Source organism: Pseudomonas sp. CFBP 13719 (assembly GCF_014842095.1).
In the GTDB taxonomy this organism is placed as follows: Bacteria; Pseudomonadota; Gammaproteobacteria; order Pseudomonadales; family Pseudomonadaceae; genus Aquipseudomonas.
The window spans coordinates 1,027,130-1,076,648 of sequence record NZ_JACYVB010000001.1 but is presented as its reverse complement, the minus strand read 5'-3'; the positions used below and the strand labels follow the sequence as shown (position 1 = coordinate 1,076,648).

The 49,519-nt window shown below is 62.3% G+C and carries 43 protein-coding genes (1 of these 43 only partly in view); 16 read left to right on the top strand and 27 right to left on the bottom strand.

The window, feature by feature from the left end; genetic code table 11:
• Positions 1-82 precede the first annotated feature (82 nt).
• The 4 genes from IFT57_RS05065 to IFT57_RS05050 are packed head-to-tail and all read right to left on the bottom strand — an operon-like array spanning position 83 to position 3,532.
• Entirely contained in the window at positions 83-1,240 is a 1,158-nt protein-coding gene (locus IFT57_RS05065; protein ID WP_192150796.1) for an osmoprotectant ABC transporter ATP-binding protein OsmV, read from the bottom strand.
• Positions 1,237-1,890 carry an ABC transporter permease gene (locus IFT57_RS05060; RefSeq protein ID WP_122479650.1) on the bottom strand — a complete coding sequence of 218 codons (654 nt, stop codon included), beginning with the start codon at positions 1,888-1,890 and terminating at the stop codon, positions 1,237-1,239. Before IFT57_RS05060 ends, IFT57_RS05065 begins: the two co-directional genes overlap by 4 nt.
• Positions 1,887-2,801 (bottom strand): glycine betaine ABC transporter substrate-binding protein, encoded by a 915-nt coding sequence (locus IFT57_RS05055; protein WP_192150794.1) that lies wholly within the window; start codon positions 2,799-2,801, stop codon positions 1,887-1,889. Before IFT57_RS05055 ends, IFT57_RS05060 begins: the two co-directional genes overlap by 4 nt.
• A 17-nt stretch (positions 2,802-2,818) precedes the next feature.
• A complete protein-coding gene (locus IFT57_RS05050) occupies positions 2,819-3,532 on the bottom strand; it encodes an ABC transporter permease (protein ID WP_122479648.1) in 714 nt (237 codons plus the stop codon).
• A gap of 397 nt (positions 3,533-3,929) precedes the next feature.
• Here IFT57_RS05050 and IFT57_RS05045 point away from each other — a divergent pair, with 397 nt between their 5' ends.
• Positions 3,930-5,513: a peptide chain release factor 3 gene (locus IFT57_RS05045; protein WP_122479646.1), complete on the top strand. Its 1,584-nt coding sequence runs from the start codon at positions 3,930-3,932 to the stop codon at positions 5,511-5,513.
• Positions 5,514-5,530: 17 nt separating this feature from the next.
• Here the strand turns inward: IFT57_RS05045 and IFT57_RS05040 are convergent, their stop codons facing one another.
• On the bottom strand, positions 5,531-6,604 hold the full coding sequence (locus IFT57_RS05040; RefSeq protein ID WP_192150792.1) for a polyamine ABC transporter substrate-binding protein: 1,074 nt from the start codon (positions 6,602-6,604) through the stop codon (positions 5,531-5,533).
• 160 nt (positions 6,605-6,764) lie between these two features.
• On the opposite strand from IFT57_RS05040, the gene IFT57_RS05035 reads away from it, so the two are divergent.
• Together IFT57_RS05035 and IFT57_RS05030 are read left to right on the top strand one after the other, a co-directional pair.
• On the top strand, positions 6,765-7,871 hold the full coding sequence (locus tag IFT57_RS05035; protein WP_192150910.1) for a polysaccharide deacetylase family protein: 1,107 nt from the start codon (positions 6,765-6,767) through the stop codon (positions 7,869-7,871).
• A 352-nt stretch (positions 7,872-8,223) separates the two neighbouring features.
• Positions 8,224-9,618: a PhoH family protein gene (locus IFT57_RS05030; RefSeq protein WP_122713557.1), complete on the top strand. Its 1,395-nt coding sequence runs from the start codon at positions 8,224-8,226 to the stop codon at positions 9,616-9,618.
• 55 nt (positions 9,619-9,673) lie between these two features.
• Here the strand turns inward: IFT57_RS05030 and IFT57_RS05025 are convergent, their stop codons facing one another.
• From IFT57_RS05025 to IFT57_RS05010, 4 genes are all read right to left on the bottom strand, one after another.
• A complete protein-coding gene (locus IFT57_RS05025; RefSeq protein WP_192150790.1) occupies positions 9,674-10,399 on the bottom strand; it encodes a molecular chaperone in 726 nt (241 codons plus the stop codon).
• Positions 10,400-10,409: 10 nt separating this feature from the next.
• Complete coding sequence (locus tag IFT57_RS05020) at positions 10,410-11,570, bottom strand: hypothetical protein (RefSeq protein ID WP_192150788.1); 1,161 nt, start codon at positions 11,568-11,570, stop codon at positions 10,410-10,412.
• Positions 11,567-14,077, bottom strand: a complete 2,511-nt coding sequence (locus IFT57_RS05015) for a TcfC E-set like domain-containing protein (protein WP_192150786.1) — start codon at positions 14,075-14,077, stop codon at positions 11,567-11,569. Before IFT57_RS05015 ends, IFT57_RS05020 begins: the two co-directional genes overlap by 4 nt.
• An 85-nt stretch (positions 14,078-14,162) precedes the next feature.
• Positions 14,163-14,645: a CS1 type fimbrial major subunit gene (locus IFT57_RS05010; protein ID WP_192050458.1), complete on the bottom strand. Its 483-nt coding sequence runs from the start codon at positions 14,643-14,645 to the stop codon at positions 14,163-14,165.
• 241 nt (positions 14,646-14,886) lie between these two features.
• Here IFT57_RS05010 and moaC point away from each other — a divergent pair, with 241 nt between their 5' ends.
• Genes moaC through moaE form a run of 3 tightly spaced genes read left to right on the top strand, consistent with a single transcriptional unit; the run spans position 14,887 to position 16,050 of the window.
• Entirely contained in the window at positions 14,887-15,360 is a 474-nt protein-coding gene (moaC, locus tag IFT57_RS05005) for a cyclic pyranopterin monophosphate synthase MoaC (protein WP_192150784.1), read from the top strand.
• Positions 15,357-15,599 (top strand): MoaD/ThiS family protein, encoded by a 243-nt coding sequence (locus IFT57_RS05000; RefSeq protein ID WP_122796091.1) that lies wholly within the window; start codon positions 15,357-15,359, stop codon positions 15,597-15,599. Before moaC ends, IFT57_RS05000 begins: the two co-directional genes overlap by 4 nt.
• 1 nt (position 15,600) lies before the next feature.
• Positions 15,601-16,050: a molybdopterin synthase catalytic subunit MoaE gene (gene moaE, locus IFT57_RS04995; protein ID WP_192050462.1), complete on the top strand. Its 450-nt coding sequence runs from the start codon at positions 15,601-15,603 to the stop codon at positions 16,048-16,050.
• Positions 16,051-16,218: 168 nt separating this feature from the next.
• Here the strand turns inward: moaE and rhlB are convergent, their stop codons facing one another.
• Both rhlB and IFT57_RS04985 read right to left on the bottom strand, forming a co-directional pair.
• Positions 16,219-17,667: an ATP-dependent RNA helicase RhlB gene (rhlB, locus tag IFT57_RS04990; RefSeq protein WP_192150782.1), complete on the bottom strand. Its 1,449-nt coding sequence runs from the start codon at positions 17,665-17,667 to the stop codon at positions 16,219-16,221.
• Between the two features lie 375 nt (positions 17,668-18,042).
• Positions 18,043-18,699 (bottom strand): alpha/beta hydrolase, encoded by a 657-nt coding sequence (locus IFT57_RS04985; RefSeq protein WP_122796088.1) that lies wholly within the window; start codon positions 18,697-18,699, stop codon positions 18,043-18,045.
• Positions 18,700-19,166: 467 nt separating this feature from the next.
• Here IFT57_RS04985 and IFT57_RS04980 point away from each other — a divergent pair, with 467 nt between their 5' ends.
• The 7 genes from IFT57_RS04980 to IFT57_RS04950 all read left to right on the top strand — a co-directional run bounded on the left by IFT57_RS04980 (position 19,167) and on the right by IFT57_RS04950 (position 26,967).
• On the top strand, positions 19,167-20,195 hold the full coding sequence (locus IFT57_RS04980) for an amino acid ABC transporter substrate-binding protein (protein WP_192150780.1): 1,029 nt from the start codon (positions 19,167-19,169) through the stop codon (positions 20,193-20,195).
• A 64-nt stretch (positions 20,196-20,259) separates the two neighbouring features.
• Positions 20,260-21,441: an amino acid ABC transporter permease gene (locus IFT57_RS04975; RefSeq protein ID WP_122796086.1), complete on the top strand. Its 1,182-nt coding sequence runs from the start codon at positions 20,260-20,262 to the stop codon at positions 21,439-21,441.
• Positions 21,442-21,451: 10 nt separating this feature from the next.
• Complete coding sequence (locus IFT57_RS04970) at positions 21,452-22,549, top strand: amino acid ABC transporter permease (protein ID WP_043186351.1); 1,098 nt, start codon at positions 21,452-21,454, stop codon at positions 22,547-22,549.
• Between the two features lie 10 nt (positions 22,550-22,559).
• Positions 22,560-23,324, top strand: a complete 765-nt coding sequence (locus tag IFT57_RS04965; protein ID WP_043186354.1) for an amino acid ABC transporter ATP-binding protein — start codon at positions 22,560-22,562, stop codon at positions 23,322-23,324.
• Positions 23,325-23,732: 408 nt separating this feature from the next.
• Positions 23,733-24,956: an MFS transporter gene (locus IFT57_RS04960; protein ID WP_192150778.1), complete on the top strand. Its 1,224-nt coding sequence runs from the start codon at positions 23,733-23,735 to the stop codon at positions 24,954-24,956.
• A 34-nt stretch (positions 24,957-24,990) separates the two neighbouring features.
• Entirely contained in the window at positions 24,991-25,266 is a 276-nt protein-coding gene (locus tag IFT57_RS04955) for a GIY-YIG nuclease family protein (RefSeq protein ID WP_192150776.1), read from the top strand.
• A 765-nt stretch (positions 25,267-26,031) separates the two neighbouring features.
• Complete coding sequence (locus tag IFT57_RS04950; protein ID WP_192150774.1) at positions 26,032-26,967, top strand: glutathione S-transferase family protein; 936 nt, start codon at positions 26,032-26,034, stop codon at positions 26,965-26,967.
• Between the two features lie 221 nt (positions 26,968-27,188).
• Here the strand turns inward: IFT57_RS04950 and yejK are convergent, their stop codons facing one another.
• Complete coding sequence (gene yejK / locus IFT57_RS04945; RefSeq protein ID WP_192150772.1) at positions 27,189-28,196, bottom strand: nucleoid-associated protein YejK; 1,008 nt, start codon at positions 28,194-28,196, stop codon at positions 27,189-27,191.
• A 408-nt stretch (positions 28,197-28,604) separates the two neighbouring features.
• Here yejK and IFT57_RS04940 point away from each other — a divergent pair, with 408 nt between their 5' ends.
• A complete protein-coding gene (locus IFT57_RS04940; protein ID WP_122479627.1) occupies positions 28,605-28,886 on the top strand; it encodes an HU family DNA-binding protein in 282 nt (93 codons plus the stop codon).
• A 160-nt stretch (positions 28,887-29,046) separates the two neighbouring features.
• Here the strand turns inward: IFT57_RS04940 and rlmF are convergent, their stop codons facing one another.
• The 5 genes from rlmF to IFT57_RS04915 all read right to left on the bottom strand — a co-directional run bounded on the left by rlmF (position 29,047) and on the right by IFT57_RS04915 (position 35,585).
• Positions 29,047-30,000, bottom strand: coding sequence for a 23S rRNA (adenine(1618)-N(6))-methyltransferase RlmF (gene rlmF / locus IFT57_RS04935; protein WP_192150770.1), 954 nt, complete (start codon positions 29,998-30,000; stop codon positions 29,047-29,049).
• 123 nt (positions 30,001-30,123) lie between these two features.
• The gene (locus IFT57_RS04930) at positions 30,124-32,970 is read right to left on the bottom strand and encodes a valine--tRNA ligase (RefSeq protein ID WP_192150768.1); all 2,847 of its coding nucleotides are present in this window, start codon (positions 32,968-32,970) and stop codon (positions 30,124-30,126) included.
• Positions 32,971-33,190: 220 nt separating this feature from the next.
• Complete coding sequence (locus IFT57_RS04925; protein WP_122800257.1) at positions 33,191-33,574, bottom strand: DNA polymerase III subunit chi; 384 nt, start codon at positions 33,572-33,574, stop codon at positions 33,191-33,193.
• Positions 33,575-33,581: 7 nt separating this feature from the next.
• A complete protein-coding gene (locus tag IFT57_RS04920) occupies positions 33,582-34,010 on the bottom strand; it encodes a DNA polymerase III subunit chi (RefSeq protein WP_192150765.1) in 429 nt (142 codons plus the stop codon).
• Between the two features lie 84 nt (positions 34,011-34,094).
• Entirely contained in the window at positions 34,095-35,585 is a 1,491-nt protein-coding gene (locus IFT57_RS04915; RefSeq protein ID WP_192150763.1) for a leucyl aminopeptidase, read from the bottom strand.
• A gap of 262 nt (positions 35,586-35,847) precedes the next feature.
• On the opposite strand from IFT57_RS04915, the gene lptF reads away from it, so the two are divergent.
• Together lptF and lptG are read left to right on the top strand one after the other, a co-directional pair.
• Positions 35,848-36,972, top strand: a complete 1,125-nt coding sequence (gene lptF, locus IFT57_RS04910; protein ID WP_122479621.1) for an LPS export ABC transporter permease LptF — start codon at positions 35,848-35,850, stop codon at positions 36,970-36,972.
• Entirely contained in the window at positions 36,959-38,020 is a 1,062-nt protein-coding gene (lptG, locus tag IFT57_RS04905; RefSeq protein WP_192150761.1) for an LPS export ABC transporter permease LptG, read from the top strand. Before lptF ends, lptG begins: the two co-directional genes overlap by 14 nt.
• Positions 38,021-38,048: 28 nt before the next feature.
• Here the strand turns inward: lptG and IFT57_RS04900 are convergent, their stop codons facing one another.
• From IFT57_RS04900 to IFT57_RS04855, 10 genes are all read right to left on the bottom strand, one after another.
• On the bottom strand, positions 38,049-38,540 hold the full coding sequence (locus IFT57_RS04900; RefSeq protein WP_192150759.1) for an RDD family protein: 492 nt from the start codon (positions 38,538-38,540) through the stop codon (positions 38,049-38,051).
• Between the two features lie 96 nt (positions 38,541-38,636).
• Positions 38,637-38,849 (bottom strand): cold-shock protein, encoded by a 213-nt coding sequence (locus IFT57_RS04895; RefSeq protein ID WP_122479618.1) that lies wholly within the window; start codon positions 38,847-38,849, stop codon positions 38,637-38,639.
• A 423-nt stretch (positions 38,850-39,272) separates the two neighbouring features.
• Positions 39,273-40,397: a glycine cleavage system aminomethyltransferase GcvT gene (gcvT, locus tag IFT57_RS04890; protein WP_192150757.1), complete on the bottom strand. Its 1,125-nt coding sequence runs from the start codon at positions 40,395-40,397 to the stop codon at positions 39,273-39,275.
• A 55-nt stretch (positions 40,398-40,452) separates the two neighbouring features.
• The gene (gcvP, locus tag IFT57_RS04885; protein WP_192150755.1) at positions 40,453-43,314 is read right to left on the bottom strand and encodes an aminomethyl-transferring glycine dehydrogenase; all 2,862 of its coding nucleotides are present in this window, start codon (positions 43,312-43,314) and stop codon (positions 40,453-40,455) included.
• 9 nt (positions 43,315-43,323) lie between these two features.
• Positions 43,324-43,701 (bottom strand): glycine cleavage system protein GcvH, encoded by a 378-nt coding sequence (gcvH, locus tag IFT57_RS04880; RefSeq protein WP_192150752.1) that lies wholly within the window; start codon positions 43,699-43,701, stop codon positions 43,324-43,326.
• 348 nt (positions 43,702-44,049) lie between these two features.
• The gene (locus tag IFT57_RS04875; RefSeq protein ID WP_122796070.1) at positions 44,050-45,558 is read right to left on the bottom strand and encodes a sigma-54-dependent transcriptional regulator; all 1,509 of its coding nucleotides are present in this window, start codon (positions 45,556-45,558) and stop codon (positions 44,050-44,052) included.
• An 81-nt stretch (positions 45,559-45,639) separates the two neighbouring features.
• On the bottom strand, positions 45,640-46,041 hold the full coding sequence (locus IFT57_RS04870) for a YbaN family protein (RefSeq protein ID WP_192150750.1): 402 nt from the start codon (positions 46,039-46,041) through the stop codon (positions 45,640-45,642).
• Positions 46,042-46,059: 18 nt separating this feature from the next.
• Complete coding sequence (locus IFT57_RS04865; protein ID WP_192150748.1) at positions 46,060-46,677, bottom strand: biliverdin-producing heme oxygenase; 618 nt, start codon at positions 46,675-46,677, stop codon at positions 46,060-46,062.
• A 113-nt stretch (positions 46,678-46,790) separates the two neighbouring features.
• Complete coding sequence (locus tag IFT57_RS04860; protein ID WP_192150747.1) at positions 46,791-49,349, bottom strand: TonB-dependent receptor; 2,559 nt, start codon at positions 49,347-49,349, stop codon at positions 46,791-46,793.
• Positions 49,350-49,493: 144 nt separating this feature from the next.
• Positions 49,494-49,519: the final stretch of a FecR family protein gene (locus tag IFT57_RS04855; RefSeq protein ID WP_192150908.1), read on the bottom strand. It continues 868 nt past the right edge of the window; only the last 26 of its 894 coding nucleotides appear in the window; the start codon falls outside the window, past its right edge; the stop codon is at positions 49,494-49,496.

The window sequence follows — 49,519 nt, the reverse complement described above, 5'->3', positions numbered from 1 at the left end:
CGCGAAGCATTCGGTGCGGTCTTTCTGATGGACCGCGGGGTGGCTTTCGCGGCCACAGACCGCTCCTACACGAGGGTGCGCGTCAGGCCTGGGCGGCTTCGGCCGGGGAGACGATGCTGGTTTTCATGCCGCGCGAGCGGCCTGAGCTGAGGTAGGCGGCGATGGATTCCTGGGTCACTTCGCCGAGGAACACGTTCTCCGCGTCCAGCACCGGCAACCACGAGCGGTTGAACTCGTACATGCGCGACAACAGGATGCGCAGGTGCTCGTCATACGCCGCCGTGGCGTTGAACTCGCGCAGGAAATCCACACAGCTGCCGGTCTGGCGATGCAGGTCACGGCGGCGAACATAGCCCATGGCCTTGTTCTGCGCATCGGTCACCACGACGTAGCGGCGGTCGTGTTCGTCCATCAATTCCAGCGCATCGGCCACCGGCGTTTCCGGGCTCACCGAAGGCGCATTGTCGGCGGCGTCCTCGGCCTTGACCAGCAGCAGGCGCTTGAGCGTGCTGTCCTGGCCGACGAAGTTGCTGACGAAGTCGTCCACCGGATGGGCCAGCAAGGTATCGGGATGGTCGATCTGCAACAGCTTGCCGGCACGGAAAATGGCGATCTTGTCACCCAGCTTGATGGCTTCGTCGATGTCATGGCTGACCATGATCACGGTCTTGTTCAAGGCCCGCTGCATTTCGAAGAACTCGTTCTGGATCATCTCGCGGTTGATCGGGTCGACCGCGCCGAAGGGCTCGTCCATCAACAGCAGCGGCGCCTCTGCGGCCAGGGCGCGGATCACGCCGATGCGCTGTTGCTGGCCGCCCGAGAGTTCGCGCGGATAGCGGTGCAGATACTGCTTGGGCTCCAGCTTGATCATGCTCATGAGCTCGCGGGCCCGCTCGGCGCAGCGCTTCTTGTCCCAACCGAGCAGGCGCGGGACCACGGTGATGTTCTCCTCGATGGTCATGTTGGGGAACAGGCCGATCTGCTGGATGACATAGCCGATGTTGCGACGCAGGGTGACCTCGTCCAGGCCGGTGGTGTCCTCGCCGTTGATCAGGACCTTGCCGGAGGTCGGCATGATCAATCGGTTGATCATTTTCAGCGTGGTGCTCTTGCCGCAGCCCGATGGCCCGAGGAATACGCAGATCTCGCCTTCGTTGACGGTCAGGCTTACCGCGTCGACGGCTTTGACTTCCTTGCCGTTGCTGTGGAAGGTCTTGGTCAGGTTCTGAAGTTCGATCATTTCAATAATCCTTTGGGAGTCAGGGCGCGTTGCAGCCATTGCAGGAGCAGGTCGGCGATGATCGCCAGGACACTGACCAGCACGGCGCCGACGATGAGCATCGACATGTCGCTGCGGCTGATGGAAGTGAGGATGAGAACGCCCAGGCCGCCGGCGCCGATGGTGGCAGCAATGGTCATGACGCCGATGTTCATCACCACGGCGGTGCGCACGCCGGCGAGGATGACCGGTACCGCGATGGGCAACTCGACCATGCGCAGGCGCTGGCCGAAGGTCATGCCGATGCCTTTGGCGGCTTCACGGATGCCAGGCTCGACGCCGGTCAGTGCCAGGTAGGTGTTGCGCAGGATCGGCAACAGCGAATAGAGAAATACCGCAGTGATGGCCGGTAGCGGCCCCAGGCCTTGGCCGAACTTGGAGTAGAACGGCAGCAGCAGCCCGAACAGGGCAATCGAGGGGATGGTCAGCAGCACCGTGGCGCAGGCCTGCAGAGGCCCTGCCAGCGCTGGAAAACGGGTCATCAGGATACCGATGGGTACGCCGAAGACGATGGCCAGGCTGACCGCAATGCCGACCAGAGTGATGTGCTGCCAGGTCAGTTGCAGCACCAATGGCCAGTCGAGGTGGGAGAAGGTGTCGAGGAAACTCATGGCTTCTCCTGGGCTTGGACGTTGATCGGATGGGCCTTGAGAAACTCTGCCGCCACCACCGTCGGGCTGCGGTGCGCGACGTCGACCTGCGCGTTGAGTTCGCGCATGGTGGCATCGTCGAGCATCTCGGCCAGTGGCTTGAGTTGCGCGGCCAATTGCGGATGAGCATCGAGCAGTTGCTGACGGACCACCGGCGCGGCGGTGTAGTCGGGGAAGTACTTGAGATCGTCTTCGAGCAGCTTGAGCTTGAAGGCGTTCAGACGCCCGTCGGTGGTGTAGACCAGACCGGTGAATACCTGACCGTTGCGCAGCGCGGTATAGACCAGGCCAGCGTCCATCTGGCGAATGTCACGGCGGGTGAATTTCAGGTCGTAGGTTTGGGTCAGTCCCACCAGGCCGTCAGACCGGTTGGCGAACTCGGTGTCCAGGGCCAGGATGTGGCCTTTCTTCGGCTCGTCGATCAGCACCTGGTTCAGTTGGCTGATGGTGTTGACCTGGGGATAGGCCTTGGCCACTTCTTCAGGTAACGCCAGGGCATAGGTGTTGCTGAACCGCGAGGGCGTCAGCCAGACCAGGCCTTTCTGGGCGTCCAGTTCCTTGACCCGTGCGTAGGTGGCCGCGCTGTCGAGTTTTTCGTCGATGTGGTTGTAGGACACTAGCGATACCCCGGTGTATTCCCAGAGCATGTCCAGCTGACCGCTTTCCTGGGCGCTGCGCGCCAGGTTGCTGCCCAGGCCACCAGTGACGCGCACGTCATAGCCTTTGCTGCCCAGGTATTGGGCAGTGATTGCTGCCAGTACGGTCTGCTCTGTGAACACCCGGGCGCCGAGGCGGATCACCGGTCTGTCTGCGGCGTGCACGACGCCTGCGCACAACAGGGCCAGGCCCAGTACGATGCTTAACTTTTTCATTGAATTCATTCCTTCGCTCAGCGAGTCAGCCCACGTTCGAACCACAGGCGGCTGACCAGGGTCACGATGCCGTCCAGGATCAATGCCAGCAGCGCGGTGCAGGCAGCGCCCAGCAGCAGTTGTGGCTGGTTGTTCAAGGCGATGCCGGGGAAGATCAGGCTGCCCAGGCTGTTGGCGCCGATCAGGAACGCCAGGGGCGCGGTACCGACGTTGATCGCCAGCGCCACGCGCACGCCACCGACCATGATCGGCACGGCGTTGGGCAGCTCGACCTTGAACAGCACCTGGCGCGGCGTCATGCCAATGCCGGTGGCGGCTTCCTTGAGCGAGCCCTGGACGTTTTTCAGGCCTTCGTAGGTGTTGCGCACGATAGGCAACAGGGAGGCGAGAAACAGCGCGAAGATGGCAGGACCGCTGCCGATGCCCAGAATGCCCAGAGCGATGGCGAGTACCGCCAGGGGGGGAATGGTGTTGCCGATGTTGAAGATCTGCATGAAGCGTTCGGCGCGCTTGACCATGCTGGGGCGGCTCAACGCGATGCCTGCGGGGATGCCCACGAGCAGTGCGGCGAACATTGAAACCAGCACCAGGATCAGGTGCGCCTGCAGGTAGAAAATCAGATCTTCGCGGTAGTGCTCGATAGTGCTTATGCCGATCCAATGGACCAGCAGGGCCAGGACAGCAACGATAACCGCGCCCCCTAACAGCCCTTTGCCATAGCGATTAGCCACAGGCGGACTCCTTTTTTCAGTCGGCGCCTACCGGGCCTGCGATGAGCACTCGGGAGAGTGATCGGCCCAGGTAGGACGCGAATAGCAGCTCACGTGGTGCGAGCCATAAGCGCAGCCTCGTCAGGCTAACTTGCTGATTTTGCAGCCCCTGACGATAGCGCGAATCAGGGAATGGACGTCTCCGTGCCGCGAGAGGTTCCCACAGTGAGGCAGCATTTGGCCACCTTTAACCGATGTTTCGGCCCATTGCGTGGCAGTGACAGGCGCTTGCAACACGGTCCCTACGGTAGGTTTGCAGTGCAATGAAATCGGCAGGGGCAGGTGGCGCAGGATGCGGTTTCGCCTGAAGCAGGCTATAATTCGCGCCCTTTTTCATTCCCTCGCCAGGCGATCATCCATGACCCAACAGGCCGCCGAAGTCGCGAAACGCCGCACTTTCGCCATCATTTCCCACCCGGATGCGGGTAAAACCACCATCACCGAGAAGCTCTTGCTGATGGGCAAGGCGATTGCCGTGGCCGGTACGGTGAAGTCGCGCAAGTCCGACCGTCACGCGACCTCCGACTGGATGGAAATGGAGAAACAGCGCGGGATTTCCATCACGACGTCCGTGATGCAGTTTCCCTACCGCGAGCACATGGTCAACCTGCTCGACACCCCGGGCCACGAAGACTTCTCGGAAGATACCTACCGCACCCTGACGGCGGTGGACTCGGCGCTGATGGTGCTCGATGGCGGTAAAGGTGTCGAACCGCGGACCATTGCCCTGATGGATGTCTGTCGCCTGCGCGACACGCCCATCGTCAGTTTCATCAACAAGCTGGACCGTGACATTCGCGACCCGATCGAGCTGCTCGACGAGATCGAGGCGGTGCTCAAGATCAAGGCCGCGCCAATCACCTGGCCGATTGGCTGCTATCGCGACTTCAAGGGCGTCTATCACCTGGCGGACGACTACATCATCGTTTACACGCCGGGCCATGGCCACGAGCGCACCGATGTGAAAATCATCGAGAAGCTGGATTCGGACGAGGCGCGCGCGCACCTGGCCGACGAATACGACCGCTTCGTGGAACAGCTGGAACTGGTGCAGGGTGCCTGCCATGAGTTCAATCAGGACGAGTTTCTGAACGGTCAATTGACGCCGGTGTTCTTCGGTACGGCGCTGGGCAACTTCGGTGTCGACCATGTGCTCGACGCCGTCGTGAACTGGGCGCCACGCCCTTTGCCGCGAGTGGCGAACGAGCGGACCGTGGAGCCTGTGGAAGAAAAATTCACCGGTTTCGTGTTCAAGATCCAGGCGAACATGGACCCCAAGCACCGCGACCGTATCGCCTTCATGCGCATCTGCTCGGGCCGCTACGAGAAGGGCATGAAGATGCGCCATGTGCGCACGGGCAAGGACCTGCGCATAGGCGACGCCCTGACGTTCTTCTCCTCCGAGCGCGAGCAGTTGGAAGAAGCGTTCGCCGGCGACATCATCGGCCTGCACAACCACGGCACCATCCAGATCGGCGACACCTTCAGCGAGGGTGAAAGCCTGGGCTTCACCGGTATCCCGCACTTCGCCCCGGAGCTGTTCCGTCGGGTGCGCCTCAAGGATCCGCTCAAGTCCAAACAGTTGCGTCAGGGCTTGCAGCAGCTGGCCGAGGAGGGCGCCACCCAGGTGTTCTTCCCCGAGCGCAGCAACGACATCATCCTGGGGGCGGTGGGCGTGCTGCAGTTCGACGTGGTCGCCAGCCGCCTGAAAGAGGAATACAAGGTGGAATGTGCCTACGAGCCGATCACCGTATGGTCCGCCCGCTGGATCGAGTGCGCCGACAAGAAGAAACTCGAGGAATTCAGCAACAAGGCTGCGGAAAACCTGGCCCTCGACGGCGGTGGGCACCTGACCTACCTGGCGCCGACTCGGGTCAACCTGGCGCTGATGGAAGAACGCTGGCCAGACGTGAAATTCCGCGCCACCCGCGAGCATCATTGATCGATCCCATGCTCGCCTCAGTGACGGATCTGGTTCCAGGTGCGGGTGCGTAGCTGCTCGATATCGGCGGGCATAGGTTGCAGCAGGAACAGCTTGCTCATGACCTCGGCGCTCGGGTAGATGCGTCGGTCACCCTTGAGTGCAGGGTTGACCCACTCATCGGCGCCTTCGTTGCCATTGGCGTAGTGCACGCTGTTGGTGATGCCGGCCATGACCTTGGGTTCGAGCAGGTAGTTGAGAAAGGTGTACGCGGCGTCTTCGTTCGGTGCATTGGCAGGGATGGCGACCATGTCGAACCACATGGTCGAGCCCTCGCGCGGCAACGTGAACTCGATCTCAACGCCCTGGCCTTCCTGTCTGGCCTGGGTCTGCGCCTGCAGCACGTCCCCGGAAAAGCCGACCACCGCGCACAGCTTGCCCTCGGCCAGTTCGTGGCTGTACTCCACCGAATCGAAATAGCGTACGTAGGGCTTGATGCTCAGCAACAGCGCGCGTGCCTTGTCGTAGTCGGCAGGGTTGCGGCTGTGCGAGGGCAGGCCCAGGTAATTGAGTGCCATTGGCAGCAACTCGGGGCCGATGTCGAGGATGGCGACCCCGCATTTCTGCAGGCGAGCGATGTTTTCCGGCTTGAACACCAGGTCCCAGGAATCCACCGGAGCATCGTCGCCGAGTGCTGCCTTGACCTGCTTGACGTTGTAGCCGATGCCGCTGACGCCCCACAGGTACGGAAAGCCGTAGCGGTTGCCGGGGTCGTTGATTTCCAGTGCACGCAGAAGCGCGGGGTTCAGGTACTTCCAGTTCGGTAGACGGCTGCGGTCCAGTGGCGTGAGGTTGCCGGCGCTGATGTGGCGGGTCATGAAGTGGTTGGAAGGGAAGATCACGTCGTACTTGCCGGGCGATTCGCGCAGGCGCTTCTCCAGGGTTTCGTTGCTGTCGAAGAAGGCGTACTGGGTTTCGATGCCGGTCTGGCGCTGGAAGTTGGGCAAGGTATCGGGGGCGATGTAGTCGGGCCAGTTGTAGATGCTGAGCTTGCCGGCGGCGAACGCCATGGGCGTGACGAGCGTCAGTACGGCGAGGGCCAAGCGAAGCATGTGGTGATTCCTGAGCCGCCGTTGATTGCCTACTGTAATCATAGAAACGAAGTGGGGGAAGGCCCGGGGCTGCATAGAGCTGCGCGCTGTCATGCGACAGCGGTATAGTGCCCGGCGCACCCTGTCATCGAGGAGATCGCCGTTGCGTTGGGTATCATGGATGCTGGCCACCGTTGTATGCGCCGCACAGGCCGCCGTCGCTGCGCCACCGGTGGCGACTCTCGACCGCAGTCACTGGCCCGAACGCATCGATTCGCCGGTGTTGTTCGACGTCGCCTCACGTGCGCACATCCTGCTGTTCGCCCGCTCGTTGTTGGCCAGTGAAAGCCAGGACGAAGCACAGCTGACCGCGCGCCTGGGCCTGCGCCAGATCAATACGCTGGCGATCAACGATTTGCGCCAGCGGCTCTGGCAGCGGCTCTGGGCCAACTTTGACCTTGCCCAGCAAAGCTGTGAACAGGATGCTTCGTTCTGCTATGCCATCGACAGCGAAGGCGACCTGCGCACCCAGGCGGCCGACCTGGGAATCGATCCCGAATCCTTCTACTCCGGGTTCGCCGTGCCGGGCCAGGTGTTCAGCGAGGCCTATCTCAACGAACTGCTGCGCCTGGCTGCGGTGTCACCGCAGACCACCAGCGAAGTCCAGTTGTTGTCGGAGCAGGAATTCGATGGTAACGGTTTTGCCGACCGCACGTTCCTGCTGACCTTCGATGGCGGACCGAGCCCGGTCGATGGCTCTACCGATGCGTTGACCGGGTACCTGCGAGCGCAGGATTCGAGCGCCACCTTCTTCGTGCCCGGACAAAGCCTGCAGGCGCGTGCCGAAAAGACCTCGGTGGCCCAGTTGCAGGCGCTGTATGCCGGGCAGTGCGTGGCGACTCTGGGTTGGCAATACGTGTCCCATGGGCAATGGGACAAATGGCAGGACTCGATCTTGCGCAGCATCGCCCTGCTGCAGACCGACCTTCCCGACAGCTACGTGCCCTGGTTTCGCCCGCCGTACGGTCAGCGTCGCGCCGACAGCGCTGCATTCTTTGCCGGAGCCGGGCTGAAAGTGGCGCTGTGGAACATCGATTCGATGGACGATGACAGCCGCCTGACGGCCATGCAGGCTGGCGAGCGGGCGCTGAGCCTGATGCTGCTGTGGCGGCGCGGAATCGTGGTGTTTCACGACAACCTGGCCAAGGCACAGACCGCGCTGCCCTGGCTGATGCAGGAAACCGCCCAGACCGGTATCAACTGGCAGGCCTGTGCGGATGTGCAATAGGCCCAGGCAGCAAATGCCAGCATTTACGGGGGGTTGGCGGGTTTTTGGGAAAAATTGCGCAGGTGAGGCGGGGCAGGGCAACTTCTGACTCTAACGGCGTCCGCGCCACCCGCCAAGCGTTATTCGCACCGCTGAAAAATAAACTTCAAAAAACCGTAAAGAGCTTTTTTCCTTCATGGGTTTTGCGGTATTACGAAGACAGACCGCCGAACCCTGCATCACAGGTGGCGTCTTCGACAGACTCTCCACCTGTGCGCAGGTCCTGCTCCTTGATGTGGGAATCCGGCGGCCTTTTCGCGGCGCAGCACCGTCCAGGTATTGCGTTGTCAGGCTCCCAAAAAGGTGACCGAGTATGGATGAACAAGGACGCAGTACCTCTTCCAATCAGCCAATCCTTTATGTGCTCGATACCAACGTACTGATCCACGATCCAAACGCTCTGCTGAATTTCGAAGAACATCGTGTCGCCATTCCCATGACCGTGCTGGAGGAACTGGACAAACTCAAGGATGGCAAGCAGACCGTCGCTGCCGAATGCCGGCAGGCTATCCGCCTGATCGACAAGACCCTGGGCGATGCGTCGCCGGCCGTGGTCGAATCGGGCGTGCCGATCATGCGCGTGAGCGGCAACACCAAGGGCTTTCTGTCCATTCTGATGGACAAGCGGCCCGAGCCCTCGAACCTGCTGCCGCAGAACCTCAACGACAACATCATCATCAATCAGTTGATCGACCTGCACACGCGTCACCCCGACCTGAGCGTGATTCTGGTCACCAAAGACATCAACATGCGCCTCAAGGCACGCGCCTGCGGGATTGCCGCCGAGGACTACAGCACCGACCAGTTGGTGGACGATGTATCGCTGCTTTCGCGTGGCTATCACAATGTGACCGGCTCGTTCTGGGACCGCGTGAGCAAGGTCGAGACGCGCCAGGATCATGGTCGTACCTGGCATCGGGTGCAGTTGAGCGAAGTGCTGCCATCGGTGCACATGAACGAATTCATCATCGACGAGCAGGGTTTCGTCGGCTGGATCAAGGGCATCAAGGACGACGAGCTGATGATCCTCGACCTGCACCAGGAGCCTTTGCTGCATCAGGAAGCCTGGGGCCTCAAACCGCGTGACATCTATCAGGGGCTGGCCCTGTTCGCTTTGCTGGATCCGGACATCCATCTGGTCAACCTGACCGGTGCGGCGGGTTCGGGCAAGACCATCCTGGCCCTTGCTGCGGCCATCGAGCAGACCATGGTGACCAAGCGCTACCGGCGCATCATTGCCACCCGCAGCGTGCAGGGGCTCGATCAGGAGATCGGCTTCCTGCCCGGTACCGAGGCCGAAAAAATGGAGCCTTGGCTTGGCGCCATCACCGACAACCTCGAAGCCCTGCACATGGAGGACGAAAACACCCACGGCAGCGTCGACTACATCCTGAGCAAGGTGCCCTTGCAGTTCAAATCCCTCAACTACATCCGAGGTCGCAGCTTTCAGCAAAGCCTGATCCTGATCGACGAATGCCAGAACCTGACTCCGCATCAGATGAAAACCATCATCACCCGTGCCGGCGCTGGTTCCAAGGTCATCTGCCTGGGCAACCTGGCGCAGATCGATACGCCCTATCTGTCAGCCCCAAGTTCCGGGTTGACCTACCTGACGGAGCGCTTCAAGGACTTCCCGCAAGGCGTGCACATCACCCTGCAGGGTGTACCGCGGTCGATCCTGGCCGAATACGCCGAAAGTCATCTGTAAGTCGGCAACCTCCTCCGACCGGCTTCGCCTCGGTGCCCAGGCACCGATGGCGGGCCTAGCCTTCGAATTCCTCGTGGCGGTTCTGCGAACCCTCTTGCAGAACAAAGCGATAGGTACGCCCGGTTTTCTTTTCGAACGACAGTGTCTTGCCCGGCCGGATGTGGTGTTTGGTGGGCGGCGCGCAGTTCTGGCCGTTGCGATCGCAATCATTGAAGTGATCCAGCACCACCGTGGCGTTGCCCTTGTTGGGAATAGCGAACCGGCCGGCCTCATGCAGCACTTCAGTGGCGTAGGTCGTCTGTGCAGGCTTGACGAACATCACCGCGCCATAGCCCGCCAGAATGCTCACCCCTGCCGATAGCGCGTCGTTGTACTGCCTGGCTTGCTCGCTGCTCAGGCCGAAGCCATCGCCGGTTTCCGGAAGTACCGGAATGAAGCGCAAGCGGAAGTAGCGCTCGGCCAAGCGCTCGCCGCGGTACAGCAGACGTACCTGCTGCATGCCGTCGGGCGGCACGATCACCCGTGCCGGGCTGGCGATCAGGCTACGCTGCTCGGCCGGCAAACCCTCCAACGGCACTTCGCTGACCGTGCCGTCGGCAGCGTAGACCAGTTCGGCCACGGTGATCTTGACGAACGCTGCGGTGTCGCCGCTGTTGTAGATACGCTTGAGGGATGTGCTGCGGTCGCCATCGAAATATTCGTACAGGCTGCCGATGTTCAGTTGTGGGGCCGCACTAACATTGAAAGTGATCAGGCCGAGCAGTAGCAGAAGGTGTTTCATCACGTGATCCTCACGGGTTGGCGTCGTAGATGATGGTGATCGCGCCGCTGTAGCGTGAGCCGGGGTAAAGGAGCATCTCGGCAGCGCGTCGGCCGGTAACATCGAAATGAAGCGTGCCGGGTGCGTTGGTGGCCATCGTGGTAGGCGTGATGATTCGCCCATTGCCGACATGGCTGTACAGCGGCAGGCGATCGACGGGCTGGCCATCGCTGGTGAACGCACCGGGAAGGGAGATCGCCGTGTCCACCTGCACGTAGTGATCGTTCGCCTGGTTCTTCATGCGGCAGTTATAGGCGTTGCCCAGGTGTTCGCAGGCCAGGTACACCTTGAAAGCCGCGCCAGCCCAAAGACGCAAGGGCGAATCATGGAAAAGCCGCACGGGAGCCTTGCTGGAATTGATTGCGCTTTCCCAGCCGCCTTGTGGGGCAAGTTTCACCTCGGTGCCATCGGCAGGAAAATCCACGCGGATGTCGTGCTGCACGTCGAACCGGACACGAAAACGGATCGCATCGGTGCTGCTCTGGACGATGTTGCCGAAATCGAAGCCCTGGCCCATGCCCACCGGGTAGTCGAGCGTGCCTTCCCACCGGCCGGGAGCCAACGAGGCCGCCGATGGAAACTCGGGGCGGAACATGACGCCCGAGCGCGTGAACTCCGAATCCTCGACCTGTGTATTGCCGGATTTGTCCGATACGCAGGCGGGAGGATTGGTGGTGTTGGTTACCGACCACAGGAACTGCGAGTAGCCAGGACCCCCACCCATACCGCCATAGGCCACGCAACCGATGGGCCGAAGGCCAACCACGGTTTCGTTGCTGTAACTGACTCGCTGGCTGACATCGGCGAACGCAATGAACATGGTCGCGGTCTGTCCGGTCAGCTGGTTCTGCAGGGTCAGCGCCTGGCGCGGAGGCAGCTTGATATAGACCTTGTCGCGAGCATTGGCGGCATTCACGTCGACCCATTTGCGATAGGTGATCGGTAGATCCACGGTCCATTTGTTGACGCAATACGCTCCGCCTTGAAACGAGTTGCAGTAAGTGGCTTTGGGCGTGGTGTTGATGAAGTTGGTGCCTTCGATGCGGGCCGTTATGAGCGCTTCGTTGGCCTGGACATTGTGTGTTGCGGCCAGAAGTGCCAACAAGGCGGTCAACCATCCGACTGATTTCATCCTGCTTCTCCTTGCCCAAGGCCCTCGGACGCGGCCAGGGTATCTGTACTGCACTGCTGGTCACCGACCATCAACACCTGGTTCTCGCGCCGGGCATGGCCGCTGTCCAGTTTCAGGAAGCACAGGCGCACACCGCTGCGACGCACCTCCAGGGTGGGCGTGGATTCACTCATCTCGACGGCAAAGAAGCCGTCGGCCTCACTGACGCTGCGGCTGGCATGGTTGATGACCAGGACGCCCTTGATTGGCTTGCCATCGGGATCCAGCAAGCGACCGAGCACCGTGACCGTGCGCATGACGCGAATCTTCTGGTAATCCACCGCGCCGCGGTTGAGGTGGTAGCTGAAGCTGGGTGGCTGAATCACTGCGGTGGGTGCATCGTGGTGCTGGAAATCCAACTGCACCTGGCCAGGCCGGAAGGCGCGCGCGGCGATGACGTTGCGGCCAGGGCGCAGGGTCGAGCTGGGCCCTTGCGGGGTGTCGGCGCGCAGTTGCAGGTCAGCGAAGTCGGACTCCACATCCACGATCATGCCGGCCTCGTATGCCTGGAAGTCGCCGCTGACCGCTACCTGGCCAGCGCCCAGTGCTACGGTGCTTTCCAGATTGAGGCCGCCACTGACGGCGTTGTCGTAGGAGGAGTTCTGCAAGTAGGCATCGCCGTACAGGGCACGGTTCTGGAACTGCACATTGCCGGCCAGGGCCGCGCCGTAGCGATCCCCGCTCAGCGTACCCGCGACGTTGCGCAAGGTGTGGTGGTCCAGGGCCTGCTGGTAGGTGAGCGATACGTTGCGGTCGCGGCTGCCATCCACGGCGGTGCGGCTGCCCAGGGTGGCGGAGAGTCGCCGACCGTCCTCGCCCAGGCTCATGCTCAGGGTGAAGTTGACCCCGCGGTTGCGTGCGCCATCGGTATTGCTGGTGCCTGGACGGTCGAACACCGAAGCGCGCCAGTTGGCCTGCGAGCCCATCAACGTGCCGTGATAGACCAGGCCCAGGTCCAGCGAAGTGCCGCCATACAGGCCGTCGGCCTCGGCGACGCGGGCATGGGTACTGATGCGTTGGTTCAGGCGGTGCTGCCAGGACAGCGAACTCTGCGTCACTTGCCGGGCCGCCTGCGGCTCGCGCTCGCCGCGCAGCCGCGGATAGCGCTGCCAGTTCTGGCTGCGGCTGAGCACCAGGTTGCCCATCGGATAAGTCCACAGCGCCTGCAGGTCGTAGCCTTCACCGTGTTGATCGGTATGGAACAGGTTGGCGTACAGCTTCAGGCTCTGCAACGCATCCCAGTCGGCCGACAGGCCGTACTGATTGTAACCATCGACCCGCTGCAACGAGCCACCCAGTACCACTCGGGCATGGGCAAGATAGTTGAACAGCGCACCGGCGCTCACTGAATGATCGTTGTCTTCTTCCCAGTTGCTGAGCAGGGTACTGCGCTGGCCCAGATACAGGTTGTAGCGCCAGGGCTGGTCGGGATCGCTCCAGTTCGACGGCTTGTAGATGAACGCTTCGCTACTCGACGTGGTCCGGCCATCCTCGATCAGGCGTACCTCGATATCATAGATGCCGCCGGGCAGCACTTTGGTATCGATCGCTTGCAGCCCTGGTTGAACGGGCTGGCTGTTGATCAGCACGCCGTTGCGGTAGATCTCCACCACACCGGGCCGGTTGGGCGTCACATAGATAGGCGTGGCACTGGGCTTGGCATTGTCGACAGCAAGGCTGTCACTGCTGCCGTACATGATGCCCAGCGCTGTGACCGGGCTTTCGCCCAGCAACCTTGGTTGGCGGCTCAGCCCTTGAGCATCCGGCATGAAGTAGCCCAAGCGGTAGAACCGGTCACGCTGTACCCGCTCGGCGTAGAGCTGGTCGACCCTGTGCCGGGTCCCGTAGCGGCTGTCTTCGCTGCGGTCGGCCTGCAGTTGCGCCAGCGCCGTCCAGTCGCCGAGACTGCCCTGGCCCTGCAGCGCATAGCGGCCGGTTTGCTCATGGCGTCCGGCGGAAATGTTCATCTGGTTGCGCAGGATCAAGCCATGGCTGCCCTCGTCGGGGAGGCTGTAGTAACGCTCGTCGGCGCTGCTCCTCTCTGCGGTGCGGGTCAGAATCGACAGGCGTGAGTCGTAAAGGCTGTAGTGCAAGGCCACGAGGTCTTCACGACAGTCGCCGGTGCAATCGCCCAGCGCGGTAGGCTCGGCAAGCAGTTCTGCCCAGCGTTGCCGCCGCGGATCGTGGGCCTGATAGGCCTCACCGTTGGTGAACTCGATCAACTGCACTCGCTCCCGGCGATCCAGAGTGATCAGCGCTTCGCCCAGCGGGCGGCCGTCGAGATCGACGTGCACGGCGAGGGGCACGTCGAAGAAATAGTCATTGAATTCGCGAGGCAGGCCTTCGGCCTGGCTCGACAAGCGTCCCGGCCCCGGGCCCGCTGCCTCGACCAGCAGTGGCAAGGCCGCCAGTGAAAGCAGGCCGAGCGCGAGCGGGCCGGTGAAGGCCGATGGGGTGTTTCTAGTCATGGGTATCACGCAGGCAGGGTCACCCTGCCAGACGCACGAGCGACCAACAGGGTGACGTTCCAGACACAAAGGGGACGAGCAGGGATCAGACCGGATCAGGTGTTTCGAAGACCAGGTTCACCGTGCCCTGATAGGCCCCTGGTGCATAACCTGCGGAGGGCTTGCCGCCAGCGGTGACCAGAAAGTCGACCACGGTGCCAGCTGCGGCGTCGGCGACGTTGGCGACGATTTCCGATGTGGTACTCAGCGCCTGGCTGCCGACCTTGACGTTCAAGCCGATCGAGTTGGTGCCGCTGGTCATGGTCGGGGTGTTCATCAACTTGGCGGTGATGGCGCCGCTGGTGCTCTTCATGGTCAGTTGTTTGCGAATCGGCTCCAGAGTGCCGTCCACGGGTTTGAAGCTCATGTTTTGTGGCTCGTTCATCCAGTTGCCGCCCAGGGGCTCGACGATGAATTTGTCGGTGGGTACGGTAGCGGTCACGGTGACGGTGTGATCGATGCGCTGGTCGGCCATGGCCACTCCGGCGAACAGCATGGCCAGTGGCAGAGCGAGGATTGAAGGTTTCATCGGGTTGCAACTCCTTGGTTTCATATAAGCGACAGGTGCGCGCCCCGTCCCTGGTGAGCCAGGATGAGTGCAGTGGCCCACCGGATTGGCGCGGAGAGGAAGTGTGCCGAGCGCAGGTCGATGAAAAAGTCAGACTGTTCCCAAACTTCGTAGGATCCTTCCTACAAAGCGGTGCTTCAGGGTTTGTGCAACCCACCGGCTCCGGGGCTACAATCGCCTCTTCTGGAACAGGAGTAAGGCTGTGCTGACCCATCTCGATTCACAAGGGCGCGCCCATATGGTGGATGTCACCGAAAAGGCCGTGACCTTCCGCGAAGCCGTGGCCCAGGCGCGCGTTCGCATGCTGCCGACGACCTTGCGCATGATCGTCGAGGGCGAACACCCCAAGGGTGATGTGTTCGCGGTGGCGCGTATTGCCGGCATTCAGGCGGCGAAGAAAACCAGTGATCTCATTCCGCTGTGCCATCCGCTGATGCTGACCGGTGTGAAGGTCGAGTTGGCAGCCGATGGCGAAGACAGCGTCTTGATCACCGCCCGTTGCAAGCTGGCGGGGCAGACCGGGGTCGAAATGGAGGCGCTGACCGCGGCCAGCGTTGCCGCCTTGACCGTCTATGACATGTGCAAGGCGGTCGATCGCGGCATGCTCATCGAGCAAGTGCGCTTGCTGGAGAAGCAGGGCGGCAAGAGTGGGCACTTCAAGGCGGACGTGTCATGAAGTACACCGTGCTGTATTTCGCTCGCTACCGCGAACTGCTGGGCACCGGTGAGGAAGTGGTGACGGGTGAGTTCGCCAGTGTAGATGCGTTGCGCGAATTTCTCATCCTGCGGGGCGATCGGGAGGTACTTGGAGAAAAGGGCCTGATGTGCGCTCGCAATCAGGAAATGTGCGGGCTCACCGAGCCGCTGTTCGATGGCGATGAGGTCGCTTTCTTTCCCACCGTGACCGGAGGTTGAAATGAGCGTTCGCGTGCAGCACGAGCCGTTCGACCCTGGGGCTGAACTCAATGCCTTGCACCAAGCCAACACCGGCGTAGGTGCGGTGGTGAGCTTTGTCGGCTACGTGCGCGATTTCAACGACGGGCTGGAAGTGCGCGGGATGTTGCTGGAGCATTATCCGGGCATGACCGAAAAAGCCCTGGACAAGATCGTCTTCGAAGCGGCTCAGCGCTGGCCGTTGCTCAAGCTCGAGATACTGCACCGGGTGGGCGCGTTGGCGCCAGGCGAGCCGATCGTGTTCGTCGGCGTGGCCAGCGCCCATCGTCAGGCGGCGTTCCAGGCGTGTGATTTCGTCATGGACTATCTCAAGACCCGGGCGCCGTTCTGGAAAAAGGAGAGCACCGAAGATGGCCCGCGCTGGGTGCAGGGGCGCGAGAGCGACGAGGCAGCAGCGCAGCGCTGGGAGTGATGGTCTGCACAGGTGGTGTGGCAGGTTGGGACGCAGGGCGGCTTTCGCGGCCGATGACCGCTCCTACAGGGGGCTTGAGTACGTCCGTGGGAGCGGTCATCGGCCGCGAAGAGGGCGGCGCGGTGAGGCAGGTGGACGCGGTGCGGCTTTCGCGGCCGCGGACCGCTCCTACAGGGGTTGTGGGTGTTTGCGTTCGACGGGTTTCAGCAGCTCGGCCGACGGCATTTCGAAGTTGATCTTGCGACCCAGCAACGCCTCGATCGAAGGCAGTTGGTAGGAGTCGTCTTCGCCGGCGAAACTGATCGACACTCCGCTGCTGCCGGCTCGGCCGGTACGCCCGATGCGGTGAACGTAGTCATCCGGCACTTCGGGCAAGGTGAAATTGATCACATGGCTGATGCCATCGATATGGATTCCGCGGCCTGCCACATCGGTGGCCACCAGCACTCGGATCTTGCCCTCGCGAAAGCCCTCTAGCGTTTTGATGCGCTTGTGCTGCGGCACATCGCCGGACAGCTGCGCGGCATTCACGCCATCGCGCACCAGACGCTCTTCGATGCGGCGCACCTCGTCCTTGCGGTTGGCAAACACGATGACGCGCTCCCAGTCGTTGCTGGTGACCAAATTGTAGAGCAGTTTGTATTTGTCGCTGCCGGCCACTGCATACACGTGTTGCTCGACGGTCTCGCTGGCCACGTTCTCCGGTTCGATTTCGACAATGGCCGGGTCGGTGGTCCACTGCTGGGCGAGGTTCATCACGTCAGCGGTGAAGGTGGCGGAGAACAGCAAGGTCTGGCGTTCCTGCTTGGGCGGCGTCTGGCGAATGATCTGCCGCACCTGGGGGATGAAGCCCATGTCGAGCATGCGGTCGGCTTCATCGAGCACCATCACCTCGACCATGTCCAGATGCACTTCGCCGCGCTGGTTGAAGTCCAGCAAGCGGCCGGGGGTGGCAACCAGAATGTCGCAATGGCGTGCTTCGAGCTGCTTGAGCTGCTTGTCGAAATCCATGCCGCCGACGAACGTCATCACGTTCAGGCCGGTGTACTTGGTCAGGCCTGCGGCATCCTTGGCAATCTGCACCACCAACTCACGGGTCGGCGCGATGATCAGCGCGCGCGGCTCGCCCATGAAGCGCTCCTTGGGCGGAGGGGTCTGCTGCAGCTGGGAGATGATCGACACGAGAAAGGCCGCGGTCTTGCCGGTGCCGGTCTGCGCGCGTCCGATGGCGTCGCGGCCCTTGAGCGTGTAGCCCAGCACCTGAGCCTGGATCGGTGTGCAGTACGGAAATCCCAGGTCGTGGATGGCGTGCATCAGCTCGTCGGTGAGCGGAAAGTCGTGGAAGCGGGTCTTGCCTTCCTGCGCCTCGACCTGAAAATCGGCACGGCTCCAGGCGACAGCGACGGGCTTGGGCAGGCGGGAACGCGCAGGCTTTTCAGCGGCGATCACGGCCGGTGCGGGTGTTTCGGGTTCGGGGCTGACGCTGGGAGCTGGCGCAGCAACCACCGGCTGGGCCGATTCGTGGGTGTCGACGGGTAGGACGCGGGTGGCGCCAGTGTCGGCTGCAAGGGGTTGCGCCTCGCTTTTGCCGAACATCTTCTTGAGTGCTTTGAGCACAGGCTTCTCATCGATTGGTTGAGGAATGAACGTCAGGCAGTGTAATGCAAGAATCGAGCACGACGATAGAAGAGTGGTGGGGGCGTACGGTGACCGCTGTGTGGCTGGTACTGCGCAGTGTCTGCTTCGCGGCCGCTGACCGCTCCCACGAGTCGACCGCGAACCTATGTAGGAGCGGTCCGTGGCCGCGAAGGGCGCGCTGCGGTTGGCCGGACACACCGCGGCGTCTGCTTCGCGGCCGATGACCGCTCCCACGAGTCGACCGCGAGCCTATGTAGGAGCGGTCCGTGGCCGCGAAGGGCGCGCTGCGGTTGGCCGGACACACCGCGGCGCCTGCTTCGCGGCCACAGGCCGCTTCCACGGATGGGCCAGGTGTCAGTGCAACCGTTCGGCCAGCCAGTCGCCGATGTCGGCGATCTCCTGCGGTAACACTTGGTGACCCATGGGGTATTCCTGCCACGCTGCGTCAACGCCCCAGCGTTTGAGGTATTCATAAGCGCTGCGGCCCATGGCGTTGATCACGACTTCGTCATTCTGTCCATGCAGGCACAATGCCGGAGTGCGCTGCTGACTGGCAGCCAGTTCGATCTGGTCGTCGAAGGTGGGCGCATAGGTCGACAGCGCCAGTACTCCCCCAAGCGGACCTTGCCAGGTGATATAGGCCGTATGCAATGCCACCGCGCCCCCCTGGGAAAAGCCTGCAATGAAGATCCTTTCCGGCGGGATGCCGCTCGCCTGCTGCTCCTCGATCAGCCCGCAAAGCATCTGCGCAGACGCCTCCAGCTGGCTTTGGTCGATGGCCCGTGCCGGACTCATGGCGATGATGTTGTACCAGCTGGGCATGGCGTAGCCGCCATTGATGGTCACGGCGCGGGTGGGCGCCTGCGGCAGTACGAAACGCGTTCCCCGCAGCCGTTGCTGCAAGGCTTCCGCCACGGGCAGGAAGTCATAGCGGTCAGCGCCTAGGCCATGCAGCCAGATGACACAGGCGTCGACGCTGTTGTCGGGTTCGATGATCAAGGGATCGGTCATGGTTGCTCCGTTGTGGGGCGCCCGCTCTGTTTGGGTGCAGTGCGACGAGGCGCGATGGTGCGATCTTTGAAGAAGATGTCGCAAGGCTACAAGTTTTTCTATTGACGCGCATTTAAACGCGCTCGCCGGCCACTATGGTACGGCGCTTGCTATGTTACTGGCGTAATACCAGCATCGTCATCGACGGTAACACTATAGAACCGTTATGGACTGACGCAGAGCAGTCAGCGGCGATGCGGAAAAATTTGCCGATGGTCACCAGAGACGCCGCAGACCACTGCGTCGAACCTTGCGGGGAGCGGGGGCAAGCGTTGCATATCCCGGTCGCGCCATTCGGTCGGTCGGGTTCATCACTTGTATTGCGATTGATGCTTGACCCAACAACTAGCCAACACGGGTCGAAACCGCCTCATTAAGGTGCAGCGCAATTCAAGCTCGGACACAACAAGAGCAACTGGAGGTTTTGAATGAAGATGTTGAAATCCACCCTGGCAGTACTGACCGCTGCGACCGTCCTGGGCGTAAGCAGCTTCGCTCAGGCGGGTGCCACTCTGGACGCCATCCAGAAGAAAGGTTTCGTACAGTGCGGCGTCTCCGACGGCCTGCCTGGTTTCTCCGTTCCTGATTCTTCGGGCAAGATCGTCGGTATCGACGCCGACGTCTGCCGCGCAGTCGCCGCTGCCGTGTTCGGTGACGCCACCAAGGTCAAATTCAGCCAGCTGAACGCCAAGGAGCGCTTCACCGCCCTGCAGTCCGGTGAAATCGACATTCTGTCGCGTAACACCACCTGGACCAGCTCCCGTGATGCGGGCATGGGCATGGTCTTCGCCGGCGTTACCTACTATGACGGCATCGGCTTCCTGGTGAACAACAAGCTGGGCGTGAAAAGCGCCAAGGAGCTGGACGGCGCCACCATCTGCATCCAGGCCGGTACCACCACCGAGCTGAACGTGTCCGACTACTTCCGTGGCAACGGCCTGAAGTACACCCCGATCACCTTCGACACCTCCGACGAAAGCGCCAAGTCCCTGGAAGGCGGTCGTTGTGACGTGCTGACCTCCGACAAGTCGCAGCTGTTCGCCCAGCGCAGCAAGCTGGCCAAGCCGGACGACTACGTCGTGCTGCCGGAAACCATCTCCAAGGAGCCGCTGGGCCCAGTGGTACGCCGCGGTGATGAAGACTGGCTGGCGATCGTCAAGTGGACCCTGTTCGCCCAGCTCAACGCCGAAGAGGCAGGCGTGACTTCGAAGAACGTCGAAGCCGAGGCCAAGGCCACCAAGAATCCTGACGTGGCACGCTTGCTGGGCGCCGATGGCGAATACGGCAAGGACCTGAAACTGCCGAAGGATTGGGTCGTGCAGATCGTCAAGCAGGTCGGCAACTACGGCGAGATGTTCGAGCGCAACCTGGGCGCGAACACCCCGCTGAAGATCGACCGTGGCCAGAACGCTCTCTGGAACGCTGGCGGTATCCAGTACGCACCTCCGGTGCGCTGATCGGCCCGGCGCCTGACGGCACGTTGCCGTCGGGCGCTGTTCTCCATCTCTCCTGGGGCTTTCCATGCAAAATCAAATCGGCGCACCCAAGCAGGGGTTATCCCTGACTGATCCACGTGTGCGTGCGTGGCTTTTCCAGATCATCACCATTGTGGCGGTGGTCGGTATGGGCTGGTTTCTGTTCGACAACACACAGACCAACCTGCAACACCGGGGCATCACTTCCGGCTTCGACTTCCTTGAACGCAGTGCCGGCTTCGGCATTGCCCAACACCTGATCGACTACACCGAATCGGACAGCTACGCGCGCGTGTTCCTGATCGGCCTGCTCAATACCCTGCTGGTGTCCATCATCGGCATCATCCTGGCGACCGTGCTGGGTTTCGTGATCGGTGTGGCGCGACTGTCGCCCAACTTCATGATCAACAAGCTGGCGACTGTCTACATCGAGGTTTTCCGCAACATCCCGCCGCTGCTGCAGATCCTGTTCTGGTATTTCGCGGTGTTCCTGACCCTGCCGGGTCCGCGCGCGGCGCATGGTTTCATGGACAGCTTCTACGTCAGCAGCCGCGGCTTGAACATGCCGGGCGCGCTGGCGGCGCCAGGCTTCTGGCCATTCGTGATCAGCGTGGTGATAGCCATTGTCGGCGTCGTGCTGATGTCCAAGTGGGCCACCAAGCGCTTCGAGGCCACCGGCCAGCCGTTCCACAAGTTCTGGGTGGGCCTGGCGATCATCATCGTATTGCCGGCCCTGTGCGCGCTGATCTTCGGCACGCCGGTGCATTGGGAAAAACCCGAGCTCAAGGGCTTCAACTTCGTCGGTGGCTGGGTACTGATCCCGGAACTGCTGGCCTTGACCCTGGCGTTGACCGTGTACACCGCGGCGTTCATCGCCGAGATCGTACGCTCGGGCATCAAGTCGGTCAGCCACGGCCAGACCGAAGCGGCCCACTCGCTGGGACTGCGCAATGGCCCAACGTTGCGCAAGGTGATCATCCCGCAGGCCCTGCGCGTGATCATTCCGCCACTGACCAGCCAATACCTGAACCTGGCGAAGAACTCTTCCCTGGCCGCCGGTATCGGTTACCCGGAAATGGTTTCGCTGTTCGCCGGTACCGTGCTCAACCAGACCGGGCAGGCGATCGAAGTCATTGCCATCACCATGAGCGTGTACCTGGCAATCAGTATCAGCATTTCCCTGCTGATGAACTGGTACAACAAGCGCATTGCGCTGATCGAACGGTGAGGATGAGCGCATGACGACCCATATTTTCAAACCCGACCAGCCGCCACCCAGCAAAGTCTTCGGACCTGTCGCGTGGATGCGCCGGAACCTGTTCTCCAGCTGGCTCAACACCCTGTTGACCCTGCTCTCGCTGTACCTGATCTGGCTGATCGTTCCGCCACTGTTGAGCTGGTCGATCTTCGACGCGAACTGGGTGGGTACCACCCGTGCCGACTGCACCAAGGAAGGCGCCTGCTGGGTGTTCATCCAGCAGCGTTTCGGCCAGTTCATGTACGGCTATTACCCGCCCGAGCTGCGCTGGCGCGTCGACCTGACCGTGTGGCTGGCAGTGCTGGGTGTGGCGCCGCTGTTCATGTCACGGTTCAAGCGCAAGGCGGTCTATGGCATCGGCTTTCTGGTGCTGTACCCGGTCATCGCCTACTTCCTGCTGCATGGCGGCGCGTTCGGCATGCCGACCGTGGCAACCAGCCAATGGGGCGGCCTGATGCTGACCCTGGTGATCGCCACCGTGGGCATCGCTGGCGCCTTGCCGCTGGGGATCCTGCTGGCGTTGGGCCGGCGTTCGAAAATGCCGGCGGTGAAGGTGGTCTGCGTGACTTTCATCGAGTTCTGGCGTGGCGTACCGCTGATCACCGTGCTGTTCATGTCCTCGGTGATGCTGCCGCTGTTCCTGCCTGAAGGCATGAACTTCGACAAGCTGCTGCGCGCGCTGATCGGCGTGATCCTGTTCCAGTCCGCGTATGTGGCGGAAGTGGTGCGCGGTGGCATGCAGGCGATTCCCAAGGGGCAGTACGAAGCTGCCTCGGCCATGGCGCTGGGCTACTGGCGCAGCATGGGCCTGGTGATCCTGCCGCAGGCCTTGAAAATGGTGATCCCCGGCATCGTCAACACCTTCATTGCATTGTTCAAGGACACCAGCCTGGTGATCATCATCGGCCTGTTCGACCTGCTCAACAGCGTCAAACAGGCGGCAGCCGACCCGGCATGGCTGGGCATGGCGACGGAGGGCTACGTGTTCGCGGCCCTGGTGTTCTGGATCTTCTGTTTCGGTATGTCCCGCTACTCCATGCATCTGGAGCGCAAGCTGGACACTGGCCACAAGCGTTAGGAGCTTAATCATGAGTGAAGCGATCAAGAAACCGGCGGGCGCACCGGGCATCATCCAGATGCAAGGCGTGAACAAGTGGTACGGCCAGTTCCACGTGCTCAAGGACATCAACCTGAACGTGGCCCAGGGCGAGCGTATCGTCCTGTGCGGGCCCTCGGGTTCGGGCAAGTCGACCACCATCCGTTGTTTGAATCGGCTGGAAGAGCATCAGAAGGGCACCATCATCGTCGACGGCGTGGAGCTGACCAACGATCTCAAGCAGATCGAAACGGTACGTCGCGAAGTGGGCATGGTGTTCCAGCACTTCAACCTGTTTCCTCATCTGACCATCCTGCAGAATTGCACGCTGGCGCCGATGTGGGTGCGCAAGATGCCCAAGCGCCAGGCCGAGGAAATCGCCATGCATTACCTGGAGCGCGTGCGTATCCCGGAACAGGCGCACAAGTTTCCCGGCCAGTTGTCCGGTGGCCAGCAACAGCGTGTGGCCATTGCGCGGGCGTTGTGCATGAAGCCCAAGATCATGCTGTTCGACGAACCGACGTCGGCGCTCGATCCGGAAATGGTCAAGGAAGTACTCGACACCATGATCGGCCTGGCCGAAGACGGCATGACCATGCTCTGCGTCACTCACGAAATGGGCTTCGCCCGCACCGTGGCGAACCGGGTGATCTTCATGGACAAGGGCGAGATCGTCGAACAGGCCGCGCCGAACGACTTCTTCGACAACCCGCAGAGCGACCGGACACGGATGTTCCTGAGCCAGATCCTGCACTGATTGCCTTTTGCGGCACACGAAAAACCCGGGCCTGTGCCCGGGTTTTTTCGTTTCAGGTCTGCTGCACCGCAGCGCCTGCTTCGCTGCCGATGACCGCTCCTACGGGTTGCGCGGATACCTGTAGGAGCGGTCCGTGGCCGCGAAGGGCGCACTGCGGTTTGGCTGACACACTGCGTCGTCTGCGTCGTCTGCTTCGCGGGCAGAGCCCGCTCCCACAGGGACGTGGGTCATCCCGTAGGAGCGGTCCGTGGCCGCGAACGGCGCGCTGCGGTCTGAAGGGCACACTGTCAGCCAGGTATTTGCCATTGCTGGCAATACGCTCTACGCTTCCTCGTTCAAAGCCGTATTCAAGAGACCATCAGGCATTCCCGTCCTGGCAATGGTCCGCACCTTCGTTTCTGGACCTTTATGCCTACTGCCAACTGTACCCCTTCGAGTCGCGATATCGTCACGCCGCTGCATAAACCCTGGTTGCTGATCCTTGGCTTGGTGCTGGTGGCGCTCAACCTGCGTCCGGCCTTGTCGAGCATGGCGCCATTGCTTGCGCAGGTCTCTGCCAGCCTTGGCCTGAGCGGCTCGACGGCCGGGCTGCTGACTACGCTTCCAGTGCTGTGCCTGGGTCTGTTCGCGCCCTTGGCGCCTCTGCTGGCACGGCGTTTCGACAGCGAGCGCGTGGTCTTGGGTGTGTTGCTGGTGCTGGCAGCCGGCATCGCGCTGCGCAGCCAGTTGGGCATCTGGGGCCTGTTCGTCGGCAGCCTGGTGGCCGGTGGCAGTATCGGGATAATCGGTGTGCTGCTTCCCGGCATCGTCAAGCGTGACTTCGCTCGACAGGCCGGCACGATGACCGGTGTCTACACCATGGCATTGTGTCTGGGAGCTGCACTGGCCGCCGGTTCCAGCGTTCCCCTCAGTCAGTATTTCGATGACAGTTGGCGCATCGGCCTGGCGTTCTGGATGGTGCCTGCCCTGTTGGCCGCGGTGTTCTGGCTGCCGCAGACGCGGCAGAAACATGGTCTGCAGCGCGCTCGCTATCGGGTCAGCGGGCTGTTCCGCGACCCCCTGGCCTGGCAGGTCACGCTGTTCATGGGCTTGCAATCATCGCTGGCCTACATTGTGTTTGGCTGGCTGCCGTCGATCCTGATCGGTCGGGGCTTGTCGGCAGCCGAAGCTGGGCTGGTCATGTCGTTCTCGATCATCGTGCAACTGCCCAGCGCGCTGACCGTGCCATGGCTGGCCACCCGCGGTCATGATCAGCGTCTGCCGATTCTTGCAGTGATGGCACTGAGCCTGACTGGTTTGTTTGGCCTGCTCTATGCACCGTTGAGCGGGATGTGGGGCTGGGCAATCGTGCTTGGTCTGGGGCAGGGCGGTGTGTTCGCTTTGGCGCTGACCTTGATCGTGCTGCGTTCGCGCGATGCCCATGTGGCGGCCAACTTGTCGAGCATGGCCCAGGGTGTGGGCTACACCATCGCCTCGATGGGGCCCTTCGCGGTAGGACTGGTGCACGACATGACGGGCGGCTGGAGCGCAGTGGGCTGGGTGTTTGCCGTGATTGGCATCGCTGCCACGGCGGCGGGTATGGGGGCCGGGCGTACGCTGCATGTGCGTGCGGTGGCGACGAAGGTGGAATGATGCCGCGGGTTTGCAGACAGGCGCTGCTGAATCAATGACCGACATCACGCCACCCAAACCTTGGTATGTCTACTTGGTCCGCGCGGCGAACGGCTCGCTCTACTGCGGCATCAGCGACGATCCGCACAGACGCTTCGCCAAGCATCAGAGCGGCAAGGGCGCGCGTTTTTTTCTCTCCAGCCCGGCAGTGGCGCTGGTGTACTACGAAACCTGGCCCAGCAAGGGTGAAGCGCTGCGCCACGAGCGGCTGATCAAGCGCCTACGCAAAGTTGCCAAGGAACACCTGGTAGCGTCTTTCCGCCACCTGTAGCAGCGGCGCGAGCCGCGTCCGGTGGCACCGCGATCATTCAGGCGCACCGCATACACCGCCGACGCGGCTTGCGCCGCTGCTACAGACCATGCATCCCCTGTAGCAGCGGCGCGAGCCGCGTCCAGTGGCACCGCGTTCATTCAGGCACACCACACACACCGCCGACGCGGCTTGCGCCGCTGCTACAGAGCACGCAATCCGTGTAGCAGCGGCGCGAGCCGCGTCCGGTGGCACCGCGTTCATTCAGGCACACCACACACACCGCCGACGCGGCTTGCGCCGCTGCTACAGACCACGCATCCCCTGTAGCAGCGGCGCGAGCCGCGTCTAGTGGCACCGCGTTCATTCAGGCACACCGCATACAGCGCCGACGCGGCTTGCGCCGCTGCTACAGACCATGCCGCCCCTGTAGCAGCGGCGCGAGCCGCGTCCGGTGGCACCGCGCTGATTCAGGCACACCGTATACACCGCCGACGCGGCTTGCGCCGCTGCTACAGACCATGCATCCCCTGTAGCAGCGGCGCGAGCCGCGTCCGGTGGCACCGCGATCATTCAGGTGCACCGCATACACCGCCGACGCGGCTTGCGCCGCTGCTACAGAGCACGCAATCCGTGTAGCAGCGGCGCGCGCCGCGTCCGGTGGCACCGCGTTCATTCAGGCACACCGCATACAGCGCCGACGCGGCTTGCGCCGCTGCTACAGGGGTATGTGCTCTGCGCGCGGGCGAGTAAGCTGTGAGCTTTCCCCATCCTGCTGGAGCCGATATGTCCGAGTTGATCCTGCATCACTATCCGACCTCGCCGTTCGCCGAGAAGGCCCGCCTGATGCTCGGCTTCAAAGGGCTCGCATGGCGCTCGGTACTGATTTCGCCGATCATGCCCAAACCCGATCTGACGGCGTTGACCGGTGGCTACCGCAAGACCCCGGTGTTGCAGATAGGCGCCGATGTGTATTGCGACACGGCCCTGATCGCTCGCCGTCTGGACCAGGAAAAAGCTTTTCCATCGCTGTTGCCCCAAGGTCAGGAACTGACTGTCGCCACGTTCGCCGCCTGGGCCGATTCGGTGCTGTTCCAGCATGCGGTCAGCCTGGTGTTTCAACCCGAGTCCATCAGTGCCCGTCTGGCGCGCCTGCCGGAAGACGCCGCCAAGGCGTTCATCGCCGATCGCATGGCGCTGTTCCAGGGTGGTACGGCCACTCGTTTGTCGGTGGAGCAGGCCAAGCATCAGTGGCCGACGTTCATGGCGCGGCTTGAACAGCAGCTGCAGGACGCAGAAGGCGACTACCTGTTTGGCGAACCTACCCTGGCAGATTTCTCCCTGGCCCACCTGTTGTGGTTTCTCAAGGGAACGCCGGTCACTGCACCGCTGGTGGATATCTATCCCGCCATTCATGCCTGGCTCGGCCGCGTGCTGGGCTTTGGCCATGGTACCTACAGCGACCTGAGTGCCGATGAGGCACTGGCGATAGCCAAGACTGCTACTCCGGCAGCCTTGCCTACGGAAACGTTCGAAGACCCCAATGGCTTCAAGGTTGGCGATCAGGTGAGCATTGCGGCGGTGGACTATGGCGTCGACCCGGTGCGTGGAGAGTTGTTGTTTGCCGGTGCCGAGGAATTGATCATCAAGCGCGAAGACGAGCGCGCCGGCGTGGTGCATGTGCATTTCCCACGCGTAGGTTTTGCGCTCGCGAAGCAGTAACTGCTCTGCGTTCGATTGGATACACCGCGGCGCCTGCTTCGCGGCCGCTGACCGCTCCCACGGGATGTCCGCGATGTACAAGGGCCTGGTGTGGGAGCGGGGCGGGCGGCTGAGCCCTCTGCCCGCGAAGGGCGCGATGCGGTCTGATTGACACACCGCGGCGCCTGCTTCGCGGCCGGTAACCGCTCCTACGGGTGGATGCGAACCTCTGTGGGCTCAGCTCAATCCTTGCGACGTTTGAGCTGGTCGGTCAGTTGCGAGGGCAGGCCCTTGATGATCAAGGTGCCGGCTTCTTCGTCATATTCGATCTTCGAGCCCAGCAGATGCGCCTCGAAACTGATCGACAGCCCCTCGGCACGCCCGGTGAAGCGGCGAAACTGGTTGAGGGTGCGTTTGTCCGCCGGGATCTCTGGCGACAGACCGTAATCCTTGTTGCGGATATGGTCGTAGAACGCCTGCGGGCGCTCTTCATCGATCAAGCCCGACAACTCCTTCAAGGTGACCGGCTCGCCCATCTTGCTCTGGCTGGTGGCGTACTCCACCAGGGTTTGGGTTTTTTCCCGCGCAGACTCTTCGGGCATGTCCTCGCTTTCGACGAAGTCGCTGAACGCCTTGAGCAATGTCCGCGTTTCGCCCGGGCCGTCGACGCCCTCCTGGCAGCCGATGAAGTCGCGGAAATACTCCGAGACCTTCTTGCCGTTCTTGCCTTTGATGAACGAGATGTACTGCTTGGACTGCTTGTTGTTCTGCCACTCCGACAGGTTGATGCGTGCCGCCAGGTGCAACTGCCCCAGGTCCAGGTGCCGCGACGGGGTGACGTCGAGCTCTGATGTCACTGCCACGCCTTCGCTGTGGTGCAGCAGGGCAATGGCCAGGTAATCGGTCATGCCCTGCTGGTAGTGCGCGAACAGGACGTGCCCGCCGGTGGAAAGATTCGATTCTTCCATCAGTTTCTGCAAATGCTCGACGGCCGTGCGGCTGAACTGGGTGAAGTCACGACCCTCGTCCAGATAGTCCTTGAGCCAGCCACTGAAGGGGTGCGCCCCGGACTCGGCATGGAAGAAGCCCCAGGCCTTGCCCTGCTTGGCGTTGTAGCTTTCATTGAGATCGGCAAGCAGATGCTCGATGGCGCTGGACTCGGCCAGTTCGCTGTCGCGCGCGTGAAGCACGGCGGGGGTGCCGTCGGGTTTCTTGTCGATCAAGTGGACGATGCAGTGACGGATCGGCATGGGCTTCTCGGCTGGTCTGTTTGACGGGCACGGTGGACGTGGCGAGCCGTGCGGCAAAGGGGCGAAGTGTAACGTAGATAGGGGTTTTACGGATTGCTGGTGACGGGTGCGTGCGCTGAAACGACGAAATCGTCTACTTTTCGGCCAAACCCATGATAAAGCTGAATAAAAGGACCGCTTGTGGCGGATATTTGTCTGGCTCTGTGCTAGTTTTGCCCGGTCTTGCGGCCCACAAGGCCGTGAAGCCCCGCAGAGAGCGGCTTTCGAGTCGAACCAAACGCCATTCTGGGTATCTACAATGGCGATTGGCATGACCGAAACGTGAGCCCCGGCGGACGTCGCACGCCCGGCTCCGACTTACGCTGCACTTTGCAATCCAATTGAATTTGATAGGGAAGGTACACCACCATGGCATTAACCAAAGACCAACTGATCGCCGATATCGCTGAAGCTATCGACGCGCCGAAAACCACCGCGCGCAACGCTATCGAGCAGCTGGGCCAGATCGTTGCCGATCAATTGGAAAATGGCAACGAGATCACCTTGCCTGGTATCGGCAAGCTGAAGATCACCGAGCGTCCTGCCCGTACCGGCCGTAACCCTTCGACCGGCGCTGCCATCGAAATCGCTGCCAAGAAAGTCGTCAAGTTCGTCCCAGCCAAAGTGCTGACCGATTCCGTTAACAAGTAATTGTAACGGCTCGACGAACCGTGCCGCGGGTCAACCCGGGCGCGGTTTTTTTGTGCCCGCGAAATGTACCCGACCCTGTGGGAGCGGGCTCTGCCCGCGAAGAGCGCGCCGCGGTACACCTGGTACACCGCAGCGCCTGTTTCGCGGCCGATGACCGCTCCTACGAGGTTTGTAGTGAGCTGAACCAGGTATTGCGTGCCTGCTCGGGCTGAAAGGTCCAGGCGACGAAGCGGCTTTGCTTCTGGCCCTGACCCATTTCCACCACCCGTACCTGGGCCGCCTGGACCTTGCTCAAGCTCGCCTGGATGGCCGCCAGGTTGGAAGCCTTGGACACCAGGGTGGAAAACCACAGCACCTGCTTGCCCAGCGCCACGCTTTCGTTGATCAACTGCGTCACGAAGCGAATCTCGCCCCCCTCGCACCACAGCTCGTTGTTCTGCCCACCGAAGTTCAGCACCGGCAGCTTGCGCTTGGGATCGGCCTTGCCCAGTGCGCGCCACTTGCGCTGGCTGCCACGCGTCGCTTCCTCCAGCGAAGCATGAAACGGTGGGTTGCACAGGGTCACGGCGAACCGTTCCTCGGCGCCTATCAGTCCCTGAAGAATCTGCCGTGGCTGGCTTTGCAGGCGCAGGGTGATGGCCTTGCCCAGCTTGTTGGCCTGGATGATGGTGTTGGCCGAGGCCAACGCCACCGGATCTATGTCGGACCCCACGAACTGCCAGCGATAGTCGCTGTGCCCCAGCAATGGATAGATGCAGTTGGCGCCCACACCTACATCCAGTGCCTTGACCGCAGCGCCTCTGGGAATCTCTGCGCGGTTGCTTTCGGCCAGCAGGTCCGCCAGGCAATGCAGATAGTCGGCGCGCCCCGGGATGGGCGGGCACAGGTAGCCGTCCGGGATATCCCAGTGGTGGATGCCGTACAACGCTCCGAGCAGGGCCCGGTTGAATACCTTCACCGCCGCCGGGTCGGCGAAGTCGATGCTTTGCTTGCCGTACGGGTTGAGGATGACGAACCGGGCGAGGTCCGGATGGGCCTTGATCAGCTGCGGGAAGTCGTAGCGGCCCTGATGGCGGTTGCGCGGGTGCAGGGTGGGTTTTTGCGGGGTGGACATGGGGAGGTTACCGGTGGGGCTGCTGGCCTCTTCGCGGGCAGAGCCGGCTCCCACAAGGATCTACAGGGTTGCATAGATCTCTGTGGGGGCGAGCAGCGCCCGCGATGAGGCCCGCGAGACGGATTACAGGCTGGCGATCCGCGCGTGCTGTTCGGCCAGCTTGGTCAAGGCTTGTTCGGCTTCGGCCAGTTTGGCGCGCTCTTTGTCGATAACGGCGGGAGGTGCCTTGTCGACGAAGGCTGCATTGGACAACTTGCCGCCCACGCGTGCCACTTCACCGTTCAGACGCTGGATTTCCTTGTCCAGGCGCGCCAGTTCGGCGTCCTTGTCGATCAGGCCGGCCATGGGCACCAGCACTTCCATCTCGCCGACCAGCGCAGTGGCACTCAAAGGCGCCTCCTGGCCATCGGCGAGCACGGTGATGGATTCCAGCTTGGCGAGCTTGCGCAGCAAGGCATCGTTCTCCTGCAGGCGACGCTGGTCCTGGCTGCCGGTGTTCTTGAGGAACAGCGCCAGCGGCTTGCCTGGACCAATGTTCATCTCGCCACGAATGTTGCGCACGCCCAGCATCAGGCCCTTGAGCCACTCGATGTCATCTTCGGCCGCCGTATCGATGCGGCTTTCGTTGGCCACCGGCCAAGGCTGCAGCATGATCGTCTTGCCCTGCACACCGGCGAGCGGCGCCAGGCGCTGCCAGATTTCTTCGGTGATGAACGGCATGAACGGATGCGCCAGGCGCAGCGCCACTTCGAGCACGCGCACCAAGGTGCGGCGAGTACCGCGCTGACGCTCGATCGGCGCGTTTTCGTCCCACAGCACAGGCTTGGACAGCTCCAGGTACCAGTCGCAATACTGGTTCCAGATGAACTCGTAGAGTGCCTGTGCGGCCAGGTCGAAACGGAACTGGTCGAGGTGGCGGGTCACTTCGGCTTCGGTGCGCTGCAGTTGCGAGATGATCCAGCGATCGGCCAGCGAAAGCTCGTAGGCTTCACCGTTCTGGCCGCAATCCTCGCCCTTGTCGAGCACGTAGCGCGCGGCGTTCCAGATCTTGTTGCAGAAGTTGCGATAGCCTTCGACACGGCCCATGTCGAACTTGATGTCACGACCGGTCGACGCCAGCGAACAGAAGGTGAAGCGCAAGGCGTCGGTGCCGTAGCTGGCGATGCCGCCTTCGAACTCGTCGCGGGTCTGCTTTTCGATCTTCTTCGCCAGTTTGGGCTGCATCAGGCCGCTGGTGCGTTTTGCCACCAGGGCTTCGAGCTCGATACCGTCGATGATGTCCAGCGGGTCAAGCACGTTGCCCTTGGACTTGGACATCTTCTGGCCCTGGCCGTCACGCACCAGGCCATGCACGTAGACGGTCTTGAACGGCACCTGCGGGGTACCGTTCTCGTCCTTGACCAGGTGCATGGTCAACATGATCATCCGGGCGACCCAGAAGAAGATGATGTCGAAGCCGGTGACCAGCACGTCGGTGCTGTGGAATTTCTTCAGGAATTCGGTCTGTTCCGGCCAACCCAGGGTGGAGAAAGTCCACAGGCCCGAGCTGAACCAGGTGTCCAGTACGTCGTTGTCCTGGTTGAGCGTCACGTCGGCGCCCAAGCCGTGCTTGCTGCGCACTTCCTCTTCGCTGCGGCCGACATAGACCTTGCCGGACTCGTCGTACCAGGCCGGAATGCGATGGCCCCACCAGAGCTGGCGGCTGATGCACCAATCCTGGATGTCACGCATCCACGAAAAGTACATGTTCTCGTACTGCTTGGGTACGAAGGCGATGCGGCCGTCTTCCACGGCGGCGATGGCAGGTTCGGCCAGCGGCTTGGTGGACACGTACCACTGGTCGGTCAACCAGGGCTCGATGACCGTACCGGAGCGATCGCCCTTCGGCACTTTCAGGGCATGGTCGTCGACGCTGACCAGCAGGCCGGCGGCGTCGAACGCGGCGACGATCTGCTTGCGTGCCTCGAAGCGATCCAAGCCGGCGTATTCGCCAGGCAGGGTGCCATCCACGCTATCGTTCAGGGTGCCGTCGAGGTTGAACACCTGAGCGCTGGCCAGCACTTGGGCATTCTTGTCGAAGATGTTGAGCAGCGGCAGGTTATGGCGCTTGCCGACTTCGTAGTCGTTGAAATCGTGGGCCGGGGTGATCTTCACGCAGCCGGTGCCGAATTCGGGATCGCAATAGTCGTCGGCGATGATCGGAATCCGGCGGCCCACCAGTGGCAGTTCGACGAACTTGCCGATCAAGGCCTGATAGCGCTCGTCGTTCGGGTTCACCGCGACGGCGGCGTCACCGAGCATGGTTTCCGGGCGCGTGGTGGCAACGATCAGGAAGTCATTGCCTTCGGCTGTTTTCGCGCCGTCTGCCAGCGGGTACTTGAGGTTCCAGAGGAAACCCTTTTCGTCGTGGTTTTCCACCTCCAGGTCGGAGATGGCCGTGTGCAGTTTGGTGTCCCAGTTGACCAGGCGCTTGCCGCGATAGATCAAGCCGTCTTCGTGCAGGCGCACGAACGCTTCCTTGACCGCTTCGGACAGGCCGTCATCCATGGTGAAGCGTTCGCGGCTCCAATCGACCGACGAGCCGAGGCGGCGAATCTGGCGGCTGATGTTGCCACCGGACTGGTCTTTCCATTCCCAGATCTTTTCCAGGAATTTTTCCCGGCCAAGATCATGGCGATTCAGCCCTTGGGCTTCGATCTGACGCTCGACCAGCATCTGCGTGGCGATACCGGCGTGGTCGGTACCCGGCTGCCACAGGGTGTTGCGGCCCTGCATGCGACGAAAACGGATCAGCGCGTCCATGATGGCGTTGTTGAAACCGTGGCCCATGTGCAGGCTGCCGGTGACGTTCGGCGGCGGAATCATGATGGTGTAGGAGTCGCCGGCACCTTGCGGGGCAAAATAGTTCTCGGCCTCCCAGGTCTGGTACCAGGAAGTTTCGATAGCGTGCGGCTGGTAGGTCTTATCCATGCGCGGCGGGACCCTATAAGGCATTTATTCAAAGAAAGCCGGGAAGTATAGCGGGGATATGGCGGCTATGGGAGGGAGGCGGGCTGCGTAGGAGCGGTCCGTGGCCGCGATGGGCGCGATTCGGTATGGCTGACACACCGTAGCGCCTGTTTCGCGGCCGATGACCGCTCCTACGGTGGTAGGCGAACGGTCCGTGGCTGCGAAGGGCGGGGGAAGGGGATCAGGGCTGGTTGAGCAACCTTTCCATGCGCGCTTCGAGGCGGCGCTTGATCTCGGTTTCGATGTGAGGCGCGAAGTCGTCGATCACGTCCTGCATGATCAACTGGGCAGCGGCGCGCAGTTCGGCGTCCAGGTGCAGCAAGGTATCCTGGCGGTTTTGTGCCGGACTGGGTGCCGCCGCCGGTTCCGACGGCAGGGCCGCCGGTGCAGTGGCCACGGGCTCGTCGTGCAGTTCGAACAGCAACGGCACCTCGGGCTCGCTGCGAACCACGGCGTCGGTCAGCAACGGTGGTTGCAGGGTGTCGTCGCCGAGCAGCTTGCGGATCGACTCGAGGTCGTCCAGCAGGTGTACGGATTTGGGCAAAGGCTTGGTGTTGTTGTCCATCTTGGGCTCAAAGTCGCGATAAGCGGTGGTCTTGCAGAGGATAGCCTTGTTCACGGTAGAAACGAAAACTCTCCCGGGCGGCCTGACGAATAGCAGGGTCTTCAACAACGATTTCGGCAACGCGCGCGAACTGGCCGGCAAAGCCTGGAACGTTCAAGGCCAGGTTGATCAGGAGATCGTCATGGCCTGCCGCCTGCGCTGCGATGCCCAATGTGACGGGCGCGTGAGGGTCGTCCTCCTCAAGGCTGTGGGGCACGAAGCTTTCACCCTTGAAAGTCCACAAGCGTGCGTCCAGCGCTTCACGCTGGGCAGCATCGGTGCAATGAACGTACACCCGGTGACCCAGCCGCCAGGCTTTTTCAGCCAACTTGCAGGCGAAATCCAGGCGTGCGGCGGGCAGGGGAGTGGGCAGGACATAGAAGTCGACTTGGGGCATGTGGTGTGTTCCTGGGGCGGGAGACCGCGTGGCCCCTTTCGCGGGCAGAGGGCTCGCGAAAGGGGCCACGCGGACTGTGGGCAATTACACCCCGGCGCGGTCCAGCAGGTACTGGGTGAGCAGAGGCACCGGACGACCGGTGGCGCCCTTGTCCTTGCCGCCACTGACCCACGCCGTGCCGGCGATGTCCAAGTGCGCCCACTCGTAGGCCTTGGTGAAACGGGACAGGAAGCAGCCTGCGGTGATGGCGCCGCCCTTCGGCCCGCCGATGTTGGCGATGTCGGCGAACGGGCTGTCCAGTTGCTCCTGATACTCTTCGAACAGCGGCAGCTGCCAGCAACGGTCGTCGGCCTGCTTGCCCGCTTCCAGCAACTGGCCGACCAAGGCCTCGTTGTTGCTCATCAGGCCCGTGGTATGGCCACCCAGCGCCACAACACAAGCACCGGTCAGGGTGGCGATGTCGATCACCGCGCGCGGGTTGAAGCGCTCGGCGTAGGTCAGCGCATCGCACAGCACCAGACGGCCTTCGGCGTCGGTGTTGAGAATTTCCACGGTCTGCCCGCTCATGGTCTCGACGATGTCGCCAGGGCGCGTCGCGCGGTCACTGGGCATGTTCTCGGCGCAGGCCATCAGGCACACCAGGTTGATCGGCAGCTCCAGCTCCAGCACGGCGCGCAGGGTGCCGAACACGCTGGCAGCGCCGCACATGTCGTACTTCATCTCGTCCATGCCGGCGGCCGGCTTGATGCTGATGCCGCCGGTGTCGAAGGTGATGCCCTTGCCGACCAGCACGTAGGGCTGCTCGGATTTCTTCGCGCCTTGATAGTTGAGCACGATCAACCGTGGCGGCTGCGCGCTGCCCTGGGCGACGGCCAGGAACGCACCCATGCCCAGTTCCTTGAGCTTCTTCTCGTCGTGAATCTCGACCTTGAGGTTCTTGTGCGCCTTGCTCAGGCTCTTCGCGGCTTCAGCCAGGAAGCTGGGGTGGCACAGGTTGGGCGGCAGGTTGCCCAGGTCCTTGGTGAAGCTCATGCCACTGGCGATGGCCTTGGCGTGGGCAACGGCGCGTTCGACGTCGGCCTGGCTGGATTTCTGGGTCAGCAGGGTGATCTTCTGCAAGGCACGTGGATCGGCCTTCTTGCTCTTGAAACGATCGAACACGTACTCGCCATCGAGCAGGGTTTCTGCCAGCAGGCGCGTTCTGCCGTAGGCATCGCGACCCTTGACGGTCAGCTCGTCGAAGGCAAACACGGCATCGCTGCCTCCCAGGTTCTTCAGCACGCCGTAGGCAGCGCTGGCCAGTTTGCGCCACGGGCGGTCGGCCAGTTCCTCATCCTTGCCGCTGCCCACCAGCAGCAGGCGCTCGGCCTTGAGCGCAGGCACGCCCGGCAGCAACAGGGTCTGGCCCGCACGCCCGGCGATGTCGCCACGCTTGAGCGCGGCGCTGATCAAGCCGCCGCTCAGGCCGTCGATCTTGCTGGCAATGGCGCCCAAGGCGCGTTCTTCGCCGATGGCGACGACCAGGGTCGCGGTTTTAACTGATTCGGCAGCAACGCTCTTTACAACCAATTCCATATCCAGAACCCCTGATTCTAGGTCGATGCTTGCGCAAGACGGTTCGCGCGAAAGCAGCCAGTTTGACCCCAGCCCCAGCCCGCTCGCAACCTTTGCATGGCGGTAATTGTCCACCCGATGCCGCTGTTAAGTGACAGGCACAGCCTTTCACAGGATAATGCGGCGACTTTTTACCTGGCCCGCTCAAGCGGACCGGCCCCTGTCATGGCTGCTACGTTCCCCTGTCGGGCTGCCTGCGCGCGACGACCCTGGAGTGTCTGGTTTGATCGTTTTCCGTTATCTGTCCCGTGAGGTCATGATCACAATGAGCGCCGTGAGTGCCGTGCTCCTGGTGATCATCATGAGCGGGCGCTTCATCAAGTATCTGGCCCAGGCGGCGTCCGGCATCCTGGACCCCGGCGTGCTGTTCATGATCATGGGCTTTCGCCTGCCGGGCTTCCTGCAACTGATCCTGCCGCTGGGCCTGTTCCTGGGCATCCTGCTGGCGTACGGACGTCTGTACCTGGAAAGCGAGATGACTGTGCTTTCCGCCACCGGCATGAGTCAACAGCGCCTGCTGGCCATCACGCTGGCTCCGGCGACGCTGGTCGCCCTGCTGGTGGCCTGGCTGAGCCTGAGCCTTGCCCCGCAGGGCGTTGCTCAGGTCGCCACGATCATCAACCAGCAGGACGCCATGACCGAGTTCGACACCCTGGTGCCGGGTCGCTTCCAGGCATTGCGCGATGGCACACGGGTCACCTACACCCAGAGCCTTTCGGAGAACCGCGTCGATCTCAGCGGCGTGTTCATTTCCGAGAAGCGCATGTCCCAGGACAAGGCCAAGGACCGCGGAATTTCCGTGCTGGTGGCTGAAAAGGGTCGCCAGGAAGTGCGTGCCGACGGCAACCGCTACCTGATCCTGGAAAATGGCTTCCGCTATGACGGCAATCCGGGCGAGGCCAACTACCGCGCCATCCAGTACGACACCTATGGCGTGCTCCTGCCCAAGCCGGATGTGAGCAGCGACATCACCGACCGCGAAGCCATACCTACCGGCGAGCTGTGGGGCAGCACCGATCCACGGCCGCGCGCCGAGCTGCAGTGGCGTCTGTCGCTGCCGGTGCTGGTATTCATCGTGACCCTGATGGCGGTCCCGTTGTCGCGGGTCAACCCGCGCCAGGGCCGCTTCCTCAAACTGCTGCCGGCGATCCTCTTGTATATGGCCTACCTGACTCTGCTCATTGCCGCGCGCAGCGCCATGGAAAAAGGCCGCCTGCCTGCAGCGCTGGGCATGTGGTGGGTGCACGTGCTGTTCCTGGCCATCGGCCTGCTGCTGATGTATTGGGAGCCGATGAAGCTGGCCCGTGCCAGCCGCCGTGCCAAGGGGGTGACCCATGGTCAAGCTTGATCGCTACATCGGCAAGAGCGTGGCGGTTGCCATCCTCGCGGTGCTGGGCATCATTCTCGGGCTGGCTTCGTTGTTCGCCTTCATCGATGAAATGGGCGACATCAGCGACAGCTATACCTTGTTCGATGCTGGCAAGTACGTTGCCCTGACTGCGCCGCGGCGGGTCTACGACATGCTGCCGATGGCAGCTTTGATCGGCTGCCTGATCGGCCTCGGCAGTCTGGCCAGCAGCAGCGAGTTGACCATCATGCGCGCTGCGGGCGTCTCGGTCGGGCGCATCGTCTGGGCCGTGATGAAGCCGATGCTGGTGCTGATGGTGGTAGGCGTGCTGGTAGGCGAATACGTCGCTCCGCCGGCAGAGAACAAGGCTCAGGCCGAGCGCTCGCTGGCCCTGGGCAGTGGCGATGCGCAAAGCGGCAAGCACGGCATGTGGCACCGCCAGGGTGACGAGTTCATCCACATCAACACGGTGCAGCCACGCGGCCTGCTGTACGGGGTGACGCGCTACCGTTTCGATGATCAGCGCCACATGCTCAGCGCCAGCTTTGCCCGCAAGGCGCAATACGACGGCGATCACTGGCAGTTGAGCGAGGTCACCACCACGCTGTTTCACGCCGATCGCAGTGAAGTGGTCAAGGCTGCCGAGGAGCGTTGGGATGTTTCCCTGACACCCCAGTTGCTCAGCACGGTCATCGTCGCACCCGAAGCGTTGTCCATCTCCGGGCTGTGGGGGTACATCCACTACCTGGCCGACCAGGGCCTCAACAACGGTCAGTACTGGCTCGCGTTCTGGGTCAAGGTCCTCCAGCCGCTGGTAACGGCGGCACTGGTATTGATGGCCATCTCCTTCATCTTCGGTCCCTTGCGCTCGGTCACCTTGGGCCAGCGTGTGTTTACCGGGGTGCTGGTGGGCTTCGTGTTCCGCATTGCCCAGGACTTGCTAGGGCCTTCGAGCCTGGTGTTTGGCTTTCCGCCACTACTGGCAGTAGTGCTGCCTGCGGCGATCTGCGCGGTGGCAGGACTGTGGCTGTTGCGACGCGCGGGTTAGCGACTGGCAGCAACTTTCGAACCGGCCCTCAGTGGCCGGTTTTTTCTTTGCCAATCCGCACGACCTGGCTGCGTGAACCCAGGTCGTGCCAGGTGCGCTGGCGGCGCTCGATCAGCATCCACCACCAGCCTAGCCCTAGGCATAGCCAGGACACCATTGCCAGCGCGAAACGCAGCAGCGCCTGGCCGGGGCTGATGGTGCTGCCGTCAGTATTCTGCACGCGAATGCCCCAGGCCTGCATGCCCAGGGTTTGTCCGGCATGGGTCCAGAAACGTGCGAAGAAAGCGAACGACAGGCTCGTCAACAGCAGCGACAGCCATGGATCGTGATCCAGCGCACCCGCCTCGGAAAGGACGCGCAGACGTGCCTCACCGTACCAACCCATCTGGGCCAGCTTGTACAGCGCGGCGGCAGCCATCAGCAGCGCCAGACACAGGATCAGGTCATAGGTCGCCGCAGCCAGGCGCCGAGCCAGGCTTGCCGGTATCGGCTGCACGTTGTCCGCTGCAATGAGCGCCATTGAAGATCCTTGGGCAGAGTAGGCCGGTCACGTCAGCCGAGCGGCCACAAAAAAGCCCCAGGCTATCAGCGCTGGGGCTTTTCGGCGACGCTCGAATCAAGCCTCGGCTTGAACCTCGTCTGCCTGCAGGCCTTTCTGGCCCTGCACGGCAACGAAGGTGACCTTCTGGCCTTCCTTCAGGCTTTTGAAACCATTGCCCTGAATGGCGCGGAAGTGTACGAACAGGTCCGGGCCGCTCTCAGGCGTGATGAAACCGAAACCTTTTTCGTCGTTGAACCACTTGACGGTACCGCTTTGACGATTCGACATAGCTTAATTTCCTTGAAACCTAGAATTATTAACAGCGTCTTTCACATGAAAGATGACTGGGCTGATTTGCAGGAAAGTAAGAGACGTCGAACGGGTTGTAGCAATGATCAGAGCTACTGCCCAGGTCACGATCCAAGCGACCCATGCAAACACAGTGGAGAAACTTTACGCTAACTTCAGCGACAAAAACAAGCCCTCGAAACCCCTGTGTTTTGACCTTTTCATGCCGCATTTCAGGCCGTATCCGGGACGTTGCCCCACGATCGTGCATGACCTGCATATCGTTGACGTCAGCGCGCACGAACCCTGCAAAGAATGCCGGAAGCGGTGTTGGTACTATGACGCTTTCCCTGCGGTTCATAGTTTTTATCTACCAAACCGCTTTGATTGCCCGGTGGCGTTGATGCAATCAGCGAGTTGCACTCATCCGCGATAATAACGTTGCGGGACGAAGGGCATCTTGGCAACTTTCAGCGCTACGGGCTTGCCGCGCACGATGGCACTGAGCGTGCTGTCCAGAGCCGCCGAGCTGATCTCCACATAGCCCATGGCAACCGGAGCCTCCAGTGTCGGGCCGAAACCACCGCTGCATACGCGGCCGACTTCGACGCCTTGGGCATCGATGATCGGCGCGCCCTCGCGCACCGGTGTGCGCTCCAAGGGCAGCAGGCCGACCCGCTTGCGCGCGACCCCATCGCGTTGCTGGGCAAAGATGATCTCGGCACCCGGGAAGCCTCCGGCGCGCGCACCGTCGGCACGACGCGCCTTGGAGATGGCCCACAGCAAGCTGGCCGCGATCGGCGAGGTCTCGCTGTCCATGTCATGGCCATACAGACACAGGCCCGCTTCCAGCCGCAGCGAATCGCGTGCACCCAGGCCGATCGGTTCCACTTCAGGCTCGGCCAGCAAGGCACGCGCAAGCGATTCTGCCGCGCCGCTGGGCACGGAAATCTCGAAGCCGTCTTCGCCGGTATAGCCTGAGCGGCTTACATAGCAGTCCACGCCCAACAGCTTGACGCTGGCGAACTGCATGAAGGTCATGTCGGCAACTTCCGGCGCCAGGCGTGACAGCACCGTTACCGCTGCTGGCCCCTGCAGCGCCAGCAGCGCACGTGCGTCGAACAACGCTTCGATTTCGCAGTGCCCGTGCAGATGGCTTTGCAGATGGGCAAGGTCCTGATCCTTGCAGGCGGCGTTGACCACCAGCAGCAAGGTGTCGTTGCCCAGGTTCGCCACCATCAGATCGTCGAGAATGCCGCCCTGTTCATTGGTGAACATGGCATAGCGCTGCATGCCCACCGGCAGGTCGATGATGTCCACCGGAACCAGCGTCTCCAGTGCCTTGGCGGCATTGGCGCCGGTCAGGCGAATCTGACCCATGTGCGACACGTCGAACAGCCCGGCCTGGGCACGGGTGTGGCGGTGCTCCTTCATCACGCCCAGCGGATACTGTACCGGCATGTCGTAGCCGGCGAACGGCACCATGCGCGCGCCCAGTTCCAGGTGCAGCGCGTGCAGGGGTGTTTTTTGCAAAGTGGCATCGGACATTTTTCGTTCCTTGCGAGGCGGGGCGCGCAGCGATCAACGCTGCGCGCCGCAGTTGTCACGCTTGCTGATAGGCTTCGATGGAAGGGCAGGCGCACACCAGGTTGCGATCCCCGAAAACGTTGTCGACCCGACCCACAGGCGGCCAGTACTTGTTTTCCTGCAGCGTCGGCAGCGGGTAGACCGCCTGTTCGCGACTGTAGGCGTGGGTCCACTCACCGACCAGTTCGGCGGCGGTGTGCGGCGCATTCTTCAGCGGGTTGTCTTCGCGATCCAGACGGCCTTCCTCGACGGCGCGAATCTCTTCGCGGATCTGGATCATGGCGTTGCAGAACCGATCGAGTTCTTCCAGCGACTCGCTTTCGGTCGGTTCGATCATCAAGGTACCTGCCACCGGGAACGACATGGTCGGGGCATGGAAGCCGAAGTCGATCAGGCGCTTGGCGACGTCGTCGACGCTGATGCCGCTGCTGTCTTTGAGTGGGCGTACGTCGAGGATGCACTCGTGAGCCACCAGGCCGTTGCTGCCGGCATAGAGGATCGGGTAGTGCTGTTCCAGGCGCCGGGCAATGTAGTTGGCGTTGAGGATGGCCACCTGGGACGCGCGCTTGAGACCATCGCCGCCCATCATGCGAATGTACATCCAGGTGATCGGCAGGATGCTGGCGCTGCCGAACGGCGCCGCGCAGACCGCGCCCTGTTTGCGCTCCAGCGCGGCATGGCCGGGCAGAAACGGCGCCAGGTGCGCTTTCACGCCAATCGGGCCGACACCTGGGCCGCCACCGCCATGGGGAATGCAGAAGGTCTTGTGCAGGTTCAGGTGGGACACGTCGCCGCCGAACTTGCCCGGTGCGCACAGGCCGACCATGGCGTTCATGTTGGCGCCATCGATGTACACCTGGCCGCCGTGGTCATGGATGATCGCGCAGATCTCGCGGATGCCTTCCTCGAACACGCCATGGGTGGATGGGTAGGTGATCATCAGTGCGGCGAGCTTGTCACCGTGCTCGATGGCCTTGGCGCGCAGGTCTTCGATGTCGACGTTGCCGCGTGCATCGCAAGCGGTGACCACGACGCGCATCCCGGCCATGTGCGCGGTTGCCGGATTGGTGCCGTGCGCCGAGGATGGAATCAGGCAGATATCGCGGTGCGCTTCGCCGCGACTCTGGTGATAGGCCCGAATGGCCAGCAGGCCGGCGTATTCACCTTGGGAGCCGGCGTTGGGTTGCAGTGACACGGAATCGTAGCCGGTGGCCGCGCACAGCATGCTCTCCAATTCGTCGGTCAGCAGCTGGTAGCCCTGGCTCTGCGCAGCCGGCGCGAATGGGTGCAACTGACCGAACTCGGCCCAGGTCACCGGGATCATTTCGCTGGCGGCATTTAGCTTCATGGTGCAGGAGCCCAGCGGGATCATGGTGCGATCCAGGGCCAGGTCCTTGTCGGCCAGGCGGCGCAGGTAGCGCATCAGCTCGGTTTCTGAGTGATAGCGATTGAACACCGGATGCTGCAGGATCGCCGACTGGCGCAGCAGGGATTCGGGCAGTTGATCGGTGACTTCATCGGCCAGGGTCTGGAACGTTACCTGGGTGCTTTCGTTGTGGAACAGCGCGAACAGCGCTTCCACGTCGGCCTGGCGGGTAGTTTCGTCCAGCGAGATACCCACACGCTGCGCGTCGACTTCGCGCAGGTTGATACCCGCTGCACGGGCCTGCTCATGCAGGCGCTCGGTCGCACTGCCGGTGGCCAGGGTCAGGGTGTCGAAAAAATGCTGCTGTTCGACGCGCACGCCCAATTGCGTCAGGCCGCGCGCCAGGATGGCGGTCAGCTGATGGGTGCGCCGAGCGATCTGGATCAGACCGGCCGGGCCGTGGTAGACCGCGTACATGCTGGCGATGTTAGCCAGCAGGACCTGCGCCGTGCAGATGTTGCTGGTGGCCTTCTCGCGACGGATATGCTGCTCGCGGGTCTGCATGGCCAGGCGCAGGGCGCTCTTGCCGTGGCGGTCCACGGACACGCCGACCAGACGGCCCGGCATGTCGCGCTTGAAGCTGTCACGGGTGGAGAAATACGCCGCGTGCGGACCGCCGAAACCCAGTGGCACGCCGAAACGCTGGGCGCTGCCGATGGCGACGTCGGCACCGAACTCGCCCGGTGGGCTGAGCAGCGTCAGGGCAAGCAGGTCGGCCGCTACGGCGACCAGTGCGTTGCCGGCATGGAAGCGCTCCACCAGTTCACGGTAGTCGAAAATGTCGCCGTTACTGGCGGGATACTGCAGCAGGGCGCCGAAGAAGCCGTCGGTGTCGGCAAGCTCGTGCTCGTCGCCAATGACCACCTCGATACCCAGCGGCTCGGCGCGAGTGATCAGCACGGCCAGGGTCTGCGGATGGCAATGGCTGGAGGCGAAGAAGCGCTGGCTGCTCTTGTTCTTGCTCAACCGTTTGCAGAAGGTCATGGCTTCGGCGGCGGCGGTCGCTTCGTCAAGCAGCGAGGCATTGGCGATGGGCAGTCCGGTCAGGTCGCTGATCAGGGTCTGGAAGTTGAGCAGCGCTTCCAGGCGACCTTGGGAAATCTCTGGCTGATACGGCGTGTAGGCCGTGTACCAGGCGGGGTTCTCCAACAAGTTGCGCAGAATCGGCGCGGGGGTGTGGGTGTTGTAGTAGCCCTGGCCGATGTAGTTCTTGAACAGTTGGTTCTGCTGGGCGATGGCCTTGATCGCGGCCAGGGCATCGGCTTCGCTTTGCCCGGCCGAAAGGCCCAGCACGCTGGTGCCCTTGATGCTTTCGGGGATGACGCTGGCGCTCAGGGCATCGAGGCTGTCGAACCCCAGGAAGTCGAGCATCGCCTGCTCATCGGCCGGGCCCGGGCCGATGTGGCGGGCGATGAATTCGTTGTCGGTGTGCAATGCAATGGCGCGAGTCATGGTCGGTCCTCAGCCTTGGGCGGCGATCAGGTTGTCGTAGGCGGGCTGGTCGAGCAAGGCGCGAACCTGTTCGAGGTCGTCGGGGATGAACCGGAAGAACCAGCCTTGTGCCAGTGGGTCTTGGTTGACGAGTTCCGGAGCTGCATCGAGCGCCGGGTTGACTTCGACGATCTCGCCATCCAGCGGCATGTTGATGCTGCTGGCGGCCTTCACCGATTCCAGTACCGAAACCTCGGCATCGCGCGCATGACGCGCGAGCTCGGGCAACTGCACGAACACCACGTCGCCCAGGGCATTCTGGGCGAAAGGGGTGATACCGACCGTGACGCTACCGTCGGCTTCGAGGCGCAGCCATTCGTGTTCGACGGTGAAACGCAACTCGCTCATGGAAACTCCGCAATGATTTGGGGTTCAGCAATGGCGGTTACTTAGCAAAATGGTTGCCAGATTTCCCAAAGTCACAGGCTGCAAGGGCTCCAGGCAGATAGCCCTCATGAAGGATCACACCCCCTGTAACGAAAACGCTACGATACCCCCAGGCCAGCAAGCACCCCGCCTCCCCTGTAGCAGCGGCGCAAGCCGCGTCGGCGGCAGACGCGGTCTATCGCATGGACCCGGACGACCCCTGACGCGGCTTGCGCCGCTGCTACAGGAGTCGTCTAACGCCTCACTGCCGAGCCGTATCGAATTGCGTACGCTGTATTTAAATCGATACAGTCCAGTTCGTCTGTGATATCAGTTCGCGCCACCGATCCCATACTTGCGCAGCCGATTGGCAATGGCCGTGTGAGATGTCAGTAGACGGCTGGCCAGCTGCCGGCTGGATGGATAGCTGGGGTACAGCTTTTCCAGCAGCGCTTTTTCGTAAGCCCCAACGGCCTGTTCCAGGCTGACGACTTCACCGTCATTGCGGCGAGTTACGCTGGTGCCGGCAATATCCAGATCGCCGATGTCCACTGTGTTGCTTTCGCAGACGGCGGCTGCACGAAAGATCACGTTCTGCAGTTGCCGAACATTGCCCGGCCAACGGTTGCCCAGCAGGGCGGGATAGGTGCTCGCCGTCAGTCGACACATCGGTCGCTGAATCTGCGTGCAGGCCTGCTGCATGAAATAACGGGCCAGCAGCAGGATGTCTTCGCCGCGCTCGCGCAGGGGTGGCACATTCAGGTTGAGCACGTTCAGGCGGTAGAACAAATCTTCCCGGAAGGCGCCCTCGGCCACCATTTGCTCCAGGTTGCGGTGGGTGGCGCTGAGGATGCGCACGTTGACCTTGACCTCGCGGTCGCCGCCTACCCGGCGAAAGCTGCCATCGTTGAGGAAGCGCAGCAGCTTGGCCTGCAGGTATGGCGACATTTCGCCGATTTCGTCGAGAAACACCGTGCCTTGGTGGGCCAGTTCCATCAGGCCAGGCTTGCCGCCGCGCTGTGCGCCGGTGAATGCACCGGGGGCATAGCCGAACAGCTCGCTTTCGGCGAGGTTTTCCGGCAGGGCGGCGCAGTTGAGCGCCAGGAACGGCGCGCTGTGGCGCGCGCTGACGGCATGGCAGGCCCGTGCCACCAGCTCCTTGCCCGTGCCGGTTTCACCCTGGATCAACAGCGGTGCATCCAGGGCCGCAACACGTTGCGCCCGGGCCTTGAGCGCACGGATCGGTGCGGAATCGCCCAGCAGCGAATCGAACCCTTCGGCGTGGTCGTGGTGCAGGGCGGCCAGCCGCTCACCCATGCGGTTGGGCGGGTACAGCGTCAGCAGGGCGCCGGCGTCGGTGATCGGTGTGGCATCGAGCAACAGTGTCTGGCCATTCAGGTTGACCTCGCGCAGTGGCAGGCGAAACCCCTGTTCGAGCAGGGCGCCGAGCAAGGCAGGATCGGCGAACAGGTCCGCAACCGACTGTCCGGCCGGCTCGCGGCCGTACAGCTCGACCAGAGCCGGGTTGGCCAACAGCACATTGCCGGCACTGTCCAGTGCCAGCACCGGATCGGCCATGGCGGCCAGCAAGGCTTCGAGCTGCAGGTGCCGGCGTTGTCCCGGAAGAATATCGACCACGCGCACGTCCTCCACGCCCCGTACCCGAAACAGCGCATCGTGCAGCTCTTCCAGTACCAGCGGACTGAGGGTCGGCGCGTCGATGTAGACGTTGGGCGGGACCATTTCGACTGCGTCGAGGTTGAGGTTGCGCGCCCCCAACAGGGCCAGCACTTCCTGAGTGATGCCGACACGGTCGATGAAGCTGACGTGGATACGCATGGGGTCTCGAGCATTCCGGACAGCGGAGGGACGCAGTATGCCTTGCCATTGCGCAAAGCTGTAGCACCTACGCCGGCTTGCTCAGCGCTGGGGTTTGATGCGTTCGGGCCGCGACCAGATCCACAGGTTGACCAGCACCATGCCGGAGATCGCTGCGTATACCGGCCAGTGCTGCTTGAGGGTGAACCACATGAGCACTGAACAGAGCACCATGCTCACGGTTGCGCTGACCTTGGTTCGGCGGGTAATCACCTTGCCGTTGCGCCAGTTCCGCAGCATCGGGCCGAACAGCTTGTGGTTCTCCAGCCAGGCACTCAGCCGCGGTGAGCTTTTGGTCGCCGCCCACGCGGCCAGCAGAATGAACTCGGTGGTGGGCAACCCCGGCACCACGATGGCGATCAGCCCGATGATCAGGCTGGTATAGGCCAGCAGGCCGTAAAGCACGCGGGCCAGCTTTGAGGGGAGCGGGCGAGGGTTGTCCATGAGTTCCATACATTGGGGTCAGGCCGGCGCCGTTTCCTTGTGGTCGGCGTAGGTGTGTTGCAGCAGCACCTGCAGGCGCGCAAAAGCATCGTTGGCCGCCTGATCGGCTTGCGCTTCTTCAGCCGCGCTGAATGGCAGGGCGTCGAAGATCGCGTTGAAGGCCTTCCAGCCCTTGCCGCGTCCGCCCTCGGGTTCGGCCAAATGGCGAGCACCGAAACTTGCGGTGTAACCCAGGGCGTTAGCCCGTTTGATCAGGATGGCGGCGCCGAGTTTAGACCCTTCGGAGACGCGAATCCAGGTGAGCGCCGTGGCCTGACTGGGCTCGCTGAGGGCGCCCGGCACAGGTTGCGGAATGGCCACGCCCAGATCGAGCAGGTCGGCCTTGGCCGCCTCTGCGCGGCAGCGCTCCGGCAGATCGGGAAACAAGGCGATCAGCGCCGGGTCGTTGTACAAGTGTTGCAACTCGGATTGGAACAGGTACTGCATCTGCAGGAAGCGCGCATAGCTTTGCGGCGTATCGAACGGCGCGTAGCGGGCCACGGTGTTTTCCAGGCTGTCGTGCAACGCCTGGCTGATCGCGCGCAAGCGGGCGGAGCGCAGTGGGGCGTGGTCCTGAGTGTACTCGGTGACGGTCATTGCGAATTCCTTGAAAAATGCGGTGCTGTGTAGACGAGACGAATCAACTCACAGCGGACCGTAAAAAAATCCCACCACAGGGGCAGCGCTTATCTGCCCCTACAGTGCCATTATCAGATGTCCCAAACCAGATTGATCGCGAAATTACGACCGGGAGCAGTGAGGCGGTCGAGGTTGGCGGGTGATGTCACCGCCGCTTCGCCGACGCCGTCATAACTGCGCACGTCGTCCCATAGCCAGTATTTCTTGTCGGTGAGGTTGTACAGGCCGGCGTTGACCGTGACGTCGTCGGTGACCTTGTAGTAACCGGCCAGGTCGAGGATGCCGAAGCCAGGCGTTTTGAACACACCGCTGCCGTCCGGCGACTTGAACGCGCTGCTGTCCACTCGGTTCTGACGCTTGACCAGTGTCCAACTGAGCAGGCCACCATACTGCTGCTGCTCGTAGCCCAGGCCGAATACGCTCTTGAGCGGATTGACGCTGTTGATCGGTTGGCCGTTGTCTTCGTTCTTGCCATGGGCGTACGCGATGGAGCCCTGGCTGTAGAGACCTTGCGGTGCACCGAAGCTGTCCAGGTTCAAGCGGCCTTTGAGCTCGACGCCCTTGATGGTGGCATGCTTGATATTGTTGCTTTGGAACACGGCGGACGTCGCCCCGGGGCTGACTGCATCCTCGTTGATGAAGTCGCGGTACTGGTTGTAGAACACCGCGATATCGAAGGTGCCTGCCTCGAAGTTGCCGCGTAGGCCGGTTTCATAGCTTCTGCTTTTTTCAGGTTCCAGATTCGGATTGGGCTGGACCGTATAGCCTGCGCCAAGGTTTTCGAAGCGGCCGTACAGTGCCTTCGCCGACGGCGTGCGGAAGCCTTCGGCGTACTGCCCATACCAGGTGTAGTGGTCATCGAACTCGTAGGTCACGCCCAGCGTGGGTGACAACCGATGCCAGTTCCGATCGCTGTCGGTCACGGTGTATTCACCTGTGGGGTTGACCGTGCGCAGGAACTCATCGGTCGCGTGTGGCTTGAGCTGCGTGTAGTCGTAGCGGGCGCTGGGTCGCAAGGTCCACTGATTCCAGCGAATCTCGTCCTGAGCGAACAGGCTGTAGGTGTTGATGGTCGGGTCGGGGAAGTCGCTGGATTTGACCAGGCGATCGGTTGAGCTGTCGGCGCCGATGGCTCGGCAACTGCCCATCACGGTCAGGCAGGTCCCGTAGCCGCTGCGTGAGCCGGTAACCTTCTGCTGACGAATGTTGGTGCCGTAGGTCAGCAGGTGATCGGTTTCACCCACCTGGAAGGCCTTGTCCAGTTGCAGGTCGAATACCCACTGGCGCTCTTTGTAAAGAGTGTCACGCGCTCGCAGCACATCCCGTGCGCGCGGAACGACATAGTGCTCCTCGGTGTGCTGGTCGGTCTTGGCGATCTGGTAGTTCAAGCTCCACTTGATGTGATCGGCCACGGCGCTGTCCAGGCCGAAGTCGTGGTTCAAGCCGAAGCGCTCGCGGGTGATCGTGTCATTGCCACCGCGGGATCGATAGAAATTCAGCGGGCTGCCATTTGCATACGGGCCGCCATAGGCGCTTTTCAGGTCAACGTCTCGGTCGTCCTTGTATTTCTCGTAGGTGAGCCCGAACCGAGCATCGTCGGCGTAGTTCCAGCCCAGCTTGGCTAGGACATTGGTGGAACGCACGTCCTTGGGGTCGGCTGCGGTGCGGCTCAGCCCCGTGCTGGTATGGTCGCCGGAGGATTCGGTCTCGTGGCCATTGCGCTGGCTCAGGTGCAAGAGGGCATCGACGTCACCCGCACGGCCGGCCACGGTGGCCGAGTTCAGCCAGCTTTCGTCTGCCGAACTGTAACCGGTCTTCAAGCGTGCGCCGACATCCTTGCCGGGCTTGATGATGTCTTCGGGGTCCAGGGTGTAGTAGCTCACCACACCACCGATGGCACTGCTGCCGTATAGCGACGACGCCGGCCCGCGCAGGATTTCCACGCGCTTGACGATTTCCGGGTCGACGTAATTGCGCTCGGTTTGCGCGTAGGGGCCGTTGAAGAAGCTGTCCGGCACTTCGACGCCATCGACCTGGGTGAGCACACGGTCGCCGTCGATACCACGAATGTTGTAGCCGGTGAGGCCGCTGCGCAAACCAGTGCCGCCTGCGGAGACGCCCGGTTCGTAACGCACCAGGTCCTGAAGGGTGTTGACGTTATCACGGTCCAGCTGCGTGCGGCCCTGGACGCTGACGGTGCTCGGGACGCTGTCGGCGCTTTGTTCCTGGCGTGTGGCGCTGACGGTCATCTGTTGCAGGGCGATCACGGCGCCCGGCGAGCTGCGCTCGAGCACGACATTGTTGGCGCTGATTTTTCGATAGCGCAAGGGTGTCCCCGCGAGCAGCCGATCCAGTGCCTGTTCCGGCGTCAGGTTACCGCGCGCGCCGGGTGAAATGACGTCCTGGGCAAGCTCGGCGGGCAGTCCGACTTGCCAGCCCGTCGTGGTGCTGAAGCCGTTCAAGGCCGACGCCAGAGGCTGCCGAGCAATGCTGAAGGAGTGATTGACGCTGTTGCGGGCGCTGTTCGGTGTCGGCTCCGCGGCGCTGCCCACGGCGGGCACGGCGGCCAGCAGCAGGGCAGCGGTGAGCACCGAGTGGTGAAACTGTGGACGAGTGAAACCTTTGGACATCGAAAGCGCTCCCTGTCGCGTGTCGTTATAGTGTTACCGATCCGAATGCGAATCAGTTGCATCGGCTATGACTAGACGGATGGGGAAGCGCTACAGCGTAAAAATAATTATGCGGGGTGTCGGTTCATGGCAATGAGGTATCTGTCAGTTCAGGATGACCAGCGCCGGAA

Excerpts from the sequence above, each read along its gene's own strand:
- IFT57_RS05065 (WP_192150796.1), bottom strand. The coding sequence starts at position 1,240 with ATGATCGAACTTCAGAACCTGACCAAGACCTTCCACAGCAACGGCAAG.
- IFT57_RS05060 (WP_122479650.1), bottom strand. The coding sequence starts at position 1,890 with ATGAGTTTCCTCGACACCTTCTCCCACCTCGACTGGCCATTGGTGCTG.
- IFT57_RS05055 (WP_192150794.1), bottom strand. The coding sequence starts at position 2,801 with ATGAAAAAGTTAAGCATCGTACTGGGCCTGGCCCTGTTGTGCGCAGGC.
- IFT57_RS05045 (WP_122479646.1), top strand. The coding sequence starts at position 3,930 with ATGACCCAACAGGCCGCCGAAGTCGCGAAACGCCGCACTTTCGCCATC.
- IFT57_RS05040 (WP_192150792.1), bottom strand. The coding sequence starts at position 6,604 with ATGCTTCGCTTGGCCCTCGCCGTACTGACGCTCGTCACGCCCATGGCG.
- IFT57_RS05035 (WP_192150910.1), top strand. The coding sequence starts at position 6,765 with ATGCTGGCCACCGTTGTATGCGCCGCACAGGCCGCCGTCGCTGCGCCA.
- IFT57_RS05030 (WP_122713557.1), top strand. The coding sequence starts at position 8,224 with ATGGATGAACAAGGACGCAGTACCTCTTCCAATCAGCCAATCCTTTAT.
- IFT57_RS05025 (WP_192150790.1), bottom strand. The coding sequence starts at position 10,399 with ATGAAACACCTTCTGCTACTGCTCGGCCTGATCACTTTCAATGTTAGT.
- IFT57_RS05020 (WP_192150788.1), bottom strand. The coding sequence starts at position 11,570 with ATGAAATCAGTCGGATGGTTGACCGCCTTGTTGGCACTTCTGGCCGCA.
- IFT57_RS05015 (WP_192150786.1), bottom strand. The coding sequence starts at position 14,077 with ATGACTAGAAACACCCCATCGGCCTTCACCGGCCCGCTCGCGCTCGGC.
- IFT57_RS05010 (WP_192050458.1), bottom strand. The coding sequence starts at position 14,645 with ATGAAACCTTCAATCCTCGCTCTGCCACTGGCCATGCTGTTCGCCGGA.
- IFT57_RS05000 (WP_122796091.1), top strand. The coding sequence starts at position 15,357 with ATGAAGTACACCGTGCTGTATTTCGCTCGCTACCGCGAACTGCTGGGC.
- moaE (WP_192050462.1), top strand. The coding sequence starts at position 15,601 with ATGAGCGTTCGCGTGCAGCACGAGCCGTTCGACCCTGGGGCTGAACTC.
- IFT57_RS04985 (WP_122796088.1), bottom strand. The coding sequence starts at position 18,699 with ATGACCGATCCCTTGATCATCGAACCCGACAACAGCGTCGACGCCTGT.
- IFT57_RS04980 (WP_192150780.1), top strand. The coding sequence starts at position 19,167 with ATGAAGATGTTGAAATCCACCCTGGCAGTACTGACCGCTGCGACCGTC.
- IFT57_RS04975 (WP_122796086.1), top strand. The coding sequence starts at position 20,260 with ATGCAAAATCAAATCGGCGCACCCAAGCAGGGGTTATCCCTGACTGAT.
- IFT57_RS04970 (WP_043186351.1), top strand. The coding sequence starts at position 21,452 with ATGACGACCCATATTTTCAAACCCGACCAGCCGCCACCCAGCAAAGTC.
- IFT57_RS04965 (WP_043186354.1), top strand. The coding sequence starts at position 22,560 with ATGAGTGAAGCGATCAAGAAACCGGCGGGCGCACCGGGCATCATCCAG.
- IFT57_RS04960 (WP_192150778.1), top strand. The coding sequence starts at position 23,733 with ATGCCTACTGCCAACTGTACCCCTTCGAGTCGCGATATCGTCACGCCG.
- IFT57_RS04955 (WP_192150776.1), top strand. The coding sequence starts at position 24,991 with ATGACCGACATCACGCCACCCAAACCTTGGTATGTCTACTTGGTCCGC.
- IFT57_RS04950 (WP_192150774.1), top strand. The coding sequence starts at position 26,032 with ATGTCCGAGTTGATCCTGCATCACTATCCGACCTCGCCGTTCGCCGAG.
- yejK (WP_192150772.1), bottom strand. The coding sequence starts at position 28,196 with ATGCCGATCCGTCACTGCATCGTCCACTTGATCGACAAGAAACCCGAC.
- IFT57_RS04940 (WP_122479627.1), top strand. The coding sequence starts at position 28,605 with ATGGCATTAACCAAAGACCAACTGATCGCCGATATCGCTGAAGCTATC.
- rlmF (WP_192150770.1), bottom strand. The coding sequence starts at position 30,000 with ATGTCCACCCCGCAAAAACCCACCCTGCACCCGCGCAACCGCCATCAG.
- IFT57_RS04930 (WP_192150768.1), bottom strand. The coding sequence starts at position 32,970 with ATGGATAAGACCTACCAGCCGCACGCTATCGAAACTTCCTGGTACCAG.
- IFT57_RS04925 (WP_122800257.1), bottom strand. The coding sequence starts at position 33,574 with ATGGACAACAACACCAAGCCTTTGCCCAAATCCGTACACCTGCTGGAC.
- IFT57_RS04920 (WP_192150765.1), bottom strand. The coding sequence starts at position 34,010 with ATGCCCCAAGTCGACTTCTATGTCCTGCCCACTCCCCTGCCCGCCGCA.
- IFT57_RS04915 (WP_192150763.1), bottom strand. The coding sequence starts at position 35,585 with ATGGAATTGGTTGTAAAGAGCGTTGCTGCCGAATCAGTTAAAACCGCG.
- lptG (WP_192150761.1), top strand. The coding sequence starts at position 36,959 with ATGGTCAAGCTTGATCGCTACATCGGCAAGAGCGTGGCGGTTGCCATC.
- IFT57_RS04900 (WP_192150759.1), bottom strand. The coding sequence starts at position 38,540 with ATGGCGCTCATTGCAGCGGACAACGTGCAGCCGATACCGGCAAGCCTG.
- IFT57_RS04895 (WP_122479618.1), bottom strand. The coding sequence starts at position 38,849 with ATGTCGAATCGTCAAAGCGGTACCGTCAAGTGGTTCAACGACGAAAAA.
- gcvT (WP_192150757.1), bottom strand. The coding sequence starts at position 40,397 with ATGTCCGATGCCACTTTGCAAAAAACACCCCTGCACGCGCTGCACCTG.
- gcvP (WP_192150755.1), bottom strand. The coding sequence starts at position 43,314 with ATGACTCGCGCCATTGCATTGCACACCGACAACGAATTCATCGCCCGC.
- gcvH (WP_192150752.1), bottom strand. The coding sequence starts at position 43,701 with ATGAGCGAGTTGCGTTTCACCGTCGAACACGAATGGCTGCGCCTCGAA.
- IFT57_RS04875 (WP_122796070.1), bottom strand. The coding sequence starts at position 45,558 with ATGCGTATCCACGTCAGCTTCATCGACCGTGTCGGCATCACTCAGGAA.
- IFT57_RS04870 (WP_192150750.1), bottom strand. The coding sequence starts at position 46,041 with ATGGACAACCCTCGCCCGCTCCCCTCAAAGCTGGCCCGCGTGCTTTAC.
- IFT57_RS04865 (WP_192150748.1), bottom strand. The coding sequence starts at position 46,677 with ATGACCGTCACCGAGTACACTCAGGACCACGCCCCACTGCGCTCCGCC.
- IFT57_RS04860 (WP_192150747.1), bottom strand. The coding sequence starts at position 49,349 with ATGTCCAAAGGTTTCACTCGTCCACAGTTTCACCACTCGGTGCTCACC.